This window comes from Nocardioides sp. PD653-B2 (assembly GCF_002117935.1).
GTDB lineage: Bacteria > Actinomycetota > Actinomycetes > Propionibacteriales > Nocardioidaceae > Nocardioides.
Map to the genome: position 1 here is coordinate 1 of NZ_BDJE01000036.1, position 57,671 is coordinate 57,671.

Annotated in this window: 48 protein-coding genes; 19 read left to right on the top strand and 29 right to left on the bottom strand. The window is 70.9% G+C overall.

The annotated features are described in order from the left end of the window. Positions 1 to 729, top strand: a 729-nt coding sequence (locus PD653B2_RS15765) for a (Fe-S)-binding protein (protein WP_133059050.1), incomplete at its 5' end; no start/stop codon positions are given. Here the strand turns inward: PD653B2_RS15765 and PD653B2_RS15770 are convergent. Genes PD653B2_RS15770 through PD653B2_RS15780 form a run of 3 tightly spaced genes read right to left on the bottom strand, consistent with a single transcriptional unit; the run spans position 677 to position 4,126 of the window. Next, complete coding sequence (locus PD653B2_RS15770; protein ID WP_085873347.1) at positions 677 to 1,777, bottom strand: agarase; 1,101 nt, start codon at positions 1,775 to 1,777, stop codon at positions 677 to 679. The genes PD653B2_RS15765 and PD653B2_RS15770 overlap by 53 nt on opposite strands. Then, positions 1,774 to 2,961: a hypothetical protein gene (locus PD653B2_RS15775; protein WP_085873348.1), complete on the bottom strand. Its 1,188-nt coding sequence runs from the start codon at positions 2,959 to 2,961 to the stop codon at positions 1,774 to 1,776. The genes PD653B2_RS15770 and PD653B2_RS15775 overlap by 4 nt, the downstream gene beginning before the upstream one ends. Continuing rightward, a complete protein-coding gene (locus tag PD653B2_RS15780; protein WP_085873349.1) occupies positions 2,954 to 4,126 on the bottom strand; it encodes an agarase in 1,173 nt (390 codons plus the stop codon). Before PD653B2_RS15780 ends, PD653B2_RS15775 begins: the two co-directional genes overlap by 8 nt. A 96-nt stretch (positions 4,127 to 4,222) precedes the next feature. Between PD653B2_RS15780 and PD653B2_RS15785 the strand changes: the two genes are divergently transcribed. After that, positions 4,223 to 4,756 carry a MarR family winged helix-turn-helix transcriptional regulator gene (locus PD653B2_RS15785; protein WP_085873350.1) on the top strand — a complete coding sequence of 178 codons (534 nt, stop codon included), beginning with the start codon at positions 4,223 to 4,225 and terminating at the stop codon, positions 4,754 to 4,756. A gap of 71 nt (positions 4,757 to 4,827) precedes the next feature. Here the strand turns inward: PD653B2_RS15785 and PD653B2_RS15790 are convergent, their stop codons facing one another. The 7 genes from PD653B2_RS15790 to PD653B2_RS15820 are packed head-to-tail and all read right to left on the bottom strand — an operon-like array spanning position 4,828 to position 16,608. Beyond that, positions 4,828 to 6,387 (bottom strand): glycoside hydrolase family 43 protein, encoded by a 1,560-nt coding sequence (locus PD653B2_RS15790; RefSeq protein ID WP_085873351.1) that lies wholly within the window; start codon positions 6,385 to 6,387, stop codon positions 4,828 to 4,830. After that, entirely contained in the window at positions 6,384 to 8,708 is a 2,325-nt protein-coding gene (yicI, locus tag PD653B2_RS15795; protein ID WP_085873352.1) for an alpha-xylosidase, read from the bottom strand. Before yicI ends, PD653B2_RS15790 begins: the two co-directional genes overlap by 4 nt. Then, complete coding sequence (locus tag PD653B2_RS15800; protein WP_085873353.1) at positions 8,695 to 11,028, bottom strand: hypothetical protein; 2,334 nt, start codon at positions 11,026 to 11,028, stop codon at positions 8,695 to 8,697. The genes yicI and PD653B2_RS15800 overlap by 14 nt, the downstream gene beginning before the upstream one ends. Continuing rightward, a complete protein-coding gene (locus tag PD653B2_RS15805) occupies positions 11,025 to 13,394 on the bottom strand; it encodes a hypothetical protein (protein WP_085873354.1) in 2,370 nt (789 codons plus the stop codon). The genes PD653B2_RS15800 and PD653B2_RS15805 overlap by 4 nt, the downstream gene beginning before the upstream one ends. A gap of 50 nt (positions 13,395 to 13,444) precedes the next feature. Then, complete coding sequence (locus PD653B2_RS15810; RefSeq protein WP_085873355.1) at positions 13,445 to 14,266, bottom strand: carbohydrate ABC transporter permease; 822 nt, start codon at positions 14,264 to 14,266, stop codon at positions 13,445 to 13,447. A 1-nt stretch (position 14,267) separates the two neighbouring features. Further along, complete coding sequence (locus PD653B2_RS15815) at positions 14,268 to 15,203, bottom strand: carbohydrate ABC transporter permease (protein ID WP_085873356.1); 936 nt, start codon at positions 15,201 to 15,203, stop codon at positions 14,268 to 14,270. Positions 15,204 to 15,261: 58 nt separating this feature from the next. Next, a complete protein-coding gene (locus PD653B2_RS15820) occupies positions 15,262 to 16,608 on the bottom strand; it encodes an ABC transporter substrate-binding protein (RefSeq protein ID WP_165763500.1) in 1,347 nt (448 codons plus the stop codon). 246 nt (positions 16,609 to 16,854) lie between these two features. Here PD653B2_RS15820 and PD653B2_RS15825 point away from each other — a divergent pair, with 246 nt between their 5' ends. From PD653B2_RS15825 to araA, 6 genes are all read left to right on the top strand, one after another. Continuing rightward, positions 16,855 to 17,946: a LacI family DNA-binding transcriptional regulator gene (locus PD653B2_RS15825; RefSeq protein ID WP_133059049.1), complete on the top strand. Its 1,092-nt coding sequence runs from the start codon at positions 16,855 to 16,857 to the stop codon at positions 17,944 to 17,946. Between the two features lie 30 nt (positions 17,947 to 17,976). After that, positions 17,977 to 19,857 (top strand): glycoside hydrolase family 127 protein, encoded by a 1,881-nt coding sequence (locus tag PD653B2_RS15830; RefSeq protein ID WP_085873359.1) that lies wholly within the window; start codon positions 17,977 to 17,979, stop codon positions 19,855 to 19,857. Positions 19,858 to 19,911: 54 nt separating this feature from the next. Further along, positions 19,912 to 20,958 (top strand): LacI family DNA-binding transcriptional regulator, encoded by a 1,047-nt coding sequence (locus PD653B2_RS15835; RefSeq protein ID WP_242665303.1) that lies wholly within the window; start codon positions 19,912 to 19,914, stop codon positions 20,956 to 20,958. Positions 20,959 to 21,106: 148 nt separating this feature from the next. Further along, positions 21,107 to 22,783: a ribulokinase gene (araB, locus tag PD653B2_RS15840; protein WP_085873360.1), complete on the top strand. Its 1,677-nt coding sequence runs from the start codon at positions 21,107 to 21,109 to the stop codon at positions 22,781 to 22,783. Continuing rightward, a complete protein-coding gene (locus tag PD653B2_RS15845) occupies positions 22,780 to 23,454 on the top strand; it encodes an L-ribulose-5-phosphate 4-epimerase (protein ID WP_085873361.1) in 675 nt (224 codons plus the stop codon). The genes araB and PD653B2_RS15845 overlap by 4 nt, the downstream gene beginning before the upstream one ends. Positions 23,455 to 23,505: 51 nt before the next feature. Beyond that, positions 23,506 to 25,017: an L-arabinose isomerase gene (gene araA, locus PD653B2_RS15850; protein ID WP_085873362.1), complete on the top strand. Its 1,512-nt coding sequence runs from the start codon at positions 23,506 to 23,508 to the stop codon at positions 25,015 to 25,017. Positions 25,018 to 25,057: 40 nt separating this feature from the next. Here the strand turns inward: araA and PD653B2_RS15855 are convergent, their stop codons facing one another. From PD653B2_RS15855 to PD653B2_RS15880, 6 genes are read right to left on the bottom strand one after another with little or no spacing between them, the layout of a single operon-like run. Beyond that, positions 25,058 to 27,040: a TIM-barrel domain-containing protein gene (locus PD653B2_RS15855; protein WP_085873363.1), complete on the bottom strand. Its 1,983-nt coding sequence runs from the start codon at positions 27,038 to 27,040 to the stop codon at positions 25,058 to 25,060. A 33-nt stretch (positions 27,041 to 27,073) separates the two neighbouring features. Continuing rightward, entirely contained in the window at positions 27,074 to 27,910 is an 837-nt protein-coding gene (locus PD653B2_RS15860; RefSeq protein ID WP_207559459.1) for a carbohydrate ABC transporter permease, read from the bottom strand. Continuing rightward, complete coding sequence (locus tag PD653B2_RS15865) at positions 27,903 to 28,901, bottom strand: carbohydrate ABC transporter permease (RefSeq protein WP_085873364.1); 999 nt, start codon at positions 28,899 to 28,901, stop codon at positions 27,903 to 27,905. Before PD653B2_RS15865 ends, PD653B2_RS15860 begins: the two co-directional genes overlap by 8 nt. A 29-nt stretch (positions 28,902 to 28,930) precedes the next feature. Further along, entirely contained in the window at positions 28,931 to 30,262 is a 1,332-nt protein-coding gene (locus PD653B2_RS15870; protein ID WP_085873365.1) for an ABC transporter substrate-binding protein, read from the bottom strand. Positions 30,263 to 30,300: 38 nt separating this feature from the next. Continuing rightward, positions 30,301 to 31,125: a phytanoyl-CoA dioxygenase family protein gene (locus PD653B2_RS15875; RefSeq protein ID WP_085873366.1), complete on the bottom strand. Its 825-nt coding sequence runs from the start codon at positions 31,123 to 31,125 to the stop codon at positions 30,301 to 30,303. 33 nt (positions 31,126 to 31,158) lie between these two features. Continuing rightward, complete coding sequence (locus tag PD653B2_RS15880) at positions 31,159 to 32,169, bottom strand: LacI family DNA-binding transcriptional regulator (protein WP_085873367.1); 1,011 nt, start codon at positions 32,167 to 32,169, stop codon at positions 31,159 to 31,161. Positions 32,170 to 32,448: 279 nt separating this feature from the next. Here PD653B2_RS15880 and PD653B2_RS15885 point away from each other — a divergent pair, with 279 nt between their 5' ends. Next, positions 32,449 to 33,156: an NAD-dependent epimerase/dehydratase family protein gene (locus PD653B2_RS15885; protein WP_085873368.1), complete on the top strand. Its 708-nt coding sequence runs from the start codon at positions 32,449 to 32,451 to the stop codon at positions 33,154 to 33,156. Between the two features lie 141 nt (positions 33,157 to 33,297). Here the strand turns inward: PD653B2_RS15885 and PD653B2_RS15890 are convergent, their stop codons facing one another. From PD653B2_RS15890 to PD653B2_RS25705, 6 genes are all read right to left on the bottom strand, one after another. Then, complete coding sequence (locus tag PD653B2_RS15890) at positions 33,298 to 34,149, bottom strand: esterase/lipase family protein (RefSeq protein WP_085873455.1); 852 nt, start codon at positions 34,147 to 34,149, stop codon at positions 33,298 to 33,300. Between the two features lie 29 nt (positions 34,150 to 34,178). Continuing rightward, positions 34,179 to 35,888, bottom strand: coding sequence for a VanW family protein (locus PD653B2_RS15895; protein ID WP_133059048.1), 1,710 nt, complete (start codon positions 35,886 to 35,888; stop codon positions 34,179 to 34,181). A 10-nt stretch (positions 35,889 to 35,898) separates the two neighbouring features. Next, positions 35,899 to 36,222, bottom strand: coding sequence for a hypothetical protein (locus PD653B2_RS15900; RefSeq protein ID WP_085873370.1), 324 nt, complete (start codon positions 36,220 to 36,222; stop codon positions 35,899 to 35,901). Positions 36,223 to 36,232: 10 nt separating this feature from the next. Further along, positions 36,233 to 37,156 carry an N-acetyl-1-D-myo-inositol-2-amino-2-deoxy-alpha-D-glucopyranoside deacetylase gene (gene mshB, locus PD653B2_RS15905; RefSeq protein WP_085873371.1) on the bottom strand — a complete coding sequence of 308 codons (924 nt, stop codon included), beginning with the start codon at positions 37,154 to 37,156 and terminating at the stop codon, positions 36,233 to 36,235. A gap of 83 nt (positions 37,157 to 37,239) precedes the next feature. Further along, positions 37,240 to 37,527: a hypothetical protein gene (locus PD653B2_RS25700; protein ID WP_085873372.1), complete on the bottom strand. Its 288-nt coding sequence runs from the start codon at positions 37,525 to 37,527 to the stop codon at positions 37,240 to 37,242. Then, complete coding sequence (locus tag PD653B2_RS25705; RefSeq protein WP_085873373.1) at positions 37,527 to 37,910, bottom strand: (deoxy)nucleoside triphosphate pyrophosphohydrolase; 384 nt, start codon at positions 37,908 to 37,910, stop codon at positions 37,527 to 37,529. The genes PD653B2_RS25700 and PD653B2_RS25705 overlap by 1 nt, the downstream gene beginning before the upstream one ends. A 23-nt stretch (positions 37,911 to 37,933) precedes the next feature. Between PD653B2_RS25705 and PD653B2_RS15920 the strand changes: the two genes are divergently transcribed. Continuing rightward, positions 37,934 to 38,815 carry a hypothetical protein gene (locus PD653B2_RS15920; RefSeq protein WP_085873374.1) on the top strand — a complete coding sequence of 294 codons (882 nt, stop codon included), beginning with the start codon at positions 37,934 to 37,936 and terminating at the stop codon, positions 38,813 to 38,815. A 439-nt stretch (positions 38,816 to 39,254) separates the two neighbouring features. On the opposite strand, the gene PD653B2_RS15925 is transcribed toward PD653B2_RS15920, so the two are convergent. Further along, positions 39,255 to 42,410: a beta strand repeat-containing protein gene (locus PD653B2_RS15925; protein WP_085873375.1), complete on the bottom strand. Its 3,156-nt coding sequence runs from the start codon at positions 42,408 to 42,410 to the stop codon at positions 39,255 to 39,257. A 370-nt stretch (positions 42,411 to 42,780) separates the two neighbouring features. Between PD653B2_RS15925 and PD653B2_RS15930 the strand changes: the two genes are divergently transcribed. After that, entirely contained in the window at positions 42,781 to 44,256 is a 1,476-nt protein-coding gene (locus tag PD653B2_RS15930) for a hypothetical protein (protein ID WP_133059047.1), read from the top strand. Between the two features lie 7 nt (positions 44,257 to 44,263). Here PD653B2_RS15930 and PD653B2_RS15935 read toward each other — a convergent pair whose 3' ends face one another. Then, complete coding sequence (locus PD653B2_RS15935) at positions 44,264 to 45,073, bottom strand: thioesterase family protein (protein WP_085873377.1); 810 nt, start codon at positions 45,071 to 45,073, stop codon at positions 44,264 to 44,266. A gap of 43 nt (positions 45,074 to 45,116) precedes the next feature. Here PD653B2_RS15935 and PD653B2_RS15940 point away from each other — a divergent pair, with 43 nt between their 5' ends. Next, positions 45,117 to 45,470: a YidH family protein gene (locus PD653B2_RS15940; RefSeq protein ID WP_242665304.1), complete on the top strand. Its 354-nt coding sequence runs from the start codon at positions 45,117 to 45,119 to the stop codon at positions 45,468 to 45,470. 4 nt (positions 45,471 to 45,474) lie between these two features. Here the strand turns inward: PD653B2_RS15940 and PD653B2_RS15945 are convergent, their stop codons facing one another. Continuing rightward, positions 45,475 to 45,957, bottom strand: coding sequence for a hypothetical protein (locus PD653B2_RS15945; RefSeq protein ID WP_133059046.1), 483 nt, complete (start codon positions 45,955 to 45,957; stop codon positions 45,475 to 45,477). Between PD653B2_RS15945 and PD653B2_RS15950 the strand changes: the two genes are divergently transcribed. The 3 genes from PD653B2_RS15950 (at position 45,956) to PD653B2_RS15960 (ending at position 48,568) form a co-directional block, all read left to right on the top strand. Further along, entirely contained in the window at positions 45,956 to 46,303 is a 348-nt protein-coding gene (locus PD653B2_RS15950; RefSeq protein WP_242665305.1) for an acetamidase/formamidase family protein, read from the top strand. The two genes, PD653B2_RS15945 and PD653B2_RS15950, sit on opposite strands and share 2 nt — an antisense overlap. Beyond that, positions 46,300 to 47,805: an AtzH-like domain-containing protein gene (locus PD653B2_RS15955; protein ID WP_085873381.1), complete on the top strand. Its 1,506-nt coding sequence runs from the start codon at positions 46,300 to 46,302 to the stop codon at positions 47,803 to 47,805. Before PD653B2_RS15950 ends, PD653B2_RS15955 begins: the two co-directional genes overlap by 4 nt. Before the next feature lie 148 nt (positions 47,806 to 47,953). Further along, a complete protein-coding gene (locus PD653B2_RS15960; protein WP_085873382.1) occupies positions 47,954 to 48,568 on the top strand; it encodes a hypothetical protein in 615 nt (204 codons plus the stop codon). Between the two features lie 30 nt (positions 48,569 to 48,598). On the opposite strand, the gene PD653B2_RS15965 is transcribed toward PD653B2_RS15960, so the two are convergent. Beyond that, positions 48,599 to 50,248 (bottom strand): FAD-binding dehydrogenase, encoded by a 1,650-nt coding sequence (locus PD653B2_RS15965; RefSeq protein ID WP_207559458.1) that lies wholly within the window; start codon positions 50,246 to 50,248, stop codon positions 48,599 to 48,601. A gap of 141 nt (positions 50,249 to 50,389) precedes the next feature. Here PD653B2_RS15965 and PD653B2_RS15970 point away from each other — a divergent pair, with 141 nt between their 5' ends. Together PD653B2_RS15970 and PD653B2_RS15975 are read left to right on the top strand one after the other, a co-directional pair. Further along, complete coding sequence (locus tag PD653B2_RS15970) at positions 50,390 to 51,631, top strand: MFS transporter (RefSeq protein WP_085873384.1); 1,242 nt, start codon at positions 50,390 to 50,392, stop codon at positions 51,629 to 51,631. 46 nt (positions 51,632 to 51,677) lie between these two features. After that, positions 51,678 to 53,813 carry an alpha-galactosidase gene (locus PD653B2_RS15975; RefSeq protein ID WP_085873385.1) on the top strand — a complete coding sequence of 712 codons (2,136 nt, stop codon included), beginning with the start codon at positions 51,678 to 51,680 and terminating at the stop codon, positions 53,811 to 53,813. Positions 53,814 to 53,816: 3 nt separating this feature from the next. On the opposite strand, the gene PD653B2_RS15980 is transcribed toward PD653B2_RS15975, so the two are convergent. Further along, positions 53,817 to 54,788, bottom strand: a complete 972-nt coding sequence (locus tag PD653B2_RS15980; protein ID WP_165763501.1) for an alpha/beta hydrolase — start codon at positions 54,786 to 54,788, stop codon at positions 53,817 to 53,819. Positions 54,789 to 54,884: 96 nt separating this feature from the next. On the opposite strand from PD653B2_RS15980, the gene PD653B2_RS15985 reads away from it, so the two are divergent. Together PD653B2_RS15985 and PD653B2_RS25070 are read left to right on the top strand one after the other, a co-directional pair. Beyond that, positions 54,885 to 55,841, top strand: coding sequence for an acyl-ACP desaturase (locus PD653B2_RS15985; RefSeq protein WP_085873457.1), 957 nt, complete (start codon positions 54,885 to 54,887; stop codon positions 55,839 to 55,841). A 37-nt stretch (positions 55,842 to 55,878) separates the two neighbouring features. Then, entirely contained in the window at positions 55,879 to 56,019 is a 141-nt protein-coding gene (locus PD653B2_RS25070; protein ID WP_165763502.1) for a hypothetical protein, read from the top strand. Position 56,020: 1 nt separating this feature from the next. Here the strand turns inward: PD653B2_RS25070 and PD653B2_RS15990 are convergent, their stop codons facing one another. Together PD653B2_RS15990 and PD653B2_RS15995 are read right to left on the bottom strand one after the other, a co-directional pair. After that, entirely contained in the window at positions 56,021 to 56,878 is an 858-nt protein-coding gene (locus PD653B2_RS15990) for an MOSC domain-containing protein (RefSeq protein ID WP_085873386.1), read from the bottom strand. 25 nt (positions 56,879 to 56,903) lie between these two features. Continuing rightward, positions 56,904 to 57,632 (bottom strand): class I SAM-dependent methyltransferase, encoded by a 729-nt coding sequence (locus PD653B2_RS15995; protein ID WP_207559457.1) that lies wholly within the window; start codon positions 57,630 to 57,632, stop codon positions 56,904 to 56,906. Positions 57,633 to 57,671: the final 39 nt, after the last annotated feature.

Below are 57,671 nucleotides of genomic sequence, written 5' to 3' on the forward strand. Positions count from 1 at the left end.
GCCGTCGCCGAGCTGCTCGACATCGCCGGGGTCAGCTTCGGGGTCCTCGGCAACGGCGAGACCTGCACCGGCGACCCCGCCCGCCGCGCCGGCAACGAGTTCGTCTTCCAAGGCCTCGCCCAGCAGAACGCCGAGACCTTCACCGAGTACCGGGTCAAGAAGGTCGTCTCGACCTGCGCGCACTGCTTCAACACCCTCAAGAACGAATACCAAGAGTTCGGCATCGAGCTCGAGGTCGTCCACCACACCCAGCTCCTCAACCGGCTCGTGCGCGAGGGCAAGCTCACCCCGATCAAGGACGGCGAGGGCGCCCACCAGCGCTCCATCACCTACCACGACCCCTGCTTCATCGGCCGCCACAACGGCGTCTACACCCCACCCCGCGAGCTCCTCGAGATCCTCCCCGGGGCCGAGTTCGTCGAGATGGAACGCAACTCCGAGAAGTCCTTCTGCTGCGGCGCCGGCGGCGCCCGCATGTGGATGGAAGAGAACATCGGCGAACGCATCAACGTCAACCGCACCGTCGAGGCCATCAGCACCGGCGCCGACCAGATCGCCGTCGGCTGCCCCTTCTGCCGCGTCATGCTCTCCGACGGACTCACCGCCCAACAAGCCAAGGGCGAAGCACGCGAAGAAGTCGAGGTCCTCGACGTCGCCCAGATGCTCCTCGCCTCCGTCAAGGGCGAGGCAGGCGGGTCGCTCGCGCGTTCAGCTCACGGATCGGCGTGACGACGTCGGCGTACGGCTCGTCCCACGGGTCCTTCAGCCCCCAACCCCGCGCAGTGTTCTCGACATACCCGCACCAGTGCCAGCCCAGGAACCAGGGCTCAGCGAGCAGGGGCTCGAGCGCGGCGATGTAGTCCGCGCCCCGGGCCGCCTGCGATTCCAGTGCACTCGTCCGGTGCGGGTTGAGGGTGGTGGGCGTCCAGTTGCCGACATCGGCGAGGAGCACCGGCTTGCCGGTGTACTCGTGCCACGCCCGCAGGCGGCGCACCATCTCCTGGCGACCCTCCGCGGTCGGCTCCGGGAAGTACTGCACCGAGAGGACGTCGACGAAGTGCTTCATCGCGGTGAGTACCGCCCCGGGGATCCCCTTGTTCCCGTTGTAGCGGTCCCCGAGCACGAGGTGGTTCGGATCCGCGGCACGGATGTGCCTGGTGATGGTCTCGTAGTACCGGTAGGCGACGTCGTACAGCTTGATGTTGCGGGACCGCTCGTCGAGGCCGCGCAGGATCGCGAAGTCGGCGCCGCTGGCGTGCGGCAGCCAGGCGGGGATGTCGACCAGGAAGTAGCCGATCAGGTTCTCGCTGTCGACGTGGTCCACGCAGATGCTGCGGGCGAGGTACTCGCAGTAGGCGTCGAACTCCTCGGAGTAGACGTCGGGGAACCACGGGTGTCCGTTCCAGTCCTCGATCTCCGAGACGCGGATCTGGACGACGTAGGGCATCCCCGACGAAATCAGGTCCGCCGCAGACCACGGCAGCGAGTGGCCGAGGTCGATCGGCGCCCCGAACCAGTCGAGGGCCTCACCCCAGCCGCCGGTGACGTACTCCTGGGTCCAGCCGATCGTGTTGAAGCCCCAGGAGCGGAGGTCCTCGACGACGCCGTCGGCGATCCACGACCGGCGCGAGCCGTACCGCTGCTTCCACAGGTCGTGGTTGTGGGTGTACTTCAGGTTCGTCTCGTCGACGTGGTTGAGGCCGACGCTGACGAACGGCTCGCCCTGCGGGTCGACCAGGGTCCATGCGCCGTCGCTGTGGCTCAGTCGGAACGTCATCGCGCTGCACCTTCCGTTCGGTGGGACCGCTTGCTCACGGCGGCGTCCAGGTTCGCGTACAGATGCGAGTTGAAGTCCTGCATGATCTCGGTGCATTCGTACGGTTCGTCGAAGCGACTCTTGAGTCCGTACTTGCGCACCTTGTTCTGCATGAAGCTGCACCAGCCCCAGCCCACGACATAGCCCGAGGCGTAGGCCTTCTCGACCATCTCCACGTAGGCCTCGCCGCGCTCCTTCTCGTCCTGGACCCGCAGCTTCTCCCACCCTCCCTCGAACAGCGGGTCGTCCCGCGTCAGGAGGTCGTTGGGCGCCACGAACGCCGAGTCCGAGAGGAAGACCGGCTTGTCGCAGAGGCGCTGCCACGCGTCGAGGCTCTCCCGCATGATGTCGAACGGGTGGTACCAGTTCACCGAAAGGACATCGACGTACTCCCCCATCTCGGTGAAGACCACGGGCGGCGGCTCGGACGGTCCCGTCGGCAGCGTGTCCGCCCCCTCCACCAGGTCACCGAAGATCAGGTGGTCCGGGTCGTAGCGTCGGATGGCGTCGTGCGTGACCTGGTAGTAGCGACGAACGACGCGCCGCAGCGCCTCGTGGTCGTCCAAACCCTCCAGTGAGGGCGTGACCTCGCGGAACCGGGCGATGTCCCAGTGCGGCCGCGCGGTGTAGGCGTAGCCCACGAGGTTCGGGTCGTCGGCCAGCGGGGCACACCAGTACCGCGCCTGGTAGTCGCACCAGTCCTCGAAGTCCGTGCCGAAGACGTCCTTGTAGACCGCCTGTTGGTTCCATCGCTCGAAGCTGAGGAAGTCGATGTGCGGGATGTAGGGGAACCCGCTGCCGCGGTACTCGTCGGGCGTCCACTCCGGCGAGTGCCGCATCTGCGGGCTGACCCATTGCTTGGTCCAGGCCAGCGCGTTGAACCCCCACCCGCGCAGGGATGCGACGACGCAGTCGGAGATCCACGAGGAGCGGGACCCGTACCGCTCCCGGTACACGTCGATGCTCTCGGCGTACTTGAGCGCCGAGTCGTCGACATGCGCGATGCCGACGATGAAGAAGGGGTGGCCCTCGGGTGTCACCAGCCGCCAGCCGCTGTCGGACTTCTCGGTGCGGAAGAACCCCGTCGCAGCCAGCTGGGTCCGCAGGTCGCCGCCGTAGCGGTCGAAGCCGTCGCGCTCAGCCATCGGCCTGCTCCCGCCCGCGCTCGTGGACCGCGACGTTGAAGTCCCGCATCCGGCTCACGAGGTCGTCGTAGGGCTCGTCCCACGGGTCCTTGACGCCCCAGCCGCGCCCACCGACGTTCTCGACGTAGCCGCACCAGTGCCATCCGACGAGCCACGGCTCGTCGACGATCGCCCCGATCGCCGCCACGTAGTCCTCACCCCGCTCCGCCTGGTTCTCCAGGCCGCTGACCCGATGGGGGTTCAGCTCGGTGGGTGCCCAGTTGCCGAGGTCCGCGTTGATCACCGGCTTGCCGGTGATCTCATGCCAGCGCGCCAGGTCCTCGCGCATCCCTTGGCGTGACGCCTCGGTCGGCTCGGTGAAGTACTGCACCGAGAACACGTCCACGTGGGGTTGCATCGCACGGAGCACGGCCTCCGGGATGCCCTTGTTGCCGTTGTAGCGGTCGCCGAGCACGAGGTGGTTCGGGTCGTAGCGCCGGATGTGCCGCGTGATCGTCTCGTAGTACCGGCTCGCGACGTCGTACAGCTTCTGGTTGCGAGCGTCCCCGTGGAGACCCTTGAGCTGGGGGAAGTCATCGCCCGCCGCATGCGGGAGCCAGGCCGGGATGTCAACGAGGAAGTAGCCGATCAGGTTCGGGTCGTCGGCATGGTCGAAGCAGATCGATCGCGCCAGGTAGTCGCAGTACACGTCGAAGTCGTCGGAGTACACGTCCTTGAACGACGGATAGCCGTTCCAGTCCTCGATCTCCTGGACGCGAAGCTGGAGCACGTACGGCATGTTGGCGGTCCGGAAGTCGGCAGCACCCCAGGGCGCCGTCGAGTGGCCGAGGTCGATCGGGTCTCCGAACCAGTCCAGGGCCGTGCCCCAACCGCCGCTGATGTACTCCTGGGTCCAACCCACGGTGTTGAAGCCCCAGGACCGCAGGTCGTGGACGACGCCGCGGCGGATCCACGTGTCCCGGTCTCCGTACCGATCCCGCCAGATGGCGGCGTTGTGGGGGAACTTCAGGTTGGACTCGTCGACGTGGTTCATGCCGATGCTGACGAAGGCCGCACCGTCGGGGTCCACCAGGAACCAGCGTCCGGCGGACTGCTCCACCCGGAAGAAGCCTGTCGCTGGGAACCGCCGCCCGGCGTCCCCGCCGTAGGCACTGAACTCTGTCATGAGCCGATCCGCCCTTCTGTCTGACCGAGAACGTTTTATGTCGCTTCAGGACAGAAACAGTTCCACAAGACGTGTGCGCAGTGCAATGATTTCGACGTGCACGAATTCGACAGCTCCGCGGCACCACCGTTCGCCGCCGCGGTCCGCAGCGTTCTCACCGCCAGTCGAGCCCTCGTGGCGGTGAGCGCCCGGTCGCTGGCAGCTCTGGGCGAGGAGGTCACGCTTCCGGAATACCGCGCTCTGGTCCTCCTCGCACGGACCGGCGGGAGTCGCGTCATCGACCTCGCCGGCGCCATGTCGCTCAACCCGTCGACCGTCTCGAGGATGTGCGACCGACTGCTCCGCAAGGGCCTGGTCTCGCGCACCTCGGAGGAGAGCGACCGGCGCGCAGTGCGGTTGACGTTGACCGAGACCGGCCGCGCCCTGGTCGACGAGGTGACGCGCGCCCGCACCGTCGAGATCGAATCGATCGTCGCGCGGGTCTCCCCCGCCCACCGGGCCCTCCTGGTCGCCGGCTTCCAGGCCTTCGCCGACGCCGCCGGCGAGGTCGGTGATGACCTGTGGCCCACCGCGGTACTGGGATGGCTCCCCCTGCCCGGAGATTCCTCGGCGCCGGGAGAGGGCGGCTGAGCGGCTCGGCCGAGGGCGGTGGCGGTGGCGGGCCATGCGTCGCACCACTGGCCGGCAGCCGGTAGCGCTCGTCAGCTGCTGCGGGCGCCTGCCGGGTTCCCGGTCGGTCCGGGTTCGTAGTCGAACCAGTCGAACGCGCAGACGCCGCGCTCGGCGACCATCCCGATCACCCGGCCGGTGAAGCCGCCGGCCACCTCGGTGGAGAAGTAGCGGCCGTCGAGCTCGGCGAGGACCTCGACGACGCCGTCCCGCTCGACCGCCAACCGCACCACGTCCGGGCCCGGTAGCTCGCCCAGGCCGCCGGGCACGACGGCGTGCGGTGACACGTCGACGACGAGGACGGCCTCCTCCTCCCAGGCACGGGCAGCCACCTCGACCTCCGCAGGGCCGATCCGGGCCCGGCAGACGACCCGGCCGTCGCCGACGAGGATGGCGACGTGGTGCCGCTCGTCGATGCGGACCGCCAGGCCGCCCACCCCGCGCCGGGCGTCGACGCGGGTCCGGATGCGGCAGGCGAGGTGCTGCTGGCGGCGCCCGACGAACGCGGGGCGCGACCCGTCGAGACCGTCGTCGGTGGCCGAGAGCACGAGCCAGCCCGGCCGCTGCGAGGTCGAGGCGAAGGACTCCGGACGGCTGCGCGGGGACACCCACACCGGCGCCAACGCAGGCTCGTCGAAGTCGTCGCGGACCGTCTCGTCGTCGCGGGCGTCGACGGCCCAGGACACGTCGACGTGATCCTCCACCGGTGCCGGGACGGGCCAGCCGCCGCGGAAGTCGACCGGGGTCAGGAAGGTCTCACGCCCGAGCACATGGAACTGGGGCGTGCCTCCACGAGGCCGCACTCCGAGCACCAGCGCCCACCACGTGCCGTCCGGCGCGCGGACCAGGTCCGCGTGGCCCGTGCTCTGGATCGGCCGCTGCGTGCTGCGGTGGCTGAGCACGGGATTGTCGGGACATCCCTCGAAGGGGCCTCCCGGCCGGCGAGCGCGGGCGACGGAGACCGCATGGCCGCGCTCCGTGCCGCCCTCCGCGATGAGCAGGTACCACCAGTCGTCGACGTGGTACAGGTGCGGCGCCTCGGGGTAGGCCAGCCCCGACCCCGACCAGATCGGTCGCGGCTCCTCCAGGAGCAGCCCCTCCTCCGGGTCCACGCGAGCCTGCAGGATCTGGTGGAGGTAGGTGCCGTCGGGCTCGGTGCCGGCCCAGGTGAGCCAGCACTCGTCGCCGTCCCAGGCCAGGTCCGGGTCGATTCCCCACGCCCCCGCCACGGGGACCGGGTCCGACCAGGGACCGGTGGCGCTCGGCGAGGAGAGGATCACCACCTCGGGGCGCGAGGTGAGGCTGGTCGCGATCCAGAACCGCCCGCCGTGGTGCCGCAGCACCGGGGCGAACACCCCGCCGGATGCCGGCACGGTCGACAGGTCGACCTGGCCGGGCCGTTGGAGCGCATGGCCGATCGGATGCCACCGGACCAGGTCCCGGCTGTGGAAGAGCGGCAACCCCGGGAGGTACTCGAACGACGAGCAGGCGAGGTAGTAGTCCGCGCCCACACGACACACCGACGGATCCGGGTAGAAGCCCGGCAGCACCGGGTTCGGCCAACGGCTCCCGCCACCCCGGACCCCGGTCACGACGAGACGAGCCGCATCCGCACGGTGGCGTCCGCGCGGAGCGGGCTGACGAGCAGGCCACGTTCCTCGACGGTCGCCGACGCGTCGAGCAGCTCGGCCACCTCGTCGACGCCGGCCAGCAGCACCCGCCACTGAGGAGAGCCGACGCCCTGGACCTCGAGCCAGTCGCCGGCACGACGGACGACGAAGGTCGCCGGGTCTCCCTGTCGGGGCGCCGGCACCGACACCGTGCGCTCCCCCTCGACGGGGCCGAAGACCTCGAGCGTGACCCCGTCGCGGTAGTCGTACTCCGGCTCGTCGTCGCGGCCACCGACCGGGATCACCGCTCCCGGCCGGACGAGGAGCGGCAGCGTGGCGAAACCGTGCCGCTCACGCACCCACCGTGGACCCTCGACCACGGCGCCGGTGAGGTAGTTGGTCCAGCGCCCCTCCGGCACGTAGAAGTCGACGTCGCCCTCGTCATCGAAGACCGGCGCGACGAGAAGGTCCGGTCCGAGCAGGTACTGCCGGTCCAGGCCCGGGCAGGCGGGGTCGTCGGGGAACTCCAGGACCATGGGCCGCAGCACCGGGATGCCCTCCTCGTGCGCCTCCCGCGCGGCTCCGTAGAGGTACGGCATCAGCCGCATCTTCAGGCGCGTGAAGCTGCGCAGCACCTCCACCGACTCCTCGTCGAAGATCCACGGCACCCGGTAGGACTCGCTGCCGTGCAACCGGCTGTGGGAGGACAGCAGCCCGAACGGCACCCAGCGCTTGTAGAGCGCGGGGGTCGGCGTCCCCTCGAAACCGCCGATGTCGGCGGTCCAGAAGCCGAAGCCCGACATCGCGAGCGACAGCCCGCCCCGCAGGGACTCCGCCATCGACACGTACGACGGCTCCGGGTCGCCGCCCCAGTGCAACGGGTACTGCTGGGAGCCGACCGTCGCCGACCTCGCGAAGACGACGGCGTCGTCGTCGCCACGTCGGGAGCGGATCGCCTCGACGACGGTGCGGTTGTAGAGCAGGGGGTAGTAGTTGTGCATCAGGTGCGGGTCGGAGCCGTCGTGCCACTCGACGTCGACGGGGATCTGCTCCCCGAAGTCGGTCTTGAAGCTGTCCACCCCCAGGTCGAGCAGTCCCTGCAGGTGGCCGGTGAACCAGTCCCGCGCCTGGGGGTTGGTGAAGTCCACGATGCCCATCCCGGCCTGCCACGTGTCCCACTGCCACACGTCCTCGGTGCCCGCGCGGCGCACCAGGTACCCGTGGTCGCGGGCCTCCTCGAAGAGGTCGGACTGCTGGGCGACGTAGGGGTTCATCCACACCGACACCCGCAGACCCCGCTGCTTGAGCCGGGCCAGCATCCCGGCGGGGTCCGGGAACGTGCGTCGGTTCCACCGGAAGTCGCAGAGGTGGAACTCCTGCATCCACAGGCTGTCGAAGTGGAAGACGCTGAGCGGGATGTCGCGGGCAGCCATCTCGTCGACGAGCCCGGAGACGGTCTCCTCGTCGTAGGACGTCGTGAACGACGTCGACAGCCACAGGCCGAACGACCACGGCGGTGGCAGGCCCGGCCGCCCGGTGAGCGCGGTGTACTTGCGCAGGATGTCCTTGGGGTCGGGGCCGTAGATCACGAAGTAGCGCAGCACCTGCCCGGGCACGCTGAACTGGACCCGGGAGACGACCTCGGACCCGACCTCGAACGAGACCCGGTCGGCGGAGTCGACGAACACGCCGTACCCCTGGTCGGTGAGGTAGAAGGGGATGTTCTTGTAGGCGAGCTCGCTGCTGGTGCCGCCGTCGTCGTTCCAGCAGTCGACCACCTGGCCGTTCTTGACGAAGGACGTGAACCTCTCGCCCAGGCCGTAGACCGACTCGCCCACTCCCAACGCGAGGCGGTCGAACGTGCGGACGCCGTCCTCGGTGCGCGCCCGCCCCATGCACTTGCGGTCACTGGAGGTGAGGGTTTGTCCCCGTGCCCGGAAGCGAAGCGCCCAGTCGTCGCCGAGGTCGGCGTGCACCGACAGCTCTCCCGTCTGCAACACGGCCTCCGCCGCGTCGACCGTGATCTCGACGGGGTGGTCCGATCCCGACTGCAGCGCGAAGCGCGGGCCGCGCTCGCGCCCGCCGAGGTGGTTCGCGACGGTGACGGCGACCACGTCGGGCATCGGCGAGGAGCACTCGACGGTGACGACCGGACAGCTGACGGAGTCGCCGACGCCGCGGAGCCGCCGCGTGGGCACGTGCACCCGGAAGCTGCGCTCGGCGGGCACGACGTCGTACGCCGCGACCGCGTGGTCGAGCGTGACCTCCGGCCGGATGCGCCAGTAGCCGTCATTGAACTTCATCGCGCACCTTCCGGCCGTCCAGGACAGCGGCGCGCAGGTCGTCGGTCCCGTAGCGGGCCATCAGCTCCTGGTGCGACCAGATCGTGACGGCCGAGATCCACGGGAAGCAGGTCTTGTTCCCCTCGCCCTTGCCCCGGCCGCCGAACTCGGTGCCCACGAACATCGGGTCGTCGGCCCAGCACCAGCTGATCAGCACCCCCTCCTCCTGCAGCCCCGGCCGGGCGTAGCCCCAGTCCTTGCCGGGCAGCGCCACGTTCTCGTTGCACGCGTTGAGCAGCAACACGGCGATCTCGAGGAAGCCCTCGTCGGCGCCGAGGCGGGCCAGCTCGACGAGGTCGGGGACGGCGATGACACCCATCGGGTGCACGTAGCCCGCTCCCGGCGCGTCGCAGCCCGGCCAGCCCGTGCTGCGGAAGCCCTGCTCGGCCAGCGTCGAGCCCTCCGGGAGCGGGACGTCCCAGAGCCAGACCCAGGAGCACACCAGCCAGGCACCGACGGTGGCGCGCTCGAGGTAGGTCCTCTCGCCGGTCGCACGGTGCATCTCCAGCTGGCCCCGGAAGGCGAAGATGATGCTCTCGTGGTCGACCAGCTGCGGCCGGGCGTACATGCTGTCGTGGATGCCGCCGTTGAACTTCAAGCCCTCGACGAAGGTCGTGTACGCGAAGTCGGTGGCACGACGCGCGACGCCGAGCCACTCGTCCGCACCGGTGAGGGCGTGCAGCTTCAGCAGGAACGGCACGACGGTGGCCGTCGACGACGTGCGCTGGACGTCGGTCTGGCCGAACCAGAAGTCGGGCTCGGTGAGGGGTCGGCCCTCGAGGTCGTAGGCGCGGTACCACGCGCCGTCCTCCCGCTGGGCATCCGCGAGGAACCGCGCGAACCGGCCGGCCGCCTCCAGCCACGCCGGGTGCTCCACCCCCTGGGCGCGTTCCAGCTCGACGGCGAGGAGCAGCGCGTCGTACTCCTCGGCCAGGCAGCGCAGGTAGGTGCCGTCACGGCCGGCGAGCGCCTCGATGACGGGCCGCAGGTGCTCGTGCAGCGGCCCCATGAGGGTCTCCAGGTCCTCGCCGGGCTCGGCGTACGCCAGCGGCAGCAGCAGTCCGGTCCACCAGCTGTCGTAGCGCTCCCGGTCCAGGTTGTAGAGGCCGTGGACCAGGCCGCCCGGGTTGCGCAGGGCGTCCTCGACGTAGAAGTCGACCACCGACAGGGCGCGGAGGCGGTTCTCCTGGGCGTCCTCCCGGTCGACGGCACGCAGGAGACAGCACGCGTTGAGCAGGTTCTGACCGGTGAAGCCGTACTGGATGACGTTGCTGAGCTGCGTCCCGTCCTGCGGGTGACAGTTGGTGACGAAGCCCGCGGCGGTGGTCGTCGCGGACCTGGCGTAGTACGGCAGGAGTGCGTCGATGCGCGCGTCCGTGATCACCTGCAACGGCGCCGTGAGCTCCACCGGGCGCGGCCGTAGCTGCGCCACCCGGGCCTGCCAGACGTCGCGGAGTGCGTCGTGCGGAGTGCTGGCGGGGCGCACGGCCAGGCCGTAGGACACGGTCAGCTGCTCTCCTGGGACCGCCGGCCAGTACGCACCCCACCCCGGCCGGGTCCGGACGACCAGGGCGTGCGTGCCGTCCGGCTCCACGAACGGGTAGGCGGCGGACAGCCGGCAGCTGCCCGCGGCCACCGGCTCGAGACCCAGGCTGCCGATGTCGGTGCGCTGCAGGAAGCGGCGCTGGCCGCGGACCCGGTCCGGCGGCGGGTCGAACTCCGGTGGGTCGACGCGGGAGACGGCCCAGGCCAGCTCGGACCGCGGCTCGTAGGCGAGGATGCTCAGCGCCGAGAGCCGGTCGTCGCGGTAGAACAGCGTCTGCGTGCCGGCGTAGTCGTCGACGTGGTCGCCGTCGAGGTCGTTGAGGTCGTACATCGCTCCCGGGGCGAAGAAACGGAAGTCCTCGAAGGTCGCGTCCACCGTCGGAAGGACCTCGAGGACGAGGCGCACCCCCGCGCCGTCGCTCGGAGCCTCGGTCACCGCCAGGCTGCGGTCGACCCGCCACTCGTCGGCTGCCACCCTGCTCCAGGTGTCCTCGACGCGGCAGTGCACGCCGTGGTCGGCCCTCACCAGCGCCGTCCCCACGAGCAGGTCGTCGCCGGTGGCGGTGACGTCGTCGTACCCCACCGCGACCCGCCCTTCCGTGGCGTCGGCGGGGGGCCCAGCAGGGTGCAGGGTGTCGACGACCACCGGCGCGGGCGCCTTGGCCACCGGTGTCTCGTCGAGCAGCCACACCAGACCCCAGCCCGACGCGCCGCGGTGGGGACGCAGGTCGATCATCGGCTGCCTGCCGCGGCACTGCCGCCGGTCCAGTCGCCACCCCGGGCCGGCATGCCGGTCTGGGAGCGCACCTGCTCCATGTCGGCCGACCCGTAGCGGTCCACGAGCTTCCAGTAGCACGACATCGCCACCGCGGGGATCCACGGGAAGCAGGTCTTGTTGCCCTCGCCCTTGCCCCGGTCGCCGAAGGCCGTGTCCTCGAAGATGGGGTCGTCACCGAGCCACCAGCTGATCAGGTACCCCTCCTCCTGGAGGCCCGGGGACGCGTATCCCCAGTCCTTCCCAGGTACGGCGACCGTCTGGTTGCAGCCGTGGAGCAGCAGCTCGGCGACGTCGACCATCGACGGGTCCTCGGCGAGGCCTGCGATCTCGATGAGCTCCGGCACGGCGATCACCTCGAACGGGTGCACGTACCCCGTCGCACAGGTGTCGCAGGCGCCGATCCCCGTCGAGCGGAAGCCGTGCTGCGCCAGCGTGCTCGTGCTCGGCAGCGGGACGTCCCACAGCCAGGTCCAGGTCGCGAACAGTCGGGCCGCTCGGATGGCGCCCACCCGGAAGTACTCACCGCCGACGGCACGGTAGAGCTCCAGCAGCCCGAGCATCGGGTAGAGGATTCCCTCGTTGTCGATGAGCTGGCCCTTGGCGTAGATCGGGTCGTGGATGCCGCCGTTGAACCGCACCGGGTCGACGAGGCGCTCGCGCACGAAGTGCCCCGCGCGCACGGCGGCGGCCAGGAACCTCTCGTCGCCGGTCAGCTCGGTCAGCTTCACCAGCGTGGGGATCGGCGTCGAGCTGGACGACTTCTGCTCGTACGGGGTCGTGCCGAACCAGATCTCGGGCTGGGTGAGCGGCTTGCCCTCGTGGTCGTACGCCCGGTACCACGACCCGTCGGGCTCCTGGACCCGCAGGAGGAACTCGCCGTACCGACGCACGGCCGCCAGCCACTCCTGGTGCTCGCGCCCGCGGTCGCGCTCGAGCTCGTAGCCGAGGAGAACCCCGAAGGCGCTCTCGGACATGCAGCGCAGGTAGGAGCCCTGGAGCTGCTGGAGCTGGGGGATCTCCTTCTCCCACTTCTTGTAGATCGGCCCCATGAGCTCCTCGAGGTCTCCCCCCGGCTCGGCGTACGCGAGCGGGAGCAGGAGCCCCGTCCACCAGCAGTCCATCTTCTGCTTCGGGGCGTTGTAGAGGTCATAGAACATCCCCGGCTCCGCGAGGTGCCCCTTGTCCACGAAGAAGTCCAGGGCCCGGACGCCGTGCGCCGTCCACTCGTCCTCGCCGAACCGCATCATGAGGTAGGCGTTGAGGGTGTTCTGCCCGGTGAAGCCGTACTGGATGATGTCGGCGAGCTGCTCGCCGACCTGCGGGTGGCAGTTCAAGACGTAGCCGGCCGGCGCGTTGGGGTCGACCGAGGCATCCGTCTCGAGGTAGTAGTGGTCGAGGGACTCCGCGCGCAGGCGCGTGATCTCGTCCAGCGACGCCGGGAGCTCGACCGGCACGGGCCTCAGGTCCGCGACGCGGCGCCGGAAGCTGCCCCACATGGCCTCGTGGAAGTCCGGGTACGGCTCCGCCCGGAGCTGGTAGGAGACCTCGAACGGGTGCTCGGAGGTCACCGGCCACATCGCCTCCCACGCCGGTCGCTCGACGAGCAGGAGCGCATGCGTGGACTCCCCCTCGTCGAAGGGGTAGCAGGCGTCGAGGAGCAGCTGCGGCATCGTGTCGTCCACCGGCTCGTAGCCGATGCTCCCGATGTCGCCGTCGTGGAGGAACAGGCGCTCCTTGTCGGGACGGTGCGGCAGCTCGTCCCACTCCGGGACATCGGCCCGGATGAGCGTCAGCGCGACGCCCCGCTTCTCGTGGTAGGCGGTGAAGCTGAGCGCGTTGAGGCGATCATCGCGGAACCGCATCTTCAGGCCCGGCAGGTAGTCGTCGACGCCGTCCTCGTCGAGGTCGTTCTTGTCGTAGACGGCGGAAGGAGCGAAGAAGCGGAAGTCCGCGAGGCGCCCGCCTTCGGGGAACGGGGTCGCGGCACGCAGCCGGAGCCGGACCCCCTCGGGGCCGCCGTCGCCCTCGACCGCCAGGGTGCGGTCGACCTGCCAGGTGTCGTCATCGGCTCGGGACCACCGGTCGCGGACTCGCGCCTGCGCGGACCCTCCGACCGGTACGGAGCAGGACGCCTGCAGGACCTCTCCGTCCCACTCGGCGTGCTCGTACCCCGCCTCGTGACGCGTCACCTGCTCGGCGCCCGCGGACCACGTCTCGAGGACCACGGGTGTCGGGATGCGCAACACCTCCTCGTCCCTCGCACCGCGGAGGCTCAGTGTCAGGGCGACACCGTCGGACGAGTCGTGGTGGGTGAGGTGCAGCATCAATGCTCCTTCGAAGTGGCGGTGGTGGGGGAGGTGCGGGCTGTGGGTGTTCAGCCGGTCGAACCGCCGACAGCGAGGCCCTTCTTGAGGCCTCGCTGGGCGAGGAAGGTGAAGGCCAGGACCGGCAGCACGTAGAGGGATGCGCCGGCGGTCACCGGACCGAAGTCGAAGCCCACGCTGGTGATCCCGCTGGCGAGCCCCACGGGCACGGTCTGTGCCTCGGGGCTGCGGGTGAGGGCGAGAGCGAAGATGAACTCGTTCCACGCGGTGATGAAGCTCAGCGACGCCGCCACGCTCACCGCCGGCAGTGAGATGGGGAGCGCGATCCGCGTGAAGATCGCAAACGGCCCGAGCCCGTCGACCTCCGCAGCCTCCACGATCTCCCCCGGGATCTCCCGGAAGAAGCCCTCGAGGATCCAGACGATCAAGGGCAGCTCGATCGAGACGTAGGTGATGATCAGCGCCCACGGGGTGTCGAGCAGGTTCGCCGACTTCATGAACAGGAAGTACGGGATCATCAAGGTGACCGGGGGGAACATGCGGGTGGCGACGATGACGCCGAAGAGCACCCCACTGAGCCGGTAGCGGAACCGCGCGAAGCCGTAGGCCGCGGGCGCCCCGAGGACGAGCGCGATCACCGTGCTGGTCGTCGACACCACCAGGCTGTTGCGGAAGTAGGACAGGAAGTTCCCGCTCAGCGTGACCCGGTACTGGCTGAGGGTCGGCGGGTCGGGCAGGAGGGTCGGCGGGATCGAGAGCAGGTCGCGGTCGTACTTGAACGACATCAGCGCGGTCCACGTGAACGGTGCGAGCACGTAGAGCGCGATCAGGACGAGCACGCCGTAGGTGAGGAACTTGCGACCGATGGCCATGTCAGGAGTCCTCTCGAGTGCGCAGCAACCGGAAGGCGACGAAGCTCAGCACCGCCACCAGGACCACGAGCACGAACGACGCCGCGGCGCCACCGGCGAAGTCGGCCCGCACGAAGGTCTGCCGGTAGATGAAGTTCGTGAGGACGTCGGTGGAGCGACCGGGCCCACCACCGGTGAGGTTGTAGACGAGGTCGAACATCCGGAACGCGTCGGCCATCCGGATCACGATGATGATCAGGAGCGCGGGGCGCAGCATCGGCAGGAGGATGTAGCGGAGGATCTGGAAGGACCCGGCGCCGTCGATCCGGGCCGCCTCGAACGGGTCCTTGGGGAGGTTGCTCATCGCGGCGAGGAAGACGAGGACGACGAACGGCGTGGCCAGCCAGAGGTTGGACAGCAGGATCGCGATGCGGGCGAAGTTGGCATCGACGAACCACAGCGGCGCCGTGACCCCGACCCGCTGCAGGATCGCGTCGATGGCGCCGTAGTCGTCCGCGAACAGGAAACGGAACTGCAGGCCGGCCACGCTGGGCGCCATCATCAGGGGCAGGGTCACGATGAGCCGGAAGACGCTCATCCCCCGCAGGTTCTGGTTGATGAGCAGCGCGATCGCGAGGCCCACCACGATCTCCAGCACCAGCGTCGTCACCACGAAGGCCACCGTCAGGAACAGGGCGTTGACGAACTCGGAGGAGTCGGCCAGCTCGCGGTAGTTCTCGAGCCCGACGTAGCCCTCCTGGCTGTCGGGTCGCAGCAGGTCGAACGACCGGAAGCTGAGGTTGAGGCTGTAGACCATGGGATAGCCGACGATGGCTGCCACCGCGAGCAGCGCCGGCAACGTGAACAGCACCCCGGTGGCGTGGCGCCGGCGGGCCGCCGCCCGGCGGCCCCGGCCCGCCGGGCGACCCCGGTCCGCCGGTGCGGCGGACCGGGGCACCCGGGCCTCGGAGACGTGCGGAGTAGATCCAGAGCCGTGGGTCACGATCGCCGTGGCCCTATCCGGCGACGATCTTCTCGATGTCGGCCTGGGCCGCGCTCAGCTCGTCTGCGGGCGAGTTCTGGCGCGTCATCACGTTGTTGAGGGCGAGCGACACCCGGTTGTGGATGTCCGGCCACTTGGGGTGCGACGGGATCGTCTCGCTCTGCGCGACGGACTGCGTCATCACGGTGATCGCGTCGGCGGTCGCCTTCGAGATCCCCGCGTCCTCGCTGATCGCCTGGGACACCGACTGGCGCGGGACCGGGTTGACGAAGGTCTGCCCCAGCTTCTTGGACATGTCCGGGCTCGCCGCCCACTTCACGAACTCGAACGCCGCGTCCTTCTTCTTCGACCCGGCGGCGATCAGGTAGCCCCAGGAGAAGACCTCGGCACACTGCTTGACCTTGCCGGGCTGCAGGGCGACCGCGTACTCGTCGACGACCTTGGACTGCGACTCGTCGGCGCCGAGCCCGAAGATGTAGGGCCAGTTCGGGCAGGTCGCCAGCTTGCCCTGCAGGAACAGGTTGCCGGTGTCGCCGTTGTCGAACCCGGCAGCTCCCGGCGGACTGGTCTTGTCGTCGTACTGGACCGTCAGCATGTACTCGAAGGCGTCCAGAGCGGGCTGGTCGTTGAACGTGACGTTCCCGTCGGCGTCGAGGACTCGTCCGCCGGCCTGCTGCAGGATGTCCATGAACTTCGCTCCGGGCTCGATCCCGTTCTTGCCCTCCATCACCGTCCCGTATATGTCGGCCGAGGCGTCGGTGAGGGCCTTGGCCGCCACCCGGTACTCGTCCCAGGTGGTCGGCGGGGCCGAGATCCCGGCCTGCTGGAACAGGTCGGTGCGGTAGTAGAGGACCGAGTTGTGGACGATGTACGGGAGGCCGTACAGCGTGTCGTCGACGGTGAGCGTCTCGAGCCCGACGGGCAGGAAGTCGTCGAGGTCACCGGAATCCACGTAGTCGGCGAGCGGCTCGAGGTAGCCGGCCGTCGCGAACTCCGCGACCCAGGGCTGGTCGCCCTGGAAGACGTCGATGACACCGCCACCGCCGATCGACTCGGTGAGGAACCGCTCGTGCATGTTGTCGTGCGGCACCTCCACCCACTTGACGGCGATGCCCGTCTCCTTCTCGAACGCAGCGGCGTTCTTCTTGTGGAAGTCGGTGTAGGGGGAGCCCTGCTCCGCCCCGACCGTGATCGAGTCACCGCCACCGCCTCCGCCTCCCGAGTCACTCCCGGAGCCGCATGCGGCGAGGAGGCTGCTGCCTCCCACCGCGGCACCCGCGAGCAGACCCGTGTTGACGAGGAAGTTGCGACGGCCGAGGGGCCGAGTCCCCCATCGCGGTCCCTGATTGATGCCTGGCATGCCCACTCTCCTTTCGACCCTCTGGCCCCGTTCGGAACGGTCCCGGCGGCGGCCTCGGCGAGGCGTGGTCGGGGCGTGACCCCGACGTCGTGTGACTTGTGCCACAACGATGGGATCGAATGTAGGCATACGAATTCACGCCGTCAACACCTGACTGTTCCGGCACCCGCACACGGCCGCGTAGAGTGGCGGCCGGCGGCGCACTCCACGCCTGCCGGCACCATTCTTCGAAGGGGAAAGCGCCACGTGAGCAACCGTGCTCGGCCCTCCTCACCTGCCGACCGGCCGGTGACGATGAAGGACGTGGCCCGCGCCGCAGGCGTCTCGCAGAGCACGGTGTCTCGCATCCTGAGTGGCACTCCCCTGCCGCTCTCGATCTCGGACGCCACCCGGGGTCGGGTGCACGCCGCGGCACGATCGCTCGGCTACCGGCCGAACCCGTTCGCCCGCGCACTGCGGGGTGCGCCCTCGATGCTGCTCGGCGCGATCGTCCGCGACATCACCGACCCGTTCCTGGCCGCCGCGACCGAGGCCCTGTCGCTCGACGCCAGGCGACTCGGCTACAACATCGTGCTGGGTCTCGCCCACGGCAGCGCGACCGAGGCGCTCGAGCTGGCCGCCGTCCTCGAGGCACGCCAGTGCGACGCCATCGTGATCCTCGGCGACATGCAGCACCAGCCCCAGCTGCTCGACGACCTGCGGGCCGCCGAGGTGCCGGTCATCGCCCTGTGGCAGGGCTCGGAGCTCCAGGACATCTCGGCAGTCAACGTCGACAACGCCAAGGGAGTGGCCGCAGCCGTCCAGCACCTGCAGGACCTCGGCCACGAGCAGATCGCGTTCATCAGCAGCCAGCTGCTCGGCGACATCCGCGAACGGCAGGCCGCCTATGTCGCGGCCGTCGGACCGGTCCCCGAGGGCTATCTCCAGCACGTGGCGAACTCGCCGGCCGGCGGCGCCGACGCGCTCGCCGCGATGCTCCGCCTGCCCGAGCCGCCGACTGCGGTGATCGCCTCCACCGACGTGGTCGCGATGGGCGTCCTCCACGCCGCCGCCGAGCACGGCCTGACCGTTCCGGACGACCTGTCCGTGGTGGGCTTCGACGACATCCCCCTGGCCCGCTTCTGCGTACCGGCGCTGACGACCGTGCGCATGCCGACCACCGAGATGGTCGCGGCGGCCGCCGGCCTCGTCGCCGAAGCGCTGGACCGGGGCCGCGAGCAGAGCTCACCCGTGGTCCGGCTGTTCGACCCCGAGCTCGTCATCCGCAAGTCGTCGGCGCCACCGCCGGCCCGACGCCGACCCGCCGCTCTCGACGGGCGGCCGTGGGAAGCCCGTTGACGCCCCTCATGTGAGCGTTAACATGGCCGAATGGCCGGACGCCTCCACGCTGCCCTCGACGCACTACCGCCCGGCTCGGTCGCCCTCGAGGGCGGCTTCTGGGCTCGGCTCCAGGACCTCAACCACACCGACATCATCGACCACTGCGCCACCTGGGCGGAGCGCATGGGGTGGATCGCCAACTTCGACGCGGCGGCGGCCGGGTCGGCGTTCGACCGCGCCGGCATCGAGTTCGTCGACTCCGACGTCTACAAGCTCCTCGAAGCCATGGCCCACGAGGTTGCGCGCACCGGCGACGAGCAGCTGGAGCAGCGCTATGCCGACATCGCCGACCGCGTGGTCGCCGCCCAGGAGGCCGACGGCTACCTGCACACCGCCTTCGGGCGTCCGGGCCAGCGGCCGCGCTACAGCGACCTGGAGTGGGGCCACGAGCTCTACTGCTTCGGCCACCTGTTCCAGGCGGCCGCAGCGCGCCTCCGGTCCGGACGCGAGGATCGCCTGACCGCCGCGGCGCTTCGCCTCGCCGACCATCTCCACGCCACGTTCGGTCCCGGAGGACGAGCCGCAGTCTGCGGACATCCCGAGGTGGAGCTGGGGCTCGTCGACCTCTACCGCGCCACCGGCCGGGACCAGGACCTCGAGCTCGCGCGCCTGTTCGTCGACCGCCGCGGTCGGGGGCTGCTCGGACCCATCGAGTTCGGCCCCGCCTACTTCCAAGACGACGTGCCGGTCCGCGAGGCCGAGGTCCTGCGGGGGCACGCGGTCCGGGCGCTCTACCTGGCCGCGGCGGCGGTCGACGTCGCGGTCGAGACCGGCGACGAGGCGCTCCTCCACGCCGTCGAGGCGCAGTGGAAGCGAACCATGGCCCGGCGCACCTACCTCACCGGAGGCATGGGTTCGCGCCACCAGGACGAGTCCTTCGGCGAGGACTACGAGCTCCCGCCCGATCGCGCGTACGCCGAGACCTGCGCGGCCATCGCCTCGGTGATGCTGGCCCGGCGGCTGCTGCTCGCGACCGGAGATCCGAGGTACGCGGACACGATCGAGCGCACGCTGCTGAACGCGGTCCTGTGCTCGCCGCGCGAGGACGGCCGGGCGTTCTTCTACGCCAACACCCTGCACCAGCGCACCGCCGGCGCACTGGCCGACGAGTCCGTGGCCAGCTCGCGCGCGCACGGCCTGCTGCGCTCGCCGTGGTTCGACGTCTCCTGCTGCCCGACGAACGTCGCTCGCACCGTGGCGAATGTCGGCGAGCTGTTCGCCACGGGCGACGAGTCAGGGCTCCAGCTCCACCTGTACGGCGACTTCAGCGCGGGCACCACGCTGGCGAACGGCGATCGCCTCGAGGTGCGGGTGCGCTCGGGCTACCCGAACGCGGAGCGCGTCGAGGTGGAGCTGCTCACCCCCCTCCCCGCCGCGAGCCGGATCGACCTCCGGGTGCCGCCGTGGACCGACGGCCGTGCCACCGTCGACCTCGGCACCGGCGCGGAGCCGGTGCCCGGGCGGCAGATCCGGGTCGCGGGTCCGCTCCCTGCGGGGACCCACGTCGTGGCCCGGTTCCCCATGCGTCCGCGCTTCGTCGCGGCCGACGACCGCATCGATGCGGTCCGCGGCCAGGTCGCCGTCGAGAAGGGTCCGTTCGTGCTGGCGGTCGAGGACGTCGACCTACCGTCCGGCGCGCACGTCGCCGACCTGGAGATCGACACCTCCACCCCGCCGCTCGCCACCCCCGACGGGGCCGACGTCCGCGTGCTGATCCGCCGACGACCGGACTCCCCCTGGCCCTATCGAGACCTGACCGGAGCCGAGCTGAGGGACGAGAGCCACGAGGCCGTCGTCGGGTACCGTCCCTACTACCGTTGGGGCAACCGGGGCCCGACCACCATGCGGGTCTGGACACCCCGACACTGAACACCGGACGCCCTCCCCCGGATGCGTCGCCGCACGACGAGAGGAGGCGATGCCGTGGCTGCCGATGACCACGGACCGATCCCGCCGCGGCGTCCCGTCGTCATGGCCGACGTCGCCCGCCGGGCCGGGGTGTCCATCCAGACCGTCTCCCGTGTCGTCAACGGCAGCCCGAACATCCGGGCCTCGACCAAGGATCGGGTCGAGCGCGCGGTCCGGGACCTCGGGTACCGCCCGAACCACCTGGCCCGCGCCCTGGTGACTCGACGATCGCGGATCATCGGCATCATCACGACGGCGGCCGGCCAGTACGGCCCCGCGAGCATCCACCGCAACCTCGAGGATGCGGCGAGGGCGGCCGGCTTCTTCGCCGGCTCGGTCGGGCTCGAGGCCGCGACCGGCGACTCGCTCGCGAAGGCCATCGAGCACCTGATGCGCCAGTCCGTGGAGGGCATCGTGATGGTGACGGGCCAGGCCGCGGCCCTGGACCTGGTGCGCAGCCAGGGGCTCGACGTCCCCCTGGTGGTCGTGGAAGGGGACCTGAGCCGGTCGGCCCTGGCCGTCGGCGTCGACCAGCACCGCGGGGCCTACGACGCCACCCGCCACCTGCTCGACCTCGGGCACCGCCGCATCGCCCACGTCGCGGGGCCGCCGGACTGGACCGAGGCGACGGCCCGGATGCAGGGATGGCGAGACGCGCTCACGGAGGCCGGACTCTCCCCGGCTCCCGCGGTCGTCGGCGACTGGACGGCCGCCAGCGGCTACCGGGCGGGTCGCGAGCTCGCCCGGGACCACAGCATCACCGCGGTCTTCGTCGCCAACGACCAGATGGCGCTGGGCGTGCTCCGCGCCCTGCACGAAGCCGGCCGCCCGGCGCCCGGCGACGTGAGCGTGATCGGGTTCGACGACATCCCCGAGGCGGCCTACCTGATCCCCCCGTTGTCGACGGTGCGGCAGGACTTCGCCGAGGTCGGCCGTCGCGCCATCGCCGTGCTGGCCGCCGCGATCGCCGGCTCCCGCACGGAGCCGGCCGGCCTGGTACAGCCCACCCTGGTGCCGCGGGCGAGCACCGGCCCGGTCGCGGACCGCACCCCGCGGGGCTGACGGCGCCGGCGCACGGACCCGACCAGCCCTTCTTGACCGACGCGATGTTAACGTTCACAATCGTGGCGTCCCCGAGGCTCCGACGGCCCACCGGGACGGCCGGACGGGTCGGCAGTCGGGCCCGCAAACCGACACCGAGGAGGTCTTCGTGACACGAGTGCAGTACGTCGTCGGCGTGGACTTCGGCACCCTCTCGGGTCGGGCGGTCGTCGTGCGGGTCTCCGACGGCCGGGAGGTCGGCGCCGCCACCCACGAGTACGCCCACGGGGTCGTCGAGCGCACCCTGCCCGGGAGCGGCCGGCGACTGCCGTCGGAGTGGGCACTGCAGGTGCCGGCGGACTACCGTGACGTGCTGCGCGTCGCCGTCCCCGCCGCCGTGGCCGAGGCCGGCGTCGACCCGGCCGACGTGATCGGCATCGCCACCGACTTCACCGCGTGCACGATGGTCCCGTGCCTCGCTGACGGGACGCCGCTGTGCGAGGTCCCGGAGCTCTCGGATCGACCGCACGCCTACGTCAAGCTGTGGCGTCACCACGCCGCCCAGGAGCAGGCGGACCGGATCAACCGCATCGCCGCCGAGCGCGGTGAGACGTGGCTGGCGCGCTACGGCGGGCTGATCTCCTCGGAGTGGGAGTTCGCCAAGGGACTCGAGGTCTTCGAGGAGGACCCCGAGGTCTACGCGCAGATGGACCACTGGGTCGAGGCCGCCGACTGGATCGTGTGGCAGCTGTGCGGGAGCTACGTCCGCAACGCGTGCACCGCCGGTTACAAGGGCATCCACCAGGACGGCCGCTACCCCTCCGAGGAGTTCCTCGAGGCCCTCGCGCCGGGGTTCGGCGGGTTCGTCCGCGACAAGCTGGACCGTTCCGTCCGGCCGCTCGGCGAGGCCGCGGGCACGCTGACCGCCGAGGCGGCGGCCTGGACCGGGCTGCCCGCCGGCATCGTGGTCGCGGTGGGCAACGTGGACGCCCACGTGACCGCTCCTGCCGCCGGCGCCGTCGACCCCGGCCAGATGGTCGCGATCATGGGCACCTCGACCTGCCTGGTGATGAACTCCGAGGAGCTCCACGAGGTGCCCGGCATGTGCGGGGTGGTCGACGGGGGCATCCTGGAGGGCAGCTGGGGCTACGAAGCCGGGCAGAGCGGCGTCGGCGACATCTTCGGCTGGTTCGTCGCGAACTTCGTGCCACCCGCCTACCACGACGCGGCCCGCGAGGCGGGCGAGTCCCTGCACGAGCACCTCACGCGCCTGGCCGCCCAGCAGGAGGTCGGCGAGCACGGGTTGGTCGCCCTCGACTGGGAGAGCGGCAACCGGTCGGTGCTCGTCGATCACGAGCTCAGCGGGCTGCTGCTCGGGATGACGCTGGGCACCCGCCCCGAGGACGTCTACCGCTGTCTGCTCGAGGCGACCGCGTTCGGCACCCGGGTGATCGTGGAGACCTTCCGCGAGCACGGCGTCGACGTCGACGAGTTCGTGGTGGCCGGCGGCCTGGCGAAGAACGAGCTCCTCATGCAGATCCAGGCCGACGTGCTGCGGCTGCCGCTCTCGCTGATCGAGTCGCAGCAGGGCCCGGCCCTGGGGTCGGCGATCCACGCCGCCGTCGCAGCGGGCGCCTACCCGGACGTGCGCACGGCCGCCGCGAGCATGGGACGTCGCCGCCGAGGCGCGTACCTGCCCGACCCGGATCGCGCCGCGTCGTACGACCGCCTCTTCCGCGAGTACCGGGAGCTGCACGACCACTTCGGCCGCGACGTCGCCGCGATGCGGCGACTCGCCGCGCTGCGGGGGGAAGTCGCCGATCGCCGGGCGGTGGTGCCGGTATGACCGCCGTGCGGGACGTCGCTGCGGTCGCCGCCGTGCGGACGGAGGTCGCCGCCCTGCATCGTGAGCTGATCCGCTACCAGCTCGTGGTCTGGACGGCCGGCAACGTGTCGGCACGGGTGCCCGGCCACGACCTGTTCGTGATCAAGCCCAGCGGGGTGCCGTACGACGAGCTGACGCCGGACAACATGGTGGTCTGCGACCTGGACGGCCGGGTGGTCGACGGCGACCACGCCCCGTCCTCGGACACCGAGGCACAGGCCTACGTCTACCGGGCCATGCCGCAGGTCGGCGGCGTGGTCCACACCCACTCGACCTACGCCACCGCCTGGGCGTCGCGCGCGGAGCCGATCCCCTGCGTCCTGACGATGGTCGCCGACGAGTTCGGCGGGGAGATCCCCGTGGGCCCGTTCGCCGGGATCGGCGACGACTCCATCGGGCGCGGGATCGTCGAGACGCTGTCGGGGAGCCGGTCGACCGCCGTCTTGATGCAGAACCACGGCGTGTTCGCGATCGGGCGCACCGCTCGCGACGCGGTCAAGGCCGCCGTCCTGTGCGAGGACGTGGCCCGCACCGTGCACATCGCCCGCCAGCTCGGCGAACCGGTGGCCATCCCCCAGCAGCAGGTCGACCAGCTGTTCGACCGTTACCAGAACGTCTACGGGCAGCGCTGAGCCGCGAGCGACCACCCGGCAGCGCAACCCACGGATACGCGAGGAGCACGAGTGAGCACTGACACCACGCCAACCGCCGAGATCTGGTTCCTCACCGGGAGCCAGGGGCTCTACGGTCCGGAGACGCTGCGCCAGGTCGCCGAGCAGTCCCAGGCCGTCGCGGCGCTGTTGGAGGCGACGCCGGGGCTCCCCGCCCGCGTGGCGTGGCGGCCGGTGCTCCTCGACAGTGCCGCCATCCACCGGGTCATGCTCGACGCCAACAGCGATCCCGACTGCATCGGGGTGGTGGCGTGGATGCACACCTTCTCGCCCGCCAAGATGTGGATCACCGGTCTCGACGCCCTGCAGAAGCCGCTCCTGCACCTGCACACGCAGGCCGAGGTCGCACTGCCGTGGGCGACGATCGACATGGACTTCATGAACCTCAACCAGTCCGCGCACGGCGATCGGGAGTTCGCGTTCGTGCAGAGCCGCCTCGGCGTCGCCCGGACGACGGTGGCCGGCCATCTGAGCTCGCCCACGGTGCTGGAGCGGGTGGTGCGCTGGGCCCGGGCGGCACGGGGCCGGCACGAGCTCCGGCAGCTGCGCCTGGCGCGTTTCGGCGACAACATGCGCGATGTCGCTGTCACCGAGGGCGACAAGGTGGAGGCACAGCTGCGCTTCGGCACCAGCGTCAACACCTACGGGGTGAACGATCTCGTCGCGGTCGTCGACGAGATCGGCGACGCAGAGGTCGACAAGCTCGTGACCGAGTACACCGACCGATACGACGTGGCCCGTGAGCTGCGTCCCGGAGGCGACCGCCACGCGTCGCTGCGGTACGGCGCGCGCCTCGAGCTGGGCCTGCGCGCGTTCCTCGAGAGCGGCGGCTTCGGGGCGTTCACGACGAACTTCCAAGATCTCGGCGGGCTCCGTCAGCTGCCCGGTCTCGCGGTCCAGCGCATGATGGCCGACGGCTACGGCTTCGGCGGCGAAGGCGACTGGAAGACGTCGATGCTGCTGCGGGCCGCGAAGGTGATGGCCCACGACGCCCCGGGCGGAACGTCGTTCATGGAGGACTACACCTACCACCTCGTCCCGGGCGAGGAGAAGGTGCTCGGCGCCCACATGCTCGAGGTCTGCCCGAGCCTGACGACGCGACGAGCCTCCCTCGAGGTCCACCCGCTGTCGATCGGTGACCGCGAGGACCCGGTGCGGCTGCGCTTCACCGCCGACCCCGGCCCGGCCGTGGTGGCGGGCCTCGCCGACCTCGGCGACCGGTTCCGCCTGACGGTCAACGCGATCGACGTGGTCGACCCCGACGAGCCGCTCCCACGTCTGCCCGTCGCCTGCGCGGTCTGGCGTCCCCGGCCGTCCTGGTCCGTCGCCACCGAGTCGTGGCTGATGGCAGGTGCGCCGCACCACACCGTCCTGTCCCAGGCACTCGACGTCGAGACGCTCGAGGACTTCGCCGAGATGACCGGCGTCGAGCTCGTGGTCATCGACGACGACACGACCGTGCGATCGCTGCGCCGCGAGCTGCGGTGGAGCGCCGCCTACCACCGGCTCGCCTCGCGGATGTGAGGCGAGCCGGTGGGGTCGGCCCGGTCGGGCCGGCCCCACCTCAGAGCTCGAAGAGCTCCAGCAGAGCCGGATCGCTGACGAAGACAGGCGTGCGCTCCAGCGGCGCGGCCGCGCGGACCGTGCTCCCTCCCGGGTGCCGCTCGCCGGTCCAGGCATCGGTCCACTCGACACCAGCCGGCAGGTAGACCGAGCGCTCGACCGCGCCCGGCTCGAGCACCGGTGCGACCAGCAGGTCGGGGCCGAACAGGTACTGGTCCTCCACCTGCCACGCCTGCGCGTCCTCCGGGTGGTCGACGAACAGCGGCCGCATCATCGGCAGCCCGTCGCGGGCGGCGACCCGCATGTGCTCGAGCACGTAGGGCTTGAGGCGCTCACGCAGCGTGAGGTGGTCCACGAGCACCTTCTCGGCGTCCGGCCCGTAGGACCACACCTCGTTGCCGCCGCCGCCGTGGTCCTCGGCACCGAACGGGATCCGCGGCTCGCGGTGGCCGTGCGCCCGCATGATCGGCGAGAACGTCGCGAACTGGAACCACCGCAGGTAGAGCTCTCGGTACGCCGGCGACTCCGGGTCACCGCCGTGGAAGCCGCCCGTGTCGCTGTTCCACCACGGGATGCCGCTGCACATCACGCTGAGGCCTGCGACGACCTGCTCGCGAAAGCTCTCCCACGTCGCCTGCACGTCGCCCGACCAGAGGACGACGCCCAGGCTCTGGCTGCCCGCCCACGCGGACCGGCAGAGGAGGACGATCTCGTCCTCCCCCTCGCGGCGCATGCCGTCGTGGAAGGCCCGGGCGTGCTCGCGCGGATAGAGGTTCGCCACCTCGAGACCGGGGCCGGCGGCGTACCGGAGGTTCTCGTAGGCGTGCGGGAAGATCTCCGGCTCGCAGGCGTCGAGCCACCAGATGCGGTAGCCGATGTCGTAGTAGCCGCGCTTGACCTGGTCCCACACGAAGGTGCGTGCCTCGGGCGACGTCGGGTCGTAGAACGCCACTCCCATGCCGGTCTCGTGGAAGCCCTTGTCGGGGAAGAGCTGGTGGAACGGCATGCCGGACTCGGTCGCGACCAGCATGCCCGCGTCCCGCATGTGCTCGTAGTTGCGTGACAGCGGGCTCACCGACGGCCACACGCTGACCAGGGGCCGGACCCCGAGGTCCTGCAGCTCGCTGACCATCGCCTCGGCGTCGGACCATCCGTCGGAGTCGAACTGCCAGTCACCGAGATGCGTCCAGTGGAAGTAGTCGGTGACGATGACGGCGAGCGGCAGCTCGCGCCGGGCGTACTCGCGGGCGACCTCGAGCAGCTCGTCCTGGGTGCGGTAGAGCAGCTTGGACTGCCAGTAGCCGGCAGCGAACTCGGGCAGCTCCGGCGCGTGACCGGTCGCGTCGGCGTACGCCGCCAGCACCTCGGCCGGAGTGCCGACCGTGACCCAGTAGTCGATCTGCCGGGCGGAGTCGGCGACCCACCGGGTCGACGTGCGGCCCAGCTCCACCCGCCCCACGGCGGGGTTGTTCCACAAGAACCCGTAGCCGCGGCTCGACAGGTAGAACGGGATCGACACCTCGCTGTTGCGCTGCACCAGGTCGACGACCGAGCCCTTGCGGTCCAAGCCCGACCCGGGGTGCTGGCCCAGACCGACGATGCGCTCGTCGTCGTGGGCGGCGAAGCGCTGCTCGACGCGGTGGGCGCCCGACGACCCCCGGGCGAACAGGCGGGACCCGGGCCACTGGAAGTGCGCCCGCTCCTCGCCGAGCACCTCCCGACCGCTGCGGTGGTCGGCGAACGACAGCAGGCCCTCGTCCGACACGGTGACCTCGAGGTTCCCGACGCGCAGTCGGCGCCCGACGGCGTCGATCTCGACGCCGGGCGGGGGCTCGGCCGGCAGCAGGGCGTGCGGCAGGTCGTCTCGGATCGACGTCACGCTGGCGCGGACACGGACCGAGTGCGGCCCCCAGGGCTCGATCCTGACGGTCTCGTGTCCGTCCCTGAGGACGAGGGCGGAACCGTCGACGGCGAGGTTGGGCATGGGTCTCCTGTCGGACTGGGGGTGGGGGGTCTCTCAGCCCTTCATCGAGCCCTGGCTCAGGCCGGAGACGATCCACCGGCCGAACACCAGGACGAGAATGACGAGCGGGAGCAGGGACGCCGCGGACGCGGCGAAGATGGTGCCGTAGGGCATCTCGAACTGACCGCCGAAGAGGGCGATCCCCACCGGGACGGTCTGGACGTCCGAGTTGGTGTTGAAGCTGAGTGCCATCAAGAACTCCGTCGAGCAGGCGACGAAGGTGAAGATGCCGGCCACGAAGATGCCGGGTACGGCCTGGGGGACGACGAGCTGGACGATGATGCGCCACGTCGGTGCACCGTCGATCTCGCCGGCCTGCTCGATCTCCTCGGGGACCTCGCGGAAGGTGTTCCGGAGGATCCAGATCGCGAAGGGCAGGTTGAACGCGAGGTACGGCAGCACCAGCGCCTGGTAGCTGTTGAGCCACCCGATGGTGCGCAGGCCGACGTAGAGCGGCGGGATGACACCGATCGGGGGGAACATCGAGATCGTCACCAGCCCGATGAGGATCGCCGCCTTGCCGCGCATCGCCGTGCGGGCCAGCGCGTAGGCCGCCGGGATCCCGAGCAACAGCACGAGCACGGTGGTCACCACCCCGACGATCACCGTGTTGATCAGGAAGCCCAGGAAGTCGTTCTCGCCGAACGCCCGCGAGAAGTTGGTCAGGCTCGGCGGCCACGGCAGCAGATCCGGCGGGAACTTGCCGAGCCCCTTGGGAGGCGTGAACCCGGTGATCACCAGCCAGATGACGGGGAGCAGGAAGAAGATCCCCAGGGCGTACCCCAGCAGGTTGGCCGGGCGCAGCGCCTCGGCGAATCGGGACCTACCCACGGTCGGCCACCTCCTTGGCGAAGCCGAAGACCTTGAAGAAGACGAGGGCCGCGATCAGCACCATCACGGTCGTCAGCGACGAGATCGCCGCACCTGCCCCGAAGTTGAGGTCGCCGAAGAGCACGTCGTAGGCGAGGACGCCCACCGTCTCCGTCGTGTGCCCCGGGCCGCCGTGCGTGAGGATGAACGGCAGGTCGAACAGGCCGAAGGACTGCAGGACGCGGAAGGTGAGCGCCGTGACGAGCGCCGGTCGCAGCAGCGGCAGCGTGATCGCGCGGAACCGCGCAACCGGGCCGGCCCCGTCGATCGCGGCCGCCTGGTACAGCTCGCGGTCGATCATCTGCAGACCGCCCAGGGCGATGATCGCCACGAAGGGCGTCGTCTTCCAGACGTCGGCCATCCCGAGCGCGATGAGCGCCGAGTTCGGCGTGCTGAGGAACGAGGTCGGCTCATCGATGAGGTGCAGCCACATCAAGAGGGCATTCGCGATGCCGTAGACCCCGTTGAAGATGTAGTTCCAGAGCTGGGCCGAGATCACGGTGATGACGGCCCAGGGCACGAGCATCGAGGCGATGGCGAACGACCGGCCGACCGTCATCCGGTCGATCACGAGCGCCACCGCGATGCCCAGCGACATCTCGATGATGACCGTGATCACCGTGAAGAGCACGGTGAACTGCACCGCGTGGCGGAAGACCTCGCTGCCGAGGACCGACTGGTAGTTCTCCGTGCCGACCCACGTGAAGGTGAACCCGTCCGGGCCGGCAGCCGGGTCCGTGAAGCTCATGAACACCGAGAAGGCGATCGGGAGCAGGGTCACGATCGCGACCACGGCCAACGCCGGGGCGACCAGCAGGTTGCCCTGCCGGCGCGAGCGACGGGCCCGGCCACCGCCTCGCGGGGGTGGAGAGGGTGCCGGCCAGGGGTCGAGGTTCCTGGCCGGCACCCGGTTCGGGGCGGGATCGAGGCGAGCACTGCCGAGGGATTCCATGTTCGGATCGATCCTTCCTGGTCCGACGACTACAGGGAGCCCTGGAGCGCCGAGTTGATCTCCTTGTCGGCCTGCGCCAGCGCCTCCTCGATGCTGGTGCCGCCGGCGAGTGCCGAGTTGACGGCCCGGTAGACCGCCTGGGTGATGCCGGGGTACTTCGGGGTGGCGACCTGACGCGAGGCCAGCCGCAGGTCGGGCAGCACGCTCATCGGCTCGTTCACCTGCTGGATCTCCGGGTCGTCGGCGACCGCCGTCGTGACCGGGAGCACCTCGCCGACGGTGGCCATGATCTTCTGAGCCTCGTCACTGCCCAACCACTGGAGGAACTCCAGGCTCTCCTCGAGGTGGTCGGTGTTCGGGTTGATGTAGAGGTTGCCTCCACCGACGACCGACGCGCCCGGCCCCTCCGAGCCCTCGAACGTGGGCAGCGGGGCCATGCCGACCTTCCCGACGACGTCGGAGGAGTCCTTGTCCTGGGTGATGGCGTAGGCGTAGCCCCAGTTGCGCATGAAGACCGCGTCCCCGGCGTCGAACGCGCTGAGCGACTCGGCGGACTGGAACGTCGTGACCGCCTTCGGCGTCACGCCCGTGTCGATGAGCGAACGCATGAAGCTGAGCGCCTTCACTCCGGCGGGCGTGTTCATGGTGCCCTCGGTGTAGTCGTCGTTGACGACCTGACCGCCGGCGTCGGTGAGGTACTCGACCCAGTTGCAGGTCAGCTCCTCGGTGGTCGCGCCCTGGAACACGTAGCCGTACTTGGCCTTGCCCGAAGCCTGGATCTTGGCTGCCGTCTCGGCCAGCTCCTCCCACGTCTTCGGAACCGGCAGGCCGGCCTCCTCGAGCAGGTCCTTGCGGTAGTACAGGTAGCCGGCCTCGGTGAACCACGGGGTCATGTACTGGTTGCCGTCGACCTGGCCCTGCGCCGCGAGCGCGGGCTGGAAGGTGTCGAAGAAGTCACCGTCGATGTGGTCGCTCAGGTTCAGGGCCAGGTTCTCCTCCGCGAACTGGGCCGGCCACATGACGTCGCCCTCGTAGACGTCCGGCGTCGACGAGCCGCTGGAGATCTGGGTGGCCAGGGTGCCCCGCACCGTGTCCACGTTGTTCGGCCCGAGCTCCACCTTCACCTTGATGCCGGGGTGGGTCTCCTCGAACCTCTCGACCACCTTCTCGATCACCGGCGTGCTGTTGACGGGGATCGTGAAGAAGGTCAGGTTGACCGTGCCGCCGGCCTCGCTGTCGTCGGAGGAGGAGCCGCCGCAGCCGGCGAGCGCCAGCAGCGAGGCTGCCGTGACGACGGCGACGGCGGAGATCGGACGCAGACGCCCCGAGCGTCGCGGTGCCCTGATGGAGTGGAGTTTCATGGGTCTACCTTTCGTTTGGTGCGCGGGGCGTGGGTCGGTCAGGCGCCGATGATGGCGGGACGGAAGATGCGCTGGACCTCGGGCGGAGCCGCCTCGTAGGCCTCACGGGTGATGTGGTTGCGGTTCTCCAGGTCGTGCAGGTACCACGGTCGGTTGCAGATCATGGACAGCATCGGTCGCGGCTGGTCGGAACGGTTGGGCGTGCCGCGGTGCCACATCCTGAGGTCCCGGATGCTGATGGAGCCCGCCTTGGCCAGCATGGGGACCGGCGGCAGGCTCTCGGAGAACCTGCCCAGCGGCGAGCTGCGGCGAGCGTCGATGTCCTGGAACTTGTTGTGCACCGGGATGAGGTCGGTGTCGCCGATCAGGTGCGTGCCGTACGGCCACATCTCCGCCGGGCCGTTCTCCTCGGTCGAGTCGACGATGTGGATGTTCACCATCACGGCGTACGGCGGGGTCGGCAGGTCGCGCTCCGGGAACAGCGGGTCCACGTCGGAGTGCGGGTGCTGGTACTCCGAGCCCGGCAACGCGTTGTCCGAGGAGTAGAACGAGCAGACGAACTCCTCGCCGATGACCGGTCGCAGGAGGCTGGCCACGATGGGGTTGGCGATGAGCTCGGGGTCGCTGAACGGGTCCTCGAACGGGAGCAGGAAGCCGTAGCGGTTGGGTCCACGGTTCGGCGGGTTCTTCGACGCGAAGTCCTCCAGCAGCTCGAGGAACCGGGTCCGGAGAACGTCGATCTTCCCCGGATCGACCATGTCCTCGAGCACGACGTACCCGGACACCTTGAGCTGCATCAGGGCGTTCTCGAAGTGCTCCTGGCTCAGCTCACCGGAGGTGACTTCCTCGGCACTGATCTGCATGTGGCGGCTTCCTTCCTGTGCTTGGCTTGGTGGTCAGCGTCCGAGCGCCATGTCGCTGTCGCGTCGGACGAAGGTCGGGGGCAGGAGCACCGGGTCGGTGGCCGGCAGCGGCTCGATGCCTGCGGCCAGCACGATCTCGGCGGCCGCGCGGCCGAGCTCCTCCGCCGGGAACGAGATCCCGGACACGGCCGGGCGGGTGCCCGTGAGAGCGGACTCGTTGCCGATCGAGACCACGGAGACGTCCTCGGGGACCCTCCTGCCGAACGACACGAGGCTCTCGAGGACGTGCGGGACGGCCGGCTCGTTGAAGACCACGAGACCGGTCAGGTCCGGCTGGCGGACGAGCAGGTCACGGACCGCCCGGTCGGTGGCCGAACGGTTGGCTTCGCACGGCTGCATGCTCCACGACATGCCGTGCCGCTCGGCGGCCTCCCGTGCGCCCTGCAGCGCCCGGTGCACGTACGCGGTGCCGCGGTCGAACATGAGCTGCGGTTGGCCGATGTAGGCGACCGACGAGTGTCCCAGCTCGGCGAGGTGGTCGACGCAGATCGCTCCCGCTCGGTGGAGGTCGAAGTCGATGGCGGGGAGCCCCTGCGGGTCCTCGGGGATGCCGATCATCGCCACCGGGCAGCCCAGCGCTGCCAGGGTGTCGACGCGCTCGTCGTCGAGGCTGATCTGCAGCACGATCATGCTGTCGACCATGTTCGAGCGCACGACCCGTTCGATCTCGCTGGTGCCCCGGTCGGCGGTGAGGAGCAGCACGTTGACGCCCTGGCGCGACGACGACTCGGCGATGGCTCCGATGAACGGCAGCGCGGAGACGTCGTGCGGCTCCTGGAACGGCATCACCAGTCCGATGACGTTGGTGCGGCTCGAGCGGAGCGACCGCGCGCCGGCGTGCGGCCGGTAGTCGAGCTCGCGGATCGCCGTCTGGACCCGTAGCCGGGTCGCGGCGGAGATCGGGCGGTTGCCGGTGAGGACGTAGGAGACGGTGCTCGGGGACACCCCGGCACGCTGGGCGACCTCCGCGATGGTGGCGCTCACTCGGCTCCTTTCGATCTATTCGTCGAATATCGTCGTAACGATTCGACGATGTGTCTGGGAACGTTAACGTGACGGCTATCACGGCGCAAGACCCCCCTTCCAAAAAGTCAAAATTCGCCCGGACACCCCCTGGGACCTGCACAGATGCGGAATCGTCGCCCCGAAATGGGCTTATCGGACGGTCACCAGCCATGTCGTCGCATCAAGATGGGTGACGTCTGAGATCTGCTGGTGTTACGGTTTAGAAACCGATCATCGAATCAATTCGATAGGAGTGCGATGTCTGCGCTTTCCGTTCTCTTCATCGGCGGCACCGGCGTGATCAGCTCGGCCTGCAGCCGGGCCGCCGTCGACGCCGGACACCGGCTGACACTGCTGCGCCGCGGCTCACGCGACGTGCGGGCGGTGCCCGCCGACGTCGAGGTGCTGACCGCGGACGTCGGCGATCCCGCCCAGGTCCGCGAAGCCCTGGGATCTCGCCGCTTCGACGTCGTGGTCAGCTTCTTGGTGTTCCAGCCCGAGCAGGCGCGCGCCGACATCGAGACCTTCCGTGGTCGCACCGACCACTACGTCTTCATCAGCTCCGCGTCGGCATACCAGACACCGCCGGCCCGGCTCCCCCTGACGGAGTCGACTCCGCTGCGCAACCCGTTCTCCGACTACTCCTCCGCCAAGATCGCGTGCGAGCAGGTGTTCGTCGACGCCTACCGCTCCGAGGGCTTCCCCGTGACGATCGTCCGGCCCTCGCATACCTACGACCCGACCCACGTGCCGCTGCACGGCGGATGGACCGACGTCGCCCGGATGCGCGCCGGCAAGCCGGTCTTCGTGCACGGCGACGGCACGTCGTTGTGGACCCTCACGCACCACGAGGACTTCGCGGCCGCCTTCGTGCCCCTCCTCGGGCTGCCCCAGGTGGTCGCGTCGCCCACGCCCGCGACCGCTCTGGCCCGGGGGCTGCTCGTCGACGCGCGGCCACGATCCTGACCGATCGCGAAGACACGCGACGACGCCCTCGTCGCGTGGGGATGAACGGCTCACGCAACCACGCCAAGGTCCGGGCAGGGGGAAACCGGACGCTCGCTGAGGTGGTGTCCCCAGGGGCGCCCGGTTCTCCCCGAGCAGGGGTCAGGCGCCGGGCAGCCCGGTGCCGCACGCCGGCTGGTACGCCGGGTCGGCCGGGCCGTCGTGGGTCAGCGCGTCGAGCACGTAGGCGATCGCGGTGCTGCTCATCGGGATGAACACGTGCTCGGCGGCGTCGCCGGGGCAGGCGTCCTGGATGGTCAGGTTGGTGGTCCGCGGGCCTGCGGCGAGGAACGCCGAGGTGTACGGCACCACGACCTCGTCGTACCTCGTGCTGATCTGGGTGTAGCTGACGGCGCCGGGCGTCTCGTCGCCCTTGTTCAGCTTCGTCAGGAAGGCCGAGCCCGCCGCCTGCTGGCTGCAGGCCCGGCAGAAGCCGCCGGTCAGCGGGTTGGAGTCGTCGCCGGTGATGGTGGTGCCGTGGTTGGAGGGCGAGAGGCCGACCAGGTCGTCGACGACGGCCGCGCCACCGAGGAACTTGATGTAGTAACGCGGCATCATGCCGCCCTGCGAGTGGCCGACCATCGACACCTTCGCGGCCCCGGTGGCGTCGAGCACCTTCGTCGTGAACTTCTTCAGCACCTTCGCGGAGGCGACGATGTCACCGGTGCCGCGGTTGCCGTAGTCGAGCGAGAAGACACAGAAGCCCTCGTCGACCATCGCCGCCGACAGGTGGTCGAGCAGGCTCTTCCGGTCACCGAACGTGCCGTGCACGATGATCACCGGCTCCGGCCGCTGCGCGGTGGGCAGGCAGTCCCAGTCGTTGGCCCCCGTCGGCTCGCCGAACGGCGAGGTCGGCAGCGGCAGCGGGTCGGCGCCCGCCGGCGAGCTCACGCCGACCGCCACGCCGAGAGCGGTCGAGACCGAGACGAGCAGGGCTCCCAGGATCAGTCGCATGCAGGTCCAACGACCGCGTGCGACGTCGGTCACGTTCCTTCGGGAGACTTGCAGATGACCGTGTCGGACGGCGTGTACGACGTGTGGAACTTCTCGGTGCGCACCAGCTCGTCGCTGCCGGGCTTGCGGAAGAACCGGGTGACGTCGACGTCGAAGCCGTCGTAGCCCGTGTTCGGGTAGCAGTCCGGGGTGCGCAGCGTGCGCGTGGCGGGAGCCCGGAAGTTGTAGCGGGGTGACGTGCTGGTGGTGATGTCCCAGTGCTTCGTCGACCACATCGAGACGGTGACGACGCCCTGGGAGGACGGCGTGCTCGGGGTGACCTCGGCGGAGATCAGCACGCCGTACGGCGTGTCGTTGCGGAAGCGCAGGTCGACCGCGCCCCAGGCGACGGTCGCCTCGCGCCCGACCGGGTAGCGGTCGATGTAGAACGAGTGCGGCTTGTGCTCGACGTCCTCGAGGCCGGCGAAGAACATCGCGTTGAACGTGGTCGTCGCCATCTGCGAGACGCCGCCGCCGAGGTCCTCGGCGAAGATCCCGTTGCTGATGACGAAGCCCTCGGTGAAGCCGTTCTCCCGGGTCCGCTCGCCGACGATGTCGTTGAGCGAGAACGTGTCGCCGGGCTTCAGCACGGTGCCGTCGATGATCTCGCCGGCCCGGCCGATGTTGATGTTCCGGTACTCCGCGTAGGGGTAGTAGGTCGTGAACGTCGACACCCGCTCCTTGATCTTCAGCGCGCGGGCGTCCGCGGTCGTGAAGTCGGGCTCGTCGACCGTCGCCTCGACGTCCATCTGGCGCTCGCCGTCGGGCCGGGTGACCAGCTCGAGGAAGGCGTCGCTGACGTCGGCCGGGTCGTAGGTGACGCCCGGCTCGGCGGGGACGACCTGCGGCTTGCCGTCGACCAGGGCCACGGTGGCGTCGACGGGCGCACCGTCCTCGCTGACGCCGTCGTCGACGAGTGCCGTGAGCGCGTCCACGTCGAGGTCGGGCACCAGCGCGCCGTCCTCGACCTCCATGGCCAGCACGTCGCCGAACTCGGCCGGCCCGAGCTGGACCGGCGAGTCGCCGAACACCAGCGTCACCGGACCCGACATCGCGGGGTTGGCGAACTCGTCGAGCGCCACCTGCACGGCGGCGTCGTCGATCTCGGGCTGGGTGACGACGGTCGGGAGCTCGATCTCGGGATCCTCGGCGAGGTAGACGTCCTGGAGGGCCCGATAGGCCGCCTCCGCGTCGAAGGTCTCGCCCGGCTTCTGGTCCACGACGACGACGCGACCGTCCTCGAACCTGACGTCCCCGTCGCGCGTCGGGGTGCCGACCTCGTCGGCGAGCGTGTCGAGGGCCCCGTCGGCGTGGATCACCGCGTCCAGGTCGTCGCCCCCGGCCCAGTAGTCCCACAGCCGGCCGGGGCTCCAGCTCTGCTCGTCTCCGGCGACCAGGACGGAGCCTGCGTAGTCGACCGAGAGCCCGACCTCGTCGGGCACCAGCTCAATCGTCTCCCCCTCGTCGTCGACCACCCGGATCGACCGGTCGACCCGGTCGGCGAGCCCGTCACGCAACGCCTGCTCGGCCTTCGCGGGGGTGAGGCCGCCGACCTCCACGCCGGCGATCGTGGTGCCGCGCGGCACCTTGTCACCGGCGACGAGGTACGCCGCGACGTACCCGGCGGCTAGCAGGAGGAGCAGACCTCCCAGCATCAGCGCGACGACCTTCGCTCCGGCGGGCTCACGCGTGTCGGTCACGACGGCCATTCTAGGGATCGCGCCGGGCGGGCCGTGGCAGCGTGGCGACCCCGGCGACCAGGATCGCGATGCCGGTCCCCAGCAGGGCATAGCCCTGCCAGTCCTGGGAGATCAGGTAGTCACCCTCCGCGCGAGGGACGGTGAGCCAGCCGACGACCACCACCCAGCCGAGGACGAAGCCCATCCGCAGCCAGCCCGGCGGCAGCGCGAGCACCGTGACGACGGTGGCCGCGACGGAGAGCGCGAAGCCCCAGACCAGCTCGTGGAGGGCGACGGCCGCCACCGCGGTGACGGCACCGACGAGCAGGAGGACGCCCGCGGCGAGGATCCGCACGAGGGAGCGCCTAGATCCCGGCGAAGAGGTCGGTCTCGAGGCCGTTCTCGTCCAGCTTGCCGAGCTCGCCCTTGACGATCCGGTAGAACTCGACGCCCCAGGCGGTGCTGCCGACGTTGTTGGAGAGTGCGAAGAACGGGCCGTCGGTGGTGATCTGCGTCGGGTAGGCCCGCAGCGCGGCCATCTTCTTCTCGACGAAGTCCTGGGCGTCGACGGCCGCGGCGAGGTTCTCGTCCGGGGTCACGAAGTGCGGCAGCGGGCCGTCGGGGTCCATGCCCTCGAACGACGTCGTGTCGCCCGAGTCGCGCAGGGCGCGCAGCCCGGCACGCATCCGGCTCTCCGACATCGCGCCCCAGTAGATCTTGGCGATGTCCCAGGGCTCGCCGAGGTCGAGCCGGTACGACGGCACCGCGGCGAGCTGCGCGGCGTACATCGCGACCCGGTGGGCCTGGATGTGGTCGGGGTGGCCGTAGCCGCCGAACTGGTCGTAGGTCACCAGCACCTGGGGGCGGACCTCGCGGATGATCTCGACCAGGAGGTCGGCGGCCTGGGTGAGGTCCGCGTGCCAGAACGCGTTGGCGTGCAGGTCGTCGGCGGCGATCGCGTAGCCGTCCTCGTGCCACTTCATGCCGGAGTCGCGGTAGTGCTGGAATCCGCCCAGCCAGCGGTGGTCGATACTCCGCCCATCACCAGGGGCCAGCGCCTTCATGGCGTCCTCGATCTCGCCCTTGCGGTGCTCCCCGAGGCGGTCCTCCTGGTCGGCGGCGAGGTGCGCGAGCTCGGGCACCAGGATCTCGCCCATCTCACCGGCGGTGCAGGTCACCAGCGTGACGCCGCGGCCCTCGGCGACGTACTTCGCCATCGTGGCGCCCTGGCCGATCGACTCGTCGTCGGGGTGGGCGTGCACGAGCAGGAGGCGCTGGTCAGCAGGCATGAGGGGAATCCTAGGTAGTCGGGGACCGGTGGTGGAGGAACGACGACGTGCTGTCTCGACACCCCGTGGGTAACGCAACCACCTCAACCGCCGAAGTGACCCTTTATCTTCCGCGGCTCCGTCGGGAGCTCGATCGGTGGGACGGCGGGTGGGTCGTCTCCGGCGTCCAGCCAGCCGTCGTACTCGTCGACGAGCAGCTCGAGCACCGGCTCCGGGGCGTCGGTCAACACCGCCCAGGGGTGGCCCTCGTCGTCGTCCTCACCGGACAGCCGCTCCCGCTCGGCCCGGGCGCCGTACCCGCCCGCCACCAGCCGGGCGACGGCCGCCCGGGCGTCGTCCTCGTCGAAGAAGATGCCGCGCACGGGGTCCATCATCCCCACGCGAGGTGCTGGAGGAACGGCCGGTCCGGCTCGAGCCAGTCGACGTCGCCCAGCTCGTCGGGGCCGAGCCACCGGACGGCGTCGTGCTCGTGGGGCACCGGCTCACCCGCGACGATCCTCGCCAGCGCCACGCTCAGCGTGTGACCGGCTCCGATGGCGGCGGCACCGGGCAGCCAGGCCACGACCTCGACCGTGCAGCCGAGCTCCTCGGCGATCTCGCGGACCAGGGCAGCGTCCGGGGTCTCGCCCGACTCGACCTTGCCGCCCGGGAGCTCCCAGCGACCCGCCGCCTCCGGCGGCGTCGTCCGGCGCGCGGCGAGGACCCGGCCGTCGCGGATGATCGCTGCTCCCACGACGGCGCGCTTCCCTGACACCGGGCCGACGCTACCGTTCCCCCGTGCACCTGACCCGCACGGCCGCGCTGACCGCGGAGATCGACGCGCTCGCGACGCGGCTCGGAGGCCGCGTCGGCCTGGGCGCGGTGCTCGGCGATCTCGACCGGCCGCTGCGGCGCACCTGGGCGCCCTGCCTGACCCCGCACCGGGCCTGGACCTGGGACCGCGCGGACCGCCGCGACCGGCGCTGGTGGCCGCAGGGCGTGTCCGTCGCGGCGAGCGGCCGACGGGCTGCGGTGTCCTGGTACGCCCAGGGCGGTGGGGTCCGGGTGTCGTTCCTGGACCTCGACGAGCGCCGCTACCGGCACGTCGAGCTGGTGGTCCCCACAGACACCGGCTCCGCACCGCTGCGGGCGCACGCGGGCGGCATCGCCTGGCACGGCGACCGCCTCTACGTCGCGGCCACCCAGGCCGGCCTGTGGGTCTGCCACACCGACGACGTGCTGCGCGGGCCGGACGGCTACCTGCTGCCGGTGAGCCACCGGCTGGCGCCGTCGGAGCCGTTCCGCTTCTCCTTCGTGGGGCTCGACGGCTCGAGCGAGACGCCCCGGCTGGTGCTGGGCGAGTACGGCCCCAGCAGCGCTACCCGCCGGCTCGCCCACGTCGCGGTCGAGGGCGGTGCCGTGGAGATGATCGAGGGCGGCGTCGTGCGGGCCCAGGGCGCCGTCCGCGTGGGCGAGCAGTGGTACGTCACGGCCTCCCACGGCCCGAAGATGCCGGGCTCGCTCTGGAGCGGACGGCTCGGCGACCTGCGCGAGCACCGGTACGCCCTCCCGATGGGTCCCGAGGACCTCGCCCACGACCCGGCCGGAGACCGCCTGTGGACGGTCACCGAGCACCCCCACCGCCGGTGGGTCGTCGCCGTCAAGCGCAGCCGCTTCTAGCCCGGTGGTCGAGGAGGTTGCGCAGCAACCGTCGCCCCGGTGGTTGAGGAGGTTGCGCAGCAACCGTCGACCCGGTGGTTGAGGAGGTTGCGCAGCAACCGTCTCGAAACCCCCGCAGCCCACGAGCCGGCGTGGCCTGCGGGTGGAGGAGAAAGGCACACTGGCGCCGAGCACCAGATCGGCTGTCCAGACAAAGCAAAAGCGCCACCAGAAGGTGGCGCTTGCTTACCGAGTGTCAGGGATCGCTTGCCCTAGGGTGAGACAGGCGGTCCGGACCATTCTCGCGCAGCGGCAAACAGAGAATGGCCCGGACCGCGTCTGTGTGTCCCGACTTCAGTGGTTCAGCTGTACGGGGGTTGCGGGAGCAGGGCCCCCTGGAGGGTTGGCCCCGGGACAGTCACTCAGCTGTCCCGGGACCCGCCCGATATGACCTACAGGGTCACTTGATCTTTTCCTGGTTCTGGGCCGCGTGGGTCGTGGCCGTCTCGGCAACCTTCACGAGGTACGTCGTGATCTGGTTGCCGTTCTTGTCCTTGATCTTGAAGTTGTGGTTGCCCGCGCTGCCCAGCTTGTGCTGAGCAACCTTCTTACCATCAACGAAGACCTTGGCGACGAGCCCTTCGGCGATCGGCTTCGCGTTGACCTTGAGGATGTCCGTGTTGCCCCTCGAGTTGTTGCGGAGCTGCATGCCGATGAACTTCTTCTTCGCACCGAAGACCACCGTGTCAGACACGGTCTGAACCTGCTCGCCGTCGGTGATCACGGCGTTGACGTTCGCAGTGCCCTTCGAGTTGCCGATCACGGTGTAGAAGGCCTGACCGTTGGCGTTGGTGAACCGCTCGACGTCCGAGGTCTGGTCGCCAGGACCAGCAACCGCGAACCGGACGGACAGACCCGGGATCGGGTTGCCCTCCTGGTCGATGGCCGTGACGGTCTCGGTGACGGCGGAGCCAACCGGCACCCTGCCCTCGGGGTTCGAGGTGATCGTGAACGTCGAGGCGGTGAAGTCCACCGAGTAGAACTCGGCGTCCGTCGAGCCCGCGACGGTCTCGGTGCCCGCAGCGGTCGCGCCGGCCGTGTTGGTGTACTTCAGCGTCTCGGTGGCCCACGTGCCGGTCACCGTGTAGGTGCCGCCGCGGGTGGCGGAGACGTCGAACTCACCACGGTCGTCGAAGTCCGACACGGCGGTCGCGGAGCTCACGCTGGCGTCCGGGTCGTCAACCGACAGGGCGACGGTCTCGCCGCCGACGAGGTTGCCGAACTGGTCGGTCGTGAACACGTCGTACCGCACGTCGTTCGTGATCGGCGACGGGTCGGTCGGACCGCTCTGGCGGTCGGCCGGGGACTCGACGAGCTTGACCTCACCACCGTTGATCGGGTCCGAGCTGTCCCAGTCGTGGGTCGCGGTCTTGGAGAGCGAGGCGACGGTGGCGGTGACGGTCGAGGTGACCATGCCGTCGTCGTCGAAGCCCGCGTCGCGGCCGATCGAGGTGAGCACCGTGACCTGGCCCGAGCCGTTGGTGGTGACGGTGAGGCTCTTGCCGCCGTCGGTACCGAGCACCTTGTAGTCGGGGGCGTCGGCGCCCGCGACCGTCGGCAGGTTGGTGGTGCCGTCGGTGAAGAAGCCGTGGTCGAGGGTCAGGTTGACCGTGGCGTTCGACACCGCGTGGGACTCGTCGCCCGGCGTCGCCGGGTCGTCAGCCGTCTTCACCGTGATGGTGAAGGGCTTGAGCTCGCCGGGAGCGTCGTTGGCGGAGCCGTTGAGGTCCGTCGTGGCGCCCGGGGCGACCGTGACGGTGGCCGGGGTGACATCGGCGAGGAAGTCGACGTCGAGCGTCGCCGGACCCTCGTTCGGGTCGTCGGAGTCGGTGGTGCCCGCGACGGTGTTGGCCGTCAGGGTGCCCGACTCCGGGGTGTTCGGCGTGGCCGCGTCCTTGACCGTCACGGTGAACGAGCCGTCCGCGCCGGTCGTGACCGTGCGGGTGGCGGCCGTGGTGCCGTTGGCCAGGACGATGCCGGCGTTGCCGCCACCGTTGGCGTAGTCGACCTTGACGCTGCGGCCCGGGAGACCCGTGCCGTCGGCCAGCTCGAGCGAGCCGGTGGCGTCGACCGAGCTGCCGATGACGGCCTGGGTCGGGTCGCCGTTCTCCCACATCAGGTCGGACTCGCCGGCCTTGACGGTGAGGACCTCGGCCTCGGCGACGGCGCCGTTGCCCAGCGGGTCGGCGTCCAGGCTGGCGTGCAGCACGTAGGTGCCGTCGATGTCAGTCTGGCCGGTCGGGAAGGCGATGTTCGCCTTGCCGGTGCCGTCGGTCACCGTGGTGCTGGTCACCGGGCTGGCCGGGAACCGCTCGGTCGCCGGGCTGCCGTCGAACGGGGTCTCGGTCCAGTAGTAGCGGACCGTGCGGCCGGCAGCGGCGACGTTGTTGCCCTGCTGGTCCTTGATCTGGACCGTGATGTCGTCCGTGCCGACGCCGTCCGAGTCGTTCTCCTCGACGTCGAACGCCGCGCCGTCACGCGAGGTGGCGGCCAGCGAGGTCGGGGCAGCGGAGTACTGCGTCACCGTGACGGTGTCCGACTTTTTGTCGCCCAGCTCGGGCTCGAAGGGGTCGGAGTCGTCGGTGTTCGCGTAGTAGTACGCGGAACCCGCGTTCTGCGCGAAGGGCGCCTGGCCCATGGCGTCGGTGTACTGCGCACCGCCACCGTTGGAGCTGCGGACCTCGGCGCCGGCGATCGGCTGGCCGTTCTGGTCCACGACCGTGACGGTCACGTTGGCCGAGGAGCCGGCCGGGACGTTGGTGCGGTCGGCGGTCGCGGTGACCGTGGTGATGGTCTGCTTGTAGAGTCCGAACGCCTCGGCGTCCTGGGTGACGTCGGTGGCGCGGACGAGGAGCTCGTCACCGGTGCCGTAGTCGTAGCCGGTGATGTCCATGACGCCGGTCCACGTGCCGGTGGTCGCACCATCAGCGGTCGTCGAGGTGGCGGTGCCGCCAGGGGCGAACGCGTGGGCGGACGGGTCCCAGAAGGCCAGCGCCGGGGCGGACGCCGGGTCCGAGGCGGTGCCCTTGACGATCACGTCCTGCTCGGTGTGGCCGGCGTACTGCTGCTGGAAGACGCCGACGCCGGTGCCGTCCGTGATGTTCACGGTGTCGGCGTTGTTGTCGACGGCGACCGGGTTGTTGTCGACGGTGTCGACGACCGTGGTGCCGTCGGCGGCGAGGCCCGTGGCGCGGATCGTGAGACCCGTGGCGCCGGCGAGGCCGGCCGGGTTCCACTCGGTCGAGAACGCGCCGTTGTCGTTGCGCGAGACCGTCGCGATGGTGTTGAAGTCGGTGCCGTTCAGCGAGTACGAGAAGCGGACCGTCGAGATGTTCGCGCCGCCGATCGCCTCGAGGCGAACGGTGCTGTCGGTGCCGTCGTTCTGCGCCGAGACGGTCGTGCCGGTCGGCGTCGCGAGCTCAAGCGTGTTCGCGTCGGTCACCGAGCTGTTCAGGGAGACGGCCGAAGCCGAGGTGGCGAGGAGCGGAACGCCCGCGATCGCCAGTGCGGAGACGGCGGTAGCCGCCAGTCCCCGCTTGATGCCGCTGCTGATCATGCTGATTTCCTTCCGGAGTGAATAGGTCGAGACGTTCTCCCGACCCAGTACATGGGGCCCGAGAGCCCCGTGCTCGACACCCGTACGGATCCCGAGTGCCAAGTGGCAGCCTAAGGGATGAGGTCCGGATCACGGTGCCGTTGTTGCACTGTCGCGACAAACCTGCAATAAATGAGACCGGGGCCACCGAGGAGGCGTATACGTCCGGCCCGCGGGAATCGGGGGATCGGTGACAGACGAAGGCGCGCCGGACGACCGTAGCGGTCGTCGTCGCGGTCGACCTCAGCGGCTCCCCGAAGACCCGCATCCGCTCAGCTCCGGTGTTGTGGGGTGCGACCAGCGCGTCGCCTGGCTGCTGACCGTCTCGCGGGTGCTCGGGCGTGATCCGGAGCTGGCCCGCCGCGACGGTTTCATCGCTGCGCTCAAGGCGCGCGGCGTCCCGGTCGACACCTCGCGGGTCTCGCGCTGGGAGTCGGGTCTGCAGCCCCTGCCCGCACGCGTCGTCGCGACCTACGAGTCGGCGCTCGGGCTGACCGAGGGCTCGCTGGTGGCGGTCGCCGGCGGTCTGCGTCGCTCGTTCGGCGCCGGCCCGTCGCCGCGCGAGTCAATGCACGACACCGAGTTGCCCGAGCCGGAGCTGAACCGGTTGCTCGACCTCGCCGAGTCGAGGCGAGCGACAGGCGCCGCATGGCTCCAGCTGGCCGACCACCTCAACCGCTACGACCGGGTCTTCCTGCGCGAGCACGACTGGACGGCGCTCTGCGGCACTCTGGTCACCGAGCTGGGGTCGGCGGTCGGTATGGGCTACGTGCGCCGCTACGAGGCCGCGGCCGCCTTCATCCGGCACCCGAACGCGCGACGACACCTGATCATGGCGGTCGGGCAGTTCGTGACGGATCCCGACACCCAGGTCGTTGCACCGGTGCTCAACCTGCTGAGCGAGGTGCCGGACTCCGCCGCGGCCGCGCTCACGCTGCGGATGCTGTCCGCCGACAGCGACAACAAGTACCTGCGCCGTGCCGCGTCCTCTGTCGCTGCCGTCAAGCTCGCCCGCGGCCACTTCGACGAGGCCGCGCTCCCCCGGCTCGAGTCGCACGTGCTCGGCGCGCTGCGGCGCGGCGAGTCTCTCGACGGGCGCCTCGACTCGTTCGACCTCGCCGTCCGCCTGCCCGACAGCTCCTGGGAGCGGGTGGACGGCGGCCTGCGGACGCGCCGCGCCCACGGGCACGTCGTGCAGGCCCGCAACGGGGACGAGCTCGTCCCGGCCGCGCGGGCAGCGTCGCTGGTCGCCGACCTCGCTCCCGCCATCCAGGCCGACACCCCGACCCATCACCCTCAGGAACCGGACCTGATGTTGCGGCGCCTGCTGCGAGAGGCGCTGCTGCACTCCCACAAGCCGCGCCGTCACCACGCCGCGCTGCTGATCGCCGCATCGCCCTATGCCCCCGCGACGGCGCGCCACCTCCTCCGGGTGGCTGCCGACAACAACGACCTCCTGGCAGCCCGCGCGTGGACGGTGCTGATGCGGGTCGGCGACGGTGGCCAGCGCGAGGAGGTGGTCCACCGAGCCCTGGTCGAGGCGAGACCGTCGATCCGCTCCCGGGCGCTCGTCAACGTGGGCCTCGGAGGCCCCTTGCAGGCAGAGCAGAGCCACGCCGTTCTCGCGCGGTTCGACCGGGCCAAGATGCTCGAGCGGCACGCGGCCCTCTTCGCGCTGGGCATGGCAGGTGCGCCGGAGCTGGACGTCCTGGCGAAGTCGGACGACCTCGAGACACAACGCGGCGCCCTGTGGTGGCTCACGCAAGGGCCGGCCATCCACGACCGCGACGTCGTCTCGCCGGCCTGACCCCGACCTAGGGCATGCGGGGCTGCCGCGCCAGCTGGCGGCTCTGCGCGACCAGGCGCCCGGTCGAGTCCCAGACCTCGCAGTCCTCCTCGAACATGCCTCCGGCCATGTTGCGGGTGGCGTGTCGGACCTTGAGCCAGCCCGGCGCCGGACGGGCACGGACGTGGGCGGTGAGCTCGAGGGTCGGCGCCCAGCCCGGCATCCCGAGGTCGAAGGTCACCGGCGGCAGCGCGTCGACGACCGTCAGCAGCGAGATCGGGTCGGGCTCGCGCCCGTCGACGAGCCGGAACCACGCGCTGAGCTCACCGTTCCCGCTCGGCTCTCCGACCGCCCACCCCATGTGAGCAGGGTGGAAGCGCATGTCGAAGCGGTCCATCAGCTTCGCGATCTTGCGCAGCTCGGGAGGCGCCATCGTGTTGGGCACGCAGTCCGCGGGCGGCGGCAGCACCGGCTCCTCCGCCGTCGTCCGGACGTCGTCACCGAGCCGGCCCAGGTCGCCGTACGTCGCGAGCGCGGTGATCCGGGGCGCATCACCCTGGCGCAGGTCGGCGGCGACCGTCGACACGCTGCCCCCCGCACGCCGGACGTCGACGCTCACCGTGGCCGGGCCGGGCGCGGCTGCCGACAGGTAGTAGGCCGAGATCACCAGCGGGTCGGGTTTGTCCGGGAGGGTGTGGCGGATGGCGTTGCCGATCACCGACAGCAGATAGCCGCCGTTCACTCCCCCGCCGACCACCCAGCCGTCGGCCAGCTCGGCGGAGTAGGTGGTGTCGTCCTCACGGACGACCGCGATCTGGCCGTCGAACTCGTAGGTCACGCGGCGAGCCTAGAGAACAGGAAACTGCGGCAGCATGGGCCCCATGACCGACCGCAAACCGCGCTGGGTGTACGACGCGGGCTCCGACCCGGACCCGCGCTACACCCTCGCCAACGAGCGCACCTTCCTGGCCTGGGTGCGGACGTCGATCGGCCTGCTGGCCGGCGGCGTGGCGCTGCACGCGCTCGGGCTCCCCGACTCCGACTGGCTGCGCACCACGCTCGCGGTGCTGCTCGTGCTCTTCGGCGGAGCGACCTGCGCCTTCGCGCTGGTGCGATGGGCCCGAGTCGAGCGCGCGATGCGGACAGACCAGCCGCTGCCGGCGTTCAGCCTCGGGTTCGTCATGACCGGGGCTGTCGTCGTGGGTGCCGTCCTGCTGGCGGTCGCGTTCGTCTGAGGGCTCAGCCCTTGCTCGTGCCCTTGCCGCAGGTGAACGTCGCCGTCAGGTGCGGGCCGGGACCCTTGACCCCCATGGTGTCGGCGTCGACCGTCGCGCTCGTGCCGTTCCCGGCGACGTCGAGCCCCGTGTCGGGGTCGGCCGTCGTGTACGTGGCGCCGTCGATCGTGAAGTTGGCGCTGGTCGGGAGGTCGTCCTTGCCGGCGTACACCGACAGCCGGTCCTCACCCTTGGCGAAGTCGTAGATCGTCGGGCCGGCCTGGTTGGACGAGCTGCCCTTGCCCTTCCACGACGCCTGGACGGCTCCGGTGATCTCGATCTCGGCGGTGCACTTGCGGTGGAAGACCTTGTCCGGCATGCCCGAGTCGGAGGCTGCCGCGGACGAGGGAGAGTCAGCGTCCTTGTCGCTGTCACTCCCGGAGCACGACGACAGCGCCGTCACGGCGCAGAGGGTGGTCACGGCCAGGATCCATCGGGGAGAACGCATGCGCGGCAGTCAAACATGCTGGTCCGAGGCCGTGTCCAATCGGGAGCGGCCAGGACGCGGCGTCGTTCGCGAGCGTCATGGGGGTCGCGGTCGCGGCGCGCCGGCGGCCCCCTGGGTGCCGCCCGGGGCGCCTGGTGGCACCATCGACGGCAACCTGCTGACGGTGGGAGCCACGCTCGGTCTCCCGGTGCAGGTCGAGGGGTCGCCGGCCTGTGTCGGCGACCCGCACGTCGCTCGGGGAGACGGAGAGGTGTCGCAGACCGCGATGGGGCAGAACTGTGTGCGTGCGGCGATCGTGCTCCTGGCGGCCCGCTCCGGGATGGACCTCGCCGAGGTGCGCCGATGAGCCAGCTGCCCCCCGAGAAGTCACCGCCCGACGGGTTGGTCGAGGCGTTCTGGGAGTACGAGCGGGCGCTGATGGACAACGATCTGCCGGCGCTCGACCGACTGTTCGCACCCGGCCCGACCACGCTCCGCGGTGACGCCGACGGGCTCCTCGTCGGTCACGACCTGATCAGCGCCTTCCGCGGCACCCGCGGCGGGGCGCCCGCCCGACGGATCCTGCAGACCCACGTGCAGGTCGTCGACGCGGAGCACGCCCTCGTCGTCGCGGTCACCGAGCTCGAGCGCGGCGGCCGCGGCCAGCAGACCCAGCTGTGGGCGCGCACCGCCGACGGCTGGGCGGTGACCGCCGCCCACGAGTCCGTGCCGGCACCGGCCCTCGACACCCGGATCTGGCGGGTCGTCGGCGACCCGCTGCTGCCGCCGACCGCGCGTGGCGTCCTCGACGGCGAGAGTGTCGCGGTGAAGGACCTCTACGCCGTCGCCGGGCAGCGGGTCGGCGCAGGCAACCCCGCCTGGCTCGCCGAGGCACACGTCGAGCCCCGCAGCGCCACCGTCGTCGAGGCGCTGCTCGACGCGGGCGCGTCCGTGCGGGGCATCGCCCGCACCGACGAGTTCGCCTACTCCCTGGCCGGGACCAACGCCCACACCGGCACTCCCCCGAACCCGAGGGCGCCGCACCGGATCTCCGGCGGCTCGACGTCCGGCTCGGCGAGCGCGGTGTCGCTCGGCCAGGCCACGATCGGCCTCGGCACCGACACCGGAGGGTCGATCCGGGTGCCCGCTTCCTACCAGGGCCTCTACGGGATCCGCACCACCCACGGCCTGGTCTCGACGTACGGCGTGCTGCCGCTCGCCCGCTCGTTCGACGCGGTCGGCTGGCTCACCCGCGACGCCGCACTGCTGGCCCGGGTCGGCGACGTGCTGCTGCCGCCCTCGGCGGCAGGCCCGGTCCACGACCTGGTCACCGTGCCCGGGCTGAACGCACTCGCCCAGCCCGACGTCGCGGCCGTCGTCGACGAGCTCGCGGGCGGTGCGACCCGCGAGTCCTGGGAGCTCTCGGCGCTCCCCATCTGGTCGTCGGCCTTCCAGGTACTGCAGGCGTGGGAGGCCTGGCGCGAGCGCGGGCCCTGGCTGACGACCCGGCTCGACACGCTCGGGGCCGACGTCCGCGGCCGGTTCGAGGCGGCGGCGCTGATCGACGACGAGCGCGCGGGCGCGGCGGCGCGGGTCGTCGACGACGCCGGCCGGCGGATCGGCGAGCTGATCGGTGACCGGGTGCTCGTCCTGCCGTCGGCGTCCTCGGTGGCGCCCACCCCGGGCGAGGGGCTGCAGGCGGTGCGCGACGCGACCATGTCCCTGACCTGCCTCGCCGGGCTCGGCGGGCTGCCCGCGGTGAGCATCCCCCGGACCACGGCCGACGGGCTGCCCGCGGGCGTCTGCCTGGTCGCCGCGTCCGGGCGTGACCGGGACCTGCTCGCGCTGGCGGTCGAGCTGTCCTCCTGACGGTGGCGTCGACACCCGTCGCGAAGTCCGGACGGACGGTGCCCCCGCCGGGCGACCCGGCCGGGAGTGCGTGGCGCGATCCGGTGTTTGCCACGACCCCCCGAAGGGCAGGTGGTGACGGCCATCACCACGAACAACCGGGGGAACCATGTCTTCCAGCTCGCGGCGGCTCTCCGCCATCACCGCACTGCTCCTCCTCCTGGGCGCGCTCGTCCCGGTCCTCATGACGGGACCGGCCGACGCTGCCGGCGCCCTGAAATGCGGGAAGTGGACCTACGACTCGGGGTCGTCGACGCAGTACCGCTCCTGCGTGAAGGTCACCAAGATCAGGCCGATCGTCAAGCAGGACGGCAACTACCTGCTGCACAACAGCAGCCCCCGCCAGACCGTGAAGGCCACCTGCGCGTGGGACCACTCGACCACGCTCACCTGGAAGGTGGAGGGGACCGTGAAGGCGGAGGCCGGCCTGATCTTCTCCAAGGTCTCGGCCGAGGTCACCTCCGGCGTGGCGCACAGCACCACCGACTCGACCCACCTCGGGTTCGAGTTCAAGCTCAAGCCGAAGAAGTGGGCCTACTGCGCCCGCGGGCACGCCGCCTTCGACGTCGCCGGCCAGGCGATGCGGCAGGTCTGCACCGCCCAGGAGACCGGCTGCCACTTCGTGAACGTGCGCAACTTCACCGGCCGGATCCCTTCCTCGAGCTTCTTGGACTACGGACCGGGCCGCAACATCGACTGGAGCCAGTACCTCCCCCAGGACTAGGAGCCGGTCGGCGCGTCGCGGCTCGACGGCTCAGAGCGTGGCAGCCGCCGCGCGCCCGGCCACCCGGCCGGAGAACAGGCAGCCACCGAGGAAGGTCCCCTCGAGCGCGTTGTAGCCCATCATCCCGCCCCCGCCGAAGCCGTTGACCTCGCCCGCGGCGTAGAGCCCGGGCAGCGGAGTGCCGTCGGCCTGCAGACAACGGCCCTCGAGGTCGGTCTCGAGCCCGCCGAGCGACTTGCGGGTCAAGATGTTCAGCCGCACGGCGATCAGCGGGCCCGCCTTGGGGTCGAGCAGCTTGTGCGGCGTGGCGACCCGGATCAGCTTGTCTCCGCGGTAGTTGCGGGCGCCGTGCATCGCGGTGATCTGGGCGTCCTTGCTGTAATCGTTGTCGAGCTCGCGGTCGCGCTTCTCGATGAGGTCGCGCAGCTCGGCCTCCACGATCAGGGGCTCGTCGCCGACCTCGTTCATGCCCCGCACCAGGTCGCCCAGGTCGTCGGCGACGACGAAGTCCTCGCCGTGCTCCTTGAACGCCTCGACCGGCCCCGGCGCTCCGGCCTTCACCCGCGACAGCAGCAGCTTGATGTCCTTGCCGGTGAGATCGGGGTTCTGCTCGGAGCCCGAGAGCGCGAACTCCTTCTCGATGATCTTCTGGGTGAGCACGAACCACGAGTAGTCGTAGCCGGTCGTGCGCAGGTGGGCGAGCGTGCCGAGCGTGTCGAAGCCCGGGAAGTACGGCGCGGGCAGCCGCTTGCCCGTCGCGTCGAGCCAGAGGGAGGACGGCCCCGGCAGGATCCGGATGCCGTGGTTCTCCCAGATCGGGTCCCAGTTGCGCACGCCCTCGACGTAGTGCCACATCCGGTCGGGGTTGATGACGCGCGCGCCGGCAGCCTCGGTGATGCCGAGCATCCGGCCGTCGACGTGGGCGGGGACGCCGGCGACCATCGTCTTCGGCGGCGTGCCGAGCCGGGCCGGCCAGGCCTTGCGGACCAGGTCGTGGTCGCCGCCGATGCCGCCGCTGGTCACGATCACGGCCTGACCGCGGAGCTCGAAGTCCGCGGTCTCGACGCGGCTGCTGGCGCGGCCGCGCTCGATCGCGCTCGGCTCGAGCACCTTGCCGCGCACACCCACGACGGCTCCGCCCTCGACCACGAGGTCGTCGACGCGGTGCCGGAAGGCGAAGCGGAGGCGACCGGTGGCGGCGTGCTCGCGGACCCGGCGCTCGAACGGCGCCACGACGCCGGGGCCGGTCCCCCACGTGATGTGGAAGCGCGGGACGGAGTTGCCGTGCCCGTCGAAGCGGCCGTCACCGCGCTCGGCCCAGCCGACGACCGGGAAGAGCCGGTGGCCCATCTCGCGCAGCCAGGAGCGCTTCTCGCCGGCCGCGAAGTCGACGTACGCCTCGGCCCAGCGACGCGGCCAGCGGTCCTCGTCGCGGTCGAACTGGGCGCTGCCGAGCCAGTCCTGCAGGGCCAGCTCGCGGGAGTCCTTGATGCCCATCCGGCGCTGCTCGGGGCTGTCCACGAGGAAGAGGCCGCCGAGGCTCCAGAAGGCCTGACCGCCCAGGGACTGCTCGGGCTCCTGGTCGACGAGCACGACGCTCCTGCCCGCGTCGGCGACCTCCGCGGCTGCCGTCAGGCCGGCGAGGCCGGCACCCACCACGATGACGTCACTGGTCTCCACGGGCGCGATCCTCGCACGTCGTCCGGCGAGTGCCGAGGCTCGGCCACCTCCCGACTCGTGGTTTCGCTCAGTGAAATCCGCGGGTGTCCTTCGGCACGACGACGGGCACAGGATCGGGAGTCCTCTCGGGAAGGAACACCGATGTCCGTCTCCACCCGCTCCACCTCGGTCGCGCGCCGTACGCCGTCCGCCGACGGCCTCTGGCCGGTCGTCCTCTGCTGGCTCGCCGTCGCGCTCGACGGCTTCGACCTGGTCGTGATCGGGGCCGTGATCCCGACGATCAGCAAGTCCGGGGACCTCGGCTTCACCGACGCCTCGCTCACGACAGCCTCGACCATGGGCCTCGTGGGCGTGGGCATCGGCGCGGTGCTGATCGGTCCGGTCACCGACCGACTCGGCCGCCGGGTCACGCTCATCTCCTGCATCGCGTGGTTCTCCGTGCTCACCATCGCGGTCGCGTTCGCCCCGAACGTCGAGACCTTCGTCATCCTGCGACTCCTCGCCGGGCTCGGCCTCGGCGCGTGCCTGCCGATCGCCCTGACCTTCATGTCGGAGTACTCACCCGCCCACCGCAACGGCACGGCGATGACCCGGGTGATGACCGGCTACCACGTCGGTGCGGTGATCACCGCGCTCCTCGCGCTCTGGGTGATCGACGCCTGGGGCTGGCAGGCGATGTTCGTGGTCGGCGGCGTGGCCGGCCTGCTGGTGCTGCCGTTCATGTGGGCCAGGCTCCCCGAGTCGGAGACGTTCCTCGAGGTGCGCCAGGAGAAGCCCACGGGCCGGATGACCGACGTGCTCACGGGCGGCTACCTCCGGGTCAGCCTCGGCCTCTGGGTCGCGTCGTTCATGGGCCTGCTGCTCGTCTACGGCCTCAACACCTGGCTGCCGAAGATGATGGGCGACGCCGGCTACTCGATCAAGGCCGGCACCGGCCTGCTGCTGCTCCTCAACCTCGGCGCCGTGATCGGGCTGGTCGTCGCCGGCACCGTCTCCGACGCGCGCGGCAACAAGCCGACGGTCCTGGTGTGGTTCGGGCTGGCCGCGCTCTTCCTGGCGCTGCTCAGCATCAAGATGCAGAACGAGGTCCTCGTCTACGCCGCCGTCCTCCTCACCGGCATCTTCGTCTTCAGCGCCCAGGTGCTCGTCTACGCGTTCGTCGGCCACCTCTACCCGCCGGAGATCCGGGGTACGGCGCTCGGGCTGGCGGCCGGCATCGGCCGGGTCGGCGCGATCGTGGGCCCCTCGATCACCGGCGCCCTCGTCACGGCCGGGATCGCCTACCCGTGGGGCTTCTACGTGTTCGCCGGCGCCGCCCTGCTCGCCGTCCTCGCGCTCGCGACGGTGCCCGCGCACCTGCGCCGGGCCGCGGTGAAGGTCTGAGAAGAAGGTCGTGGCGGGCTCGCCCCGGGGCTGGTAGACGTGGGCCATGGTCGACTCCCTGATCCACCTGCGCGCCCGCGGCACCAGCCTCGTCGTCGACTGCCGCGGCGAGCGACTGCCCCGGGTGCTGCACTGGGGCCGCGATCTCGGCGATCTCGGCGAGGCCGAGCTCACCGCGCTGGCCCACGGGCAGCTCCAGTCGCTGGCGACCAACGTCGTCGACGACCCGGTGCCGCTCAGCATCGTGCCGGAGGCGAGCGTCGGCTGGCCCGGCACGCCGGGGCTCCGCGCCCACCGGCAGGGCCGGGACTTCTCGACCTCCTTCGCGGTGCGGCGCGCCCAGCTCAGCGACGATGCCGGCGTCCAGCGGCTCACGGTGCTCGCGACCGACGACGCCGCCCGGGTCGACCTCGCCGTCGAGCTCGAGCTGCACCCCTCGGGGGTGGTGCGCCAGCGGGCCGTGGTGACGAACCCCGACCCGGAGGTCCTCGATGTCGAGGGGCTGGTGACCACGCTGCCGGTGCCATCGACGGCCCGCGAGCTGCTCGACCTGACGGGCCGGCACCTGCGCGAGCGCACCCCGCAACGACACGACTTCACGCACGGCACCCACCTGCGCGAGAACCGCCGCGGCCGCACCGGCGCGGACGCCAGCCTCCTCTACCTGGCCGGCGAGCCCGGATTCGGCTTCCGCAGCGGCCAGGTCTGGGGGGTCCACGTCGGCTGGAGCGGCAACCACCAGGTCTTCGGCGAGGCGATGCCCGAGGGCACCCGTCACCTCGGCGGCGGCGAGATCCTGCTCAGCGGCGAGGTCCGGCTGGACCGGGGCGAGAGCTACGCGTCGCCCTGGCTGTACGCCGCCCACGGCGACGGCATCGACGAGCTGTCGGCCCGGTTCCACTCCCACCTGCGGGCCCGCGCCCACCACCCCAGCAGGCCGCGGCCGGTCACGCTCAACACCTGGGAGGCGGTCTACTTCCAGCACGACCTGCCCCGCCTCCGCGAGCTCGCCGACCGAGCCGCCGCCGTGGGGATCGAGCGGTTCGTGCTCGACGACGGCTGGTTCCGGGGGCGCAACGACGACCGCGCGGGTCTCGGGGACTGGTACGTCGACCCGGCGAAGTGGCCGGACGGCCTGCACCCGCTGGTCGACCACGTCCGCGGGCTCGGCATGGAGTTCGGGCTCTGGGTCGAGCCCGAGATGGTCAACCCCGACTCCGACCTCGCCCGTGAGCACCCCGACTGGATCCTGCACGCCGGGGACCGGATGCCGCCGCTGGCGCGGCACCAGCAGGTCCTCGACCTGGGCAACCCCGCGGCGTACGCCCACATCCGCGAGCGCCTCGACAGCGTGCTCTCGGAGTACGACATCGCCTACCTCAAGTGGGACCACAACCGCGACCTCGTCGACCCGGGCAACGCCCATCACCGCGCCGGCGTGCACGAGCAGACGCTGGCGACGTACCGCCTGATGGACGACCTGCGCGCCGCCCATCCCGGCCTGGAGATCGAGTCCTGCTCCTCCGGCGGCGGCCGCGTCGACCTGGGCGTGCTGGAGCACACCGACCGGGTGTGGGCGAGCGACTGCATCGACCCCCTCGAGCGTCAGCAGATCCAGCGCTGGACCGGCGTGCTGCTGCCGCCCGAGCTGATCGGCTCGCACGTCGGGTCGCCCACCTCGCACACGACCGGACGCACCCACCCGCTCGACTTCCGAGCCGGGACGGCGTTCTTCGGTCACCTCGGCGTCGAGTGGGACCTCGCGCAGGCGGGCGAGGCCGACCTGGCCCTGCTCGCCCGGTGGATCGAGGCACACCGGTCGCTGCGCGAGCTGCTCCACACCGGCACCGTCGTGCGCGCCGACCACCCCGACCCGGCTGTGTGGGTGCACGGCGTGGTCGCGGCCGACGGCAGCCAGGCCGTGCACGCGGTCGTGCAGCTCGCGACGAGCGTGCAGTCGCCGCCCGGGCCGGTGCGGCTCCCGGGCCTGCTGCCCGACGCGTCGTACGACGTGCGCCCCCTGCCGCCCGGCGACCGGACCCCCGGACCGAGCCTGTCCCCGCTCCCCTGGTGGGCGGGCGGGCTCACCCTGTCGGGCCGGACCCTCGCCGAGGTCGGCGTGCAGGCGCCGCTGCTCTACCCCGAGCGGATGGTCCTGCTCCGGTCACGCCGACGCCACTGAGGCTCAGAGCAGCGCGGCCCGTTGGGACGCCACGATCGCGTGCATCGCCGGCCGGGCGCCCTTGCTGAAGTAGGGGAAGCTCACGAAGCCGTGCGGCATCACGTGGAAGTCCTCCACGGTCACGTCGTTGCCGGCGTCGGCGAGCGCCTGGGCGTACTGCACCCCGATGTCGTGGAGCGGGTCGAGGCCCGCGACGACCACGACCGCCGGCGGCAGCCCGGACAGGTCGGGGGCGTGCAACGGCGACAGCCGCCAGTCGAACGGGTCGACGTCCTCGGTCACGTAGTGCTGGTAGAAGACGTCCAGGTCGGCGTTGGAGAGCACGATGCCGCGGGTGTTGGCCTGGTAGGACGCGGTGTCGCGGATCTGCTCGGTGAAGTCGACGGCCGGGTAGATCAGGGCCTGGTGGCCGATCGCGGGACCGCCGTCGTCGCGGGCCGCGATCGCGACGACCGCGGCGAGGTTGCCACCCGCGCTGTCGCCCATCACGCCGACCCGGCCGGGATCGCCCCCGAGCTCAGCGGCATGCTCCACGGCCCAGACCAGGCCGCCGTAGCTGTCCTCGACCGCCGCGGGGAACCGGTGCGTGGGCGCGAGCCGGTAGTCGACGGAGACCACGACCGCGTCGAGATCCTTGGCGACGACGCTGCAGCTCCAGTCGCACTGACGGGCGCTGCCCAGGGCGAAGCCGCCGCCGTGGAAGTTGACGACGAGGGGCCGGGGGGTGCGCGACCAGGACTCCGGGGTGTAGATCCGCAGCGGGACCTCGCCGTGCGGGGCGGCGTACGACGTGGTCCGCACCCCGACGCCCTTCTGCAGGCGACCGAGGACGAGCGCGGCGGGGCCGGTGTCGGGAATGACCGTCGCCTGGACCTTCGCGAGCTGCTCGGCGCTCATCCGCGCGATCGAGAAGCCCGGGCTGGCCCTGAACATCGTGTCGAGAGCGCGGACACCGGGCAGGAGCTTGGCGGTCATGGATCCCCTTTCCGCCGCGATTCTAGGCGGTGAGCCGGGCGGGCCCGGGTGCCGGTAGCCTCGGTCCCGGAGGCCAGCGCGACCGAGGGAGCGACGATGACCAGCACGCCGACCAACCTGCTCGAGGACCTCGAGCCCGTCGTGGCCGAGAACCTCGACCGCCATCTCTCGCTCGCCCAGGAATGGCACCCCCACGACTACATCCCGTGGAGCAAGGGCCGCGACTTCGCCTTCCTCGGCGGCGAGGACTGGGCACCCGAGCAGTCGGAGCTGTCCGAGACGGCGAAGGCCGCGATGTTCACGAACCTGCTCACCGAGGACAACCTGCCGTCCTACCACCGCGAGATCGCGACCCGCTTCGGCCGTGACGGCGCCTGGGGCACGTGGGTGGGCCGCTGGACGGCGGAGGAGAACCGGCACGGCATCGCGCTGCGCGACTACCTCGTCGTCACCCGCGGGGTCGACCCGGTCGAGCTCGAGCGGGCCCGGATGGACTACATGACCTCGGGCTACGACTCCGGCGACAAGACCGCGCTCGAGGCGGTCACCTACGTGTCCTTCCAGGAGCTCGCGACCCGGGTGTCGCACCGCAACACCGGCAAGGTCACCGGCGACCCGATCGCCGACAAGCTGCTCGCCCGGATCTCCAAGGACGAGAACCTGCACATGGTCTTCTACCGCAACATCGTGTCGGCGGCGCTGGACATCGCGCCGGACGCGACGATGCGCGCGATCGCCGACGAGGTGATCGGGTTCGAGATGCCGGGCGCCACGATGGCGGGCTTCCGGCGCAACTCCATGATCATCGCCAAGGCGGGCATCTACGACCTGCGGCTCCACCACGACGACGTGATCATGCCCGTGCTGCGGCACTGGGACGTCCTCGACCGCACCGACTTCGGGCCCGAGGGCGAGCAGGCGCGCGAGGAGCTGGCGGCGTTCCTGGAGGCACTCGACGCCCAGGCCACGAAGTTCGTCGACCGGCGCGAGGAGAACCGGGCCCGGGTCGCCGCGCGCGACGACGGGGTGCGCCAGGACATCGTCGCGTCCTGAACCGAATGGAGCGTGCGCGGACGGGTACCGCCGGACCATGAGGATCATGCGCACCGCGGCCTACATCGGCATCGCCAAGAAGCTGTACGACGAGGCCCGCAAGCCCGAGAACCAGCGCCGGATCAAGAGCGCCGTGACGACCGTCCGGGAGCGCCGCGCCCGCCGCAACGCGGCCTGAGTCAGGCGGCCGGTCGGACCGGTCCGCCGCCGGGCGGCACGGACTCGAGCACCTCGACCTCGTCGCCGACCCGGATCGTGACGCCGGCGGTGTCCGGCACCAGGTTGATCCCGAACCAGGTCTTGCCGTCCCACCGCCGGACCCGGGCCAGCGCGGCGATCGGCTCCTTGCCGCGCAGCGCGGTGTCCGGGTCGATCGTGGTCATCACGCAGCGGGCGCAGCCCTTGACCGCGCGGAAGGTCGCGTCGCCGACGCGGACCCGCCGCCAGTCGTCCTCGGCCCACGCCTCGCCACCGGCGACGACGAGGTTGGGCCGGAAGCGCGTCATCGGCAACGGCTCGTGGGCGCCCTGCGAGGTCTCGACGACGACGTCGTTGAGCGCGGCCAGGGACTCCTCCGTCGCCAGCAGCATCGGGTAGCCGTCGGCGAAGGACACCCGGTCGCCGGGCTCGCCGAACCCGGGGCTGGTCGGACGCCGGGTCGGGTCGTCGAGGTGGACGAGACGCGCCGTACGCCCCATCGCCTTGCTGAACCACACGTCGGCCTCCGCACCGGCCGGCGCCGCGGTGAGGTGCGACGACCACAGGTGGACAGGCGTCTGCGTCTCCGGGTCCGGCGTCGCCACGGTGAGCGCCGGCAGGTCCGGTGCCGTCACGGCCAGACCCCCGGGGATGATCGTCGGATCGATCAGCACCATCCGGTTGACCTCGCGGGCGGTGATGACCGCCCCGTCCTCGTCGACCAGCATCCACCGGCGGTCACCGGCCAGTCCCCAGGGCTCGACGAGCAGCTCCGGCACGGACTCCCCTCGGCAGGACTTGACCGGGAAGCGGTGGATCGAGGTCAGGGTCGGCGCCACCGGGTCAGGATAGGCGTGCGCCCGCTCATCGAGGCACTCGCGCGATGAACACGTGCTCGAGCCCCGGGCGGTCGGGCGCGTCGCGGACGTCGACCACCTCGTAGCCCGCCTCGACCAGCGACCGCTCGACCTCGTCGCGCTCGCGGAACCGGAGCGTCGACTCCGAGGTCAGCACCGCCCCGTCCGCCTCGAAGACGTAGGTCCACCGGAAGGTCACCAGCGGCTCGGCGACGGCGACGAGCTCGCACCACGCGTCCACCACCCCGACGCCCTCGAACTCCCCCCGGGAGCGGGTCGCCTCGGGGACCCACGCCTCCCAGGCCCGCCGCCCCGGCACGCGGGTCTCGAACACGAGGTGTCCGTCGGGGCGCAGAGCCGCCCGGACGCCGGCCAGCGTCGCGCGCCACTCGTCCTCGGTGACGAAGACCTGCGCGACGTTGCCGGTCATCGTGGCGAGGTCGACCCGGACCGGCGGCAACGTCGTCGCGTCGCCGTGGACCCAGCGGACCCGGTCGGCACCGGGCTTCGTCCGGGCGATGTCGAGCGATGCGCCCGCCGGGTCGACCCCGACCACGTCGATCCCCCGCGCGGCGAGCAGCGTGGCGAACGTCCCGGTCCCGCACCCGACGTCCAGCACGCTGCGGGCACCGAGCTCGTCGACGACCGCGTCGTACGCCGCGAGATCACTGCGGTCGGGGTCGCCCGGGTCGTAGATCTGCGCGAGCCGCGGGTCGTCGAAGATCGGGTCGGGCACGACCATGACGCTACTGGTCACGGGCCGGGCTGCAGCCGG

Coding starts and splice junctions, on each gene's coding strand:
- PD653B2_RS15770 (WP_085873347.1), bottom strand. CDS start 1,777: ATGACGTTCCGACTGAGCCACAGCGACGGCGCATGGACCCTGGTCGAC.
- PD653B2_RS15775 (WP_085873348.1), bottom strand. CDS start 2,961: ATGGCTGAGCGCGACGGCTTCGACCGCTACGGCGGCGACCTGCGGACC.
- PD653B2_RS15780 (WP_085873349.1), bottom strand. CDS start 4,126: ATGACAGAGTTCAGTGCCTACGGCGGGGACGCCGGGCGGCGGTTCCCA.
- yicI (WP_085873352.1), bottom strand. CDS start 8,708: ATGAAGTTCAATGACGGCTACTGGCGCATCCGGCCGGAGGTCACGCTC.
- PD653B2_RS15800 (WP_085873353.1), bottom strand. CDS start 11,028: ATGATCGACCTGCGTCCCCACCGCGGCGCGTCGGGCTGGGGTCTGGTG.
- PD653B2_RS15805 (WP_085873354.1), bottom strand. CDS start 13,394: ATGCTGCACCTCACCCACCACGACTCGTCCGACGGTGTCGCCCTGACA.
- PD653B2_RS15810 (WP_085873355.1), bottom strand. CDS start 14,266: ATGGCCATCGGTCGCAAGTTCCTCACCTACGGCGTGCTCGTCCTGATC.
- PD653B2_RS15820 (WP_165763500.1), bottom strand. CDS start 16,608: ATGCCAGGCATCAATCAGGGACCGCGATGGGGGACTCGGCCCCTCGGC.
- PD653B2_RS15830 (WP_085873359.1), top strand. CDS start 17,977: ATGGCCGGACGCCTCCACGCTGCCCTCGACGCACTACCGCCCGGCTCG.
- PD653B2_RS15845 (WP_085873361.1), top strand. CDS start 22,780: ATGACCGCCGTGCGGGACGTCGCTGCGGTCGCCGCCGTGCGGACGGAG.
- PD653B2_RS15855 (WP_085873363.1), bottom strand. CDS start 27,040: ATGCCCAACCTCGCCGTCGACGGTTCCGCCCTCGTCCTCAGGGACGGA.
- PD653B2_RS15865 (WP_085873364.1), bottom strand. CDS start 28,901: ATGGAATCCCTCGGCAGTGCTCGCCTCGATCCCGCCCCGAACCGGGTG.
- PD653B2_RS15870 (WP_085873365.1), bottom strand. CDS start 30,262: ATGAAACTCCACTCCATCAGGGCACCGCGACGCTCGGGGCGTCTGCGT.
- PD653B2_RS15875 (WP_085873366.1), bottom strand. CDS start 31,125: ATGCAGATCAGTGCCGAGGAAGTCACCTCCGGTGAGCTGAGCCAGGAG.
- PD653B2_RS15885 (WP_085873368.1), top strand. CDS start 32,449: ATGTCTGCGCTTTCCGTTCTCTTCATCGGCGGCACCGGCGTGATCAGC.
- PD653B2_RS15890 (WP_085873455.1), bottom strand. CDS start 34,149: ATGCGACTGATCCTGGGAGCCCTGCTCGTCTCGGTCTCGACCGCTCTC.
- mshB (WP_085873371.1), bottom strand. CDS start 37,156: ATGCCTGCTGACCAGCGCCTCCTGCTCGTGCACGCCCACCCCGACGAC.
- PD653B2_RS25700 (WP_085873372.1), bottom strand. CDS start 37,527: ATGGACCCCGTGCGCGGCATCTTCTTCGACGAGGACGACGCCCGGGCG.
- PD653B2_RS15925 (WP_085873375.1), bottom strand. CDS start 42,410: ATGATCAGCAGCGGCATCAAGCGGGGACTGGCGGCTACCGCCGTCTCC.
- PD653B2_RS15940 (WP_242665304.1), top strand. CDS start 45,117: ATGACCGACCGCAAACCGCGCTGGGTGTACGACGCGGGCTCCGACCCG.
- PD653B2_RS15950 (WP_242665305.1), top strand. CDS start 45,956: ATGCGCGGCAGTCAAACATGCTGGTCCGAGGCCGTGTCCAATCGGGAG.
- PD653B2_RS15945 (WP_133059046.1), bottom strand. CDS start 45,957: ATGCGTTCTCCCCGATGGATCCTGGCCGTGACCACCCTCTGCGCCGTG.
- PD653B2_RS15955 (WP_085873381.1), top strand. CDS start 46,300: ATGAGCCAGCTGCCCCCCGAGAAGTCACCGCCCGACGGGTTGGTCGAG.
- PD653B2_RS15960 (WP_085873382.1), top strand. CDS start 47,954: ATGTCTTCCAGCTCGCGGCGGCTCTCCGCCATCACCGCACTGCTCCTC.
- PD653B2_RS15970 (WP_085873384.1), top strand. CDS start 50,390: ATGTCCGTCTCCACCCGCTCCACCTCGGTCGCGCGCCGTACGCCGTCC.
- PD653B2_RS15975 (WP_085873385.1), top strand. CDS start 51,678: ATGGTCGACTCCCTGATCCACCTGCGCGCCCGCGGCACCAGCCTCGTC.
- PD653B2_RS15980 (WP_165763501.1), bottom strand. CDS start 54,788: ATGACCGCCAAGCTCCTGCCCGGTGTCCGCGCTCTCGACACGATGTTC.
- PD653B2_RS15985 (WP_085873457.1), top strand. CDS start 54,885: ATGACCAGCACGCCGACCAACCTGCTCGAGGACCTCGAGCCCGTCGTG.
- PD653B2_RS25070 (WP_165763502.1), top strand. CDS start 55,879: ATGAGGATCATGCGCACCGCGGCCTACATCGGCATCGCCAAGAAGCTG.